Consider the following 57,671-nt stretch of genomic DNA (forward strand, 5'->3'; position numbering starts at 1 on the left):
AAAGGAATGATGTCCCTATCGGGCCATTGTCAGGCAAAGCCTGACCTACCTAAATTACAACGCTCCGGCTTTACGTTAATAGAATTATTAGTCGTCGTTCTCATCATCGGCATTTTGGCGGCGGTGGCTCTGCCACAGTATAAAGTGGCGGTAACAAAAGCGCGGATAGGCACCATGCTCCCGTTACTCAAAGCGATTTCTCAAGCAGAAGAAGCATATTATATGACAAACGGAGCATATACATACATCAGTACAGATAATAACCCTACTGACATAGAATTTACCGGATGTACCCAATCACATCCGGGTAATTTGAGTTGGAATTGCGGCAATAATTTTTTACTTGATTTCAATACCAATAACTACGTGGCTGCGGTATATTGCCCGGGCTATAACACGGCCTCGGCTATATGTAACTCTCACAAAGATTTTCAAATTCTCAAGTATTATCAGCACCCGCGTTCGGACTATGCCAAGCCCCTAGCCGGAAAATGGAAATGTGAAAGCACCACTACCTTAGGGCAAAAGATTTGCGGATCACTAAAATTTGATTAGTTCTTTTCTCACTTCGCCCACGAGATAAAAAGAGCCCGTTACGAGCACTACGTCGGCTTGTTCTTGTGCGCGGGCAAGCGCGGCAGAAACGTCCGGCACGAACGTCCACCCGGACGGCAAAATTTCGCCCGTCTTTTGTGATGAAAATTTTTCTATATCCCGCATTCCGACTCTGCGGGATGACGAGAAAAATTTTACCGCGCGCGGCGAAGAAACAACCGTTACTATTCCCGTCTTAAAACGCGCGGATAACATAGAAATCATTTTCGGATAATCTTTATCTTGCATAAACGCGCATAACACCGTCGCGCGTTTGTTGGCAAACGGCGTTGTCTGCCAAAACGCGAGTAAATTTTCCATAGCGGGCGGATTGTGCGCCCCGTCTAAAATAATTGTTTTTTTCCCACGCGTAAAAATTTCAAACCGCCCGGGCACACTTACTTTTTCCAAACCGCGCTGTAAAATTTCATCTGCAATTCCCAACAATTTCGCCGCGCGGTGCGCCAACTGTTTATTTTGTTCTTGCGCGTTTCCGGGGAAATTTTCCGCACAGACTATTTCTAACGGAGCTTCTTTTGTGCGGGCTGTTTCTTGCACCACGCGCAAGGCCTCAGACGGCAAAAAACCGCACAACACCGGCACGCCGGGCTTAATAATGCCGGCTTTCTCAAAAGCAATTTTTTCTAAACTGTCGCCGAGCAAGTGCGTATGGTCCAAGCCGACAGAAGTAATGATAGATAAAACAGGTGCACACACATTGGTTGGATCTTTACGCCCGCCAAGGCCCGTTTCCAACACTACATACTGCGCGTTTTTTTCGGCAAAATAAACAAAAGCGGCCGCCGTTAACACTTCAAAAAAATTAAGCGGCTCTTGTTCGTGCGCAAGCACTTTTTCCACCGCGTTTATAAAATCATCCGGCGTGATTTCCATCCCATTAAACTGGATACGCTCCGTCGGAGAAATTAAATGCGGCGAAATAAACAGCCCCGTTTTATGCCCCGCCAGCGAAAGCGCATGCGCCAACAACGTACACACCGTTCCTTTGCCGTTCGTGCCCGCCACGTGGATAATTTTGTAATTTTGGTGCGGATTACTTAACCGCGCCAACAGTTCCTTAAACGCAACTAAACCCGCGCCGCGGTTTTGTGCGGTGCGGGTTTGTAAATCAGTAAACCACGTATTAAAATTCATCTTTATCGGGGTTATAGCGGCGGATATTTGCCCCGAGCGCAGTTAGTTTTTCTTCTAATTTTTCATATCCGCGGTCAATGTGATAGACGCGTTCCACTTCCGTTTGGCCCTTGGCGCAAAGCCCGGCCATAACAAGTGCAAACCCGCCGCGCAAATCGGACGCTTGCACGTGGGCGGCGGATAATTCTTTTACGCCCGTCACGCGCGCCAAACTTTTCTCCGTAGAGATCTGCGCGCCCATACGCACCAGTTCCGGCGCGTGCATAAAACGGTTTTCAAAGATATCCTCATCCACTTCCGCCGTTCCGTTGCATAGCGTCATCAGCGTCATCCACGGCGCTTGCAAGTCCGTCGCAAAGCCGGGGTACGGCGCGGTGCGAACACGCAAGGGCTTAATTTCCCCGTCGTAAGCGTGTACATGCACGGAGTCCGGGCCGATGTCTAGCGTAAACCCGGCCTCTTGCAAATCTTCCCATAAAATTGCGTTATGCTCCGGCACGCAACCTGATACCGTCACGTCGCCGCGCGTGGCCGCCGCCGCGAGCGCATACGAGCCCGTTTCAATGCGGTCGGCTACCACGGTATGTTCCGCCCCGTGCAAGGTTTTTACACCTGTGATAATCAGTTGGCCTTTATCGCCTACGCGAATATCGGCCCCCATATCGTTTAAGAAGGCAATTACGTCGTCAATTTCCGGCTCTTTGGCTACGTTTTCCAAAATCGTTTCGCCCGCAATCAAACACGCGCACATCAGTAAATTTTGCGTCGCACCCACGCTGGGGAAACGCAACACAATTTTAGCGGCGTTTAATTTGTCTGCTTTAATCAGCACGTTACCGGCTTTTGTTTCACACGTCGCGCCCAATTTTTCAAATCCTTTTAAGTGGATATCCACCGGGCGCACGCCGATAGCGCAACCGCCGGGGAGCGGAATTTCCGCCTGTTTAAAACGCGCCAACAAAGGCCCGGCCACCCAAAAACTTGCCCGCATTTGTTTGACAAGTTCATAGGGCAAATCGTTCTTTAATTTTCCGTTCGGCTCAATGGTAACGGTATTGTTTTGGTACGTTATTTTTTTACCCAAATACTCCAAAATTTTAAGTGTCGTGCGCACATCACGCAAGTTGGGCACGCGGTGAATCACGCACGGCTCGTCGGTAAGCAGCGTGGCTACCAAAATGGGTAGTGCCGCATTTTTACTGCCGCTGACGTGCACCGTACCGTGTAATTTTTTCCCGCCCTCAATCAAAAACCGATCCATAAAAACTCCTAAAATTTTAAATTTTTTGAGCAAGCACAAAACGCTCTATTCCCACTATATCTTTTTTGACGTTTGCTTGCCAGCCGATTTCTTGTAGCCCCCGCGCAACGGCCGCGGCTTGCCCTTTACAAAGTTCCAACGCCAGCCACCCGCCGGGGTTTAAATAATCGCCCGCCACCGAGCACAACGGCCGCACGATATCCAAGCCGTCCTGCCCGCCGTCTAGGGCAAGCCGCGGCTCGCGCAAAACTTCACGTGTCAGCGTATCTACAATTTCGGTAGGGATATATGGAGGGTTGGAAATAATTAAATCAAATGTACCTGTTACACCTTCCCACAAATCACTTTGCAGTAAATGGACTTGTTCGTGCAAGCGAAATTTTTTGACGTTCTCTTGCGCAACCGCAAGTGCCTTTTCGCTAATATCCACCGCCAACACTTGCGCGCGCATAAAACGCTTAGCAAGCGCGCACGCTATACAACCGCTACCCGTGCACATATCTAAAAAGGTGTGCGGTGCTTTTTTATCAAAAAGTGCGCTGACTTTTTCCACCAGTTCTTCCGTTTCCGGGCGCGGAGTAAGTACGTCGGGCGACACGATAATATCTAGCCCGTCAAACGGTTGATAACCCACAATGTGCGAAAGCGGCTCGCCGTTTGCTTTGCGGGCAATATATTTTTTATATAAGGTAAGTTCTTTTTCCGTCAGTTCGTAATCGCCGTGCGCAAAAAGCCACGTGCGCGATACATTTAGCACGCACGCCAGTAGCCACTCGGCGTTGGGTTGCGGCTCGTCGGAATTGGACTTTGTTAAGTGAGCAATTGCTTTTGGTAACAGTTCGGCAACGGTCATTAGATTTGTAAGTTTTTGAGTTTTTGCTCTACGCGCCACGTACGCAAATCTTCCAACACCGGCTCAATGTTCCCTGCCATAATTTCCATAATGTTATGGTAGGAAATATCGGTGCGGTGGTCGGTTACGCGGCTTTGCGGAAAGTTATACGTGCGGATCTTTTCCGAGCGGTCGCCGGTGCCTACCTGGCTTTTGCGCTCGTCGTAAATTTCTTTATTACGTTTTTCTTCTTCAATTTGGTAGAGTTTGGCCCGGAGCATAGCCATGGCTTTTTCGCGGTTGGCACCTTGGTGGCGTTCCTCGCGGCAGGAAACGACAATGCCGGTGGGTTTGTGCAAAATGCGAACGGCGGTTTCCACCTTATTGACGTTCTGCCCGCCGGCCCCGCCGGAGCGGCACGTTTCCATTTCCAAATCTTCGGGGCGGATTTGAATATCAATTTCTTCGGCTTCCGGCATAATAGCTACGGTAACGGTAGATGTATGCACGCGGCCCGACGTTTCCGTATCCGGCACGCGTTGCACGCGGTGCGTGCCCGCTTCCATGCGTAGCCACGAGTACGCGCCGTCCCCCTTAATAAACATACTGACGTATTTGCAACCTTTTAACCCGGTGGGCGTATATTCCAAAATTTCCGTTCCCCACCCTTTGGTTTGCGCAAAATGTTGATACACGCGCAAAAGTTCGGCCGCAAACAGGGCCGATTCTTCGCCGCCTGCGCCGGGGCGAATTTCCAAATAAATGTTTTTGGAATCGTTGGGATCGGGCGGGATAACTAAAATGCGAAGTTCTTTTTGCAAAGCGGGCAATTTTTCCTCTAATTCGGCCAGTTCGTCTGCGGCCATTTTGACAAGCTCTTTATCTTCGCCCGCTTCAATCATCGCGCGGTCGTCCGCAATCGCCTTTTCCACTTGGGAAATTTCTTGTTCCTTTTCAATAATGGGTTTTAAAAACGCGTGGCGTTTGGCCTTGGCCGCTAAATCGGCCGCGGACAAATTACCGCTGGAAAGGGCAGTTTCCAACTCTTTAAATTCGGCAATATATTTAGATGTATCCATAACTTGTTTCCCTTACAAAAAAAGAGCAGACACTTGCGGTGTCTGCTCTTTTAAATTTCCGTTGCTATTTGGCTTCGGCTTTGGTTTCTTTTTTGGCCGCGGCTTTTTTAGCCGGTTTTTTAGCAGCCGTTTTTTTGGCGGCGGCTACCGGTTTGCGGGCCAATTTGGCCTTGGCTTTTACTTCCGTTTTAGGTTTGCGGACCAAGGTTTTGCCTTCCGTTTTGGCATAGCGTTTGTTGAATTTATCTACCATACCTTCCGTGTCTAACAATTTTTGTTTGCCGGTAAAGAACGGGTGGCAAGCGGAGCAAATGTCCAGTTTTAAGGTTTTAGCGGTGGAGCGGGTCATAAATTTGTTCCCGCACGCGCAGACGGCTTCTACGAAGTCGTACGTCGGATGAATTTTTTCTTTCATAATTTTTCCTCTAAAAAATGGGTCAGCCAAAAATGGCTTCTTAGTTATTATAGCAAATTGCAACAGAAAATAAAAAGAGAAATTATATCCGGCCATAAAAGAGCGTTGCAGCATAACACAAAGTCCCTTTTGCAAAAGATAACATCCTAAGCCCCAAGAGGTTTTAGGCCGTATGCCTGCCCCCGGCTAGGGCCTTGACAAATCAAAAAAAAAAACGATAATAAAGGGACGGAAAAAATAATAAAGGAGCAAACAATATGAAAAACATAAAAGCATTTACACTTATTGAATTGCTATACCCCGCGCCTATATCCCGTATAGAAACCCTACGGGATGACGAGGCGCGGCGCGGCGGCTTTACGTTAATAGAATTATTAGTCGTTGTCCTTATTATCGGCATATTGGCGGCGGTGGCGTTGCCGCAATACCAAAAAGCGGTGGATAAAGCACGGTTTATGCGGATATTACCCGCCTTGGATAGCATTTTGAAAGCCGAAGATTCTTATTATTTAGCAAACGGAACTTTTACCAATTCTTTAGAAGAGCTGGACATTGAATTGCCGGGTACAATGACGGCAGACAAAAAGGCAATTGGCATGAACGGAGTAGGGATTTATTTAGCCCCACAGTATCAAGGTGTTTACGCCCGAGATAATAAGATACCGAATATTACAATTTATGCATTTTCCCGCTACCGCAACAATGAGTTTGGCGGAAAAATAACGTGCTATGCAAGAGTAGCTGACGCACGAGCCGTGTCTTTATGCAAAAATTTATCCGGGAAAACAATCCCGGATGACGTGGTCTCTTACGGAAACGAAAATGTATATTTTCTAAACTAGGTTATCCCCGGCGATCCAGCACGTAGTAACTGCCTTTGGGGTGTTGTTTGGCTAAGCACTTGAGCTCCGCGCCGATGTGGCTGACCATGGCAAACGATTCAAGCGGACGTTTGGTGTTGTGCACAACGCCGATACCCATGGCTAAGAAATTAAATTTTTCCATTTCGCCTTTGCGGTTACGGGCCTGCATAAAACCTTGCGCGCGGTCTTCTTCGTTATAAAAACTAGGGGCGACTTCGTCAATACGGGTAGTAATTTCTTTAGCGATACTTTCGGCCTTGTCAAACGTACACACAATAATAAAATCGTCCCCGCCGATGTGTCCCACAAAAGCATTAGGGTCTTGTTTGGCGGCTTGCACTAAAATATCGGCCGTTTGTTTAAGCACGCGGTCGCCTGCTTCAAAACCATATTTATCGTTAAACGATTTGAAATTATTTAAGTCGCAATACAATACGGCAAATTGTTTTCCGGCGGCAATTTCCGCCTCTACACGCGCTTGAATAGACGGATTGCCCGGTAAACGCGTAAGCGGGTTGCAATCCATTTTTTGTTTGTTACGTTTGAGTAACAATTTAACGCGCGCGACAATTTCGTCCTCGTCGGCGGGTTTAGTCAGGTAGTCGTCAATATCCATACCGAGCCCTTCCAATTTGGTATCTTTTTCGGTATTGGCGGTAAAAATAATAATCGGGGTGTGTAAATAGCCGGTACGGCTGCGGACTTCGCGCACGACTTCAAACCCGGTTTTTTTGGGCATCTCGTAATCTAAGATGAGCAAATCGGGGTTTTCTTTGTACGTTTTTTCAATGGCCTCTTGGCCGTCTTCGGCTTCAATGACGGTAAAGCCCGCGTTGGTCAAAATTTCAGAGACCAAAAAACGTATCGCGTGGGAATCATCCGCCAGTAAAATTTTTGCACTTGTTTCCATAGGTATTTATTGTAACATTTTTTCCGATTACGGTTTATAAATAAAAGATAGTAAATTCTGCCGCACGTGATCGCGCCGCCACGAAAAAAAGTTTTTTTCGTCTCCGCAGGTGCAATAATACGGCGTTTTGATATCTAACGGATTTACACCCGCTTCTTTAAGTTGGCCCAAAATTTCCAAATTCAAATTGACAAAAATTTTGCCGTCCTTACGGTGCAAACTGGACGGAGAAAATTGCGCGGCGACATCCGCTTGCACCTCAAAACAACACACTTGAATATGCGGCCCGAGCCAACCGAAAATTTTTCCGCACCGCCCGGTATTTTTTAACGCACACGCCGTTTTGAACGGCAAACGATTTACCACGCCGCGCCACCCGCAGTGCGCCAGTGCAAACGCGTGGCCGTGCTCGTCAAATAAAAACAGCGGCACGCAATCGGCCGTTTGAATAGCCGCCCCCCAACCCGGCGCAGTAAACAGCCACGCATCGGCATCCTGTTCGGGCAAGGCAGCAAACTGCGCGGCCTCTTGCGCGCTTGTAATAGAAATAATCGTATCGCTATGGGTTTGGTGGAAATGCAAGATTTTTTCCGGCGGGATATTTAACGCTTTATACACGTTATTTTGCGCAGAGATATCGCGCATATTGCCATAATGGCGCGAACACGTACCGCCCACAAGTCCTACCGAAAGTAACCGGTTATCCGTATAAATCATGCGTTTAATTTTTTAAGGTGGACGGTGCCGATTTTGTCCGACAGCAAGCACCCGGCCAAGCGTTTAAAGCGGGCGGGATCGTCGCTGGCGTAGACGGTTAATTTACCGCGTCCGCGGGTTTCGTTTTGGTGGTGCTCACGCAAAAAATCGGTGGCGGCTTGGGCTAATGTTTCGGCGGAATCTACCAAGTGGACTTGCGGGCCGAGCACGCGGGCGATGACTTTTTTAAGCACCGGGTAGTGGGTACAACCTAAAATCACCGTATCCGATTTGCTTGCAATTACAGGCGACAAATACGTTTTGGCGACCAGTTCTGTGGCGGGGTTTTTGGCCCAGTTTTCTTCTACGAGCGGCACAAAAAGCGCGCAGGCCCGTTGGGTAATTTTTGCACGGGGAAGACGTTTTAAAATCGCTTTGGGATAAGCGCAACTTTTGACGGTGGCCTCTGTGCCCAAGACGGCGATACGGCCGTTTTTAGTGGTTTGGGCGGCTTTTTGCGCACCGGGCTCAATCACGCCCAGCACAGGCACGCGGCACGTTTTACGCAGTTGCGGCAAAGCCAAGGCCGAGGCGGTATTGCACGCCACGATAATCATTTTGACGCCTTGCGTTTCCAAAAAACGGGCGATATCCATGGAAAAACGTGTAACGGTTTCTTTAGATTTAGAGCCGTAGGGTACGTTGGCGGTATCGCCGAAATAAATTAAATCTTCATGCGGCAAAGCACGGCGCAAGGCGTTTAAAATAGTTAGTCCGCCAAGGCCGGAGTCAAATATGCCGATAGCTTGTTTCTTCATGTATATATTATATGAATTATTTGGCAGGAAATGGACACAACGGGCTTTTATACTACTCCTACCACACAAATTCTTGTTCCGTCAAGGCGGTTTTTTGTGCTAGAATATCTATATGATGCAGTTTTTACGTACTACTTTATGGAGCGGACTACTGGTCCTGTGCGCCGCATTCGCCGTGGCACAAACCGCGTCCACGGGCACGGTCCGCGGCACCGCGTCCGGTGTGCGCGCGCAACAAACGGCAGCCAAAAACAACCTTGCGCCGCTACTTGTACGGGGTAGTTTTTCGTCGCAAACAGACCCTTCCGCCGCGCCTGTGTTTGACCAAAACGCCCGCAACGCCGAAGTCGCCGCGCTCAACCAAAAACTCAAAAACAAACAATTTACCGAAGTTGTCCAACGCATCAACGAACTGACCGCGCAAAACTTTTTAGACAGCCGCTTTTATCTGTTGCTGGCTATCGCTTACGACGGGCTCGGTCGCTATGATGACGTCATTTACGACGCGTCGCAAGCTATCGCCGTCGCCCCGCAAGATGCCCGCGCCTACATTTTGCGCGCCGGAGCGTATTTCCAACGCGAACAATACGAACGCTGCCAAATGGACTTAGACACCGCGCTGAAACTCAATCCCAATTCCAAATTGGCACAAAAATTGCAAGAACAACTTAAAGCCAAAACATTTCTGCCCAAAGCCGAAAGAGAGGATAACCCCGAAGCCGCCAAACGCACCCATTCCAAAGGAATCATCCTCTATTTTGCCGCTGTAATTATTGCCATCTTGCTATACGTCTATTGGCGGTATGAGGACGTTTTCCGTAAACAAAAAAGCTCTTTCTCCCGCCGGGAAGTAGAGGTAAAAGAACAGTACGATTTTATCCGACAAATCGGCGAGGGCGGCATGGGAAAAGTCTATGAGGCCTACGACAAAGTGCTCAAACGCAAAGTAGCTATCAAACGTGTGCGGCCCGAGCTCGTGCGCAGTGCTTACGTGCGCGAACAATTTTTGGCCGAAGCACGCATGGTGGCGCTTCTTCGCCACCCGTGCATTGAAGAAATTTATACCGTTATTGAGTCGGAAAATTCCCTCTACCTCGTTTTTGAATATATTGACGGGCAAACCTTGGAAACCCGCTTGGATATTGACGGACGGTTGCCGTTCTCTAAGGTCAAACAGATTTTTGAATATGTCTGCCGCGGTTTGCAATATGCGCACTCGCAAGATATTATCCATTGTGATTTAAAACCCGGCAACATTATGATTTACGGCGATGAAAAAGCCAAAGTCATGGACTTTGGTGTAGCCAAACGCGCCGTGGACCGCGACACCGGCGCCCGCACCGTGGCCGGCACTCCGGCCTACATGGCCCCCGAACAACAAAAAGGATTTATGCGTAAACAATCGGATATCTACTCACTCGCGCTGTGTTTGTATGAAGCGTTAGTCGGGCAAGTACCGTGGACGGTCAAAGGGTTTGATATCGCCAACAAAAAAATTGTACCGGCCTCCACCCTCGCCCCGGATATCCCCAAAGAGGTGGACCAACTTTTAGAGGACGCACTCAAAGAAGATCCCAAAGAACGTATCCAAACCATGGACGAATTTTGGAACCGCTTGCAGGCCATTGAGCCGCTACCAGAACATTTGGAACAAACGCATTATTAAAAACTTTACAAGTTGCTTTACAGGTAGTATGATGTAAGTAGGCAGGGCGAAAAAAATGTTGAAGAAATACATTATCTCCGATAAAAAATTGCAAGAAACCGATGCCGCCAAAGCCCAAGTGTACGTGTACACGAATCCGACGGCCGACGAACAGCGTTTCTTGGTGGACAGTTACCAAATTGACGAGCACACGTTATCTTCCGCGCTGGACCCGGACGAGTTGCCGCGACTGGAGTTTGAGCCGGAACATACCGTCATGATTTACAAACGCCCGAAAAATTACTCCGGCAAAGACCAGTTGGAATTTAAAGTTGCCTCTGTGGGGATGTTTTTGTTCCAAGACAAACTGGTCGTTGTATTAGCAGATGATATCCCGCTTTTTGTGGGCAAGCGTTTTCAATCGGTTACAACGATTAAGGAAATTTTCCTAAAGCTTGTCTATAATGCTATTTCGCACTATGTAGAACACTTGCGCATTATCCACATGATTTCCGAAGAAATTGAAGACAAAATGACCGAATCTATGGATAATACCTACCTCTTAAACCTGTTTAGCTTAGAAAAAAGCTTGGTTTACTATGCCGAAGCTATTACCTCCAACGGTTTTGTATTTGAGAAAACGCGCAACTTGGCTACGCGTATCGGTTTTGAAGAGCGCGACGTGGAAATGTTGGATGATATTATCGTGGAAAATATGCAATGCAAAACGCAAGCGGACATCCACTCCAACATTTTAGCCCAACTTTTAGGGGCACGCGCCTCTATTGTCAGTAACAATTTAAACTTACTTATTAAAAAGTTAAACGTCATTACGATTTGGATGATGGTCCCCACACTCGTAGTAAGCGCGTACGGGATGAACGTCGCTCTGCCGCTGGCCAACCACCCGGAAGCATTTTGGATGCTTATGGGCATTTGTTTAATCTTGGTGTGGCTCGTAATGATTTACTGGCGGCATAAAAACTGGTAATTTATCCCCCTTCTTTATACAGACACCCCGGCCTTGCCCGGGGTTTTTTACGTTCCAATGAGTATCCCCCAAAAATGGTATAATAATAAGGACCAACTAAAATTATATTAACACAATACAAAAGGGTGATTATAGTATGGAAAACAACTTATCTTCGGGGGCACTCGTAAGAAACATTCAAAAAGACATCCACGCGGAAGCTGACATCCCCGCGGGATACGGCAAAACGGAAAGCTACCTTTTGCCCAAAGATCCGGCTTGGCTGTTCCTATTCTGGGAGATTACCAACGGCACTTTAGACTTTTTAAAAGAGCAATACGGGCAAGACACGTTAAATAACGCGCGCACGATTATCCGCTTGCACGACGTAACGGACGTAGCCCTATTTGACGGCAACAATTCCGTTTGCCACTACGATATGCCGGTTATTTTTGAAGCGCGCAGCTGGTATATTAACGCACCTGAGTCCGGACGCAGTTACGTGGCCGATTTAGGGTATTTGACCGCAGACGGACGCTTTATATTGGTCTCGCGCAGTAACGTCACGGCCTTGCCGCCCGGCAAAGTGTCTGACATCATTGATGATAAATGGATGATTGTAGAGGGCGACTTCCAAAAACTCTTAAAACTCTCCGGGGCTGATTATATCGGTTTAGGAGCCAGCGAACGCATGCAAGTAGTCGGCCAACGTTGGAAACTGACCGAACTGACCCCATCGGGTGCGCCAAGTTCCTGGTCGTCTTTTGCGTTGCATTTAGACAAAGTACAAGAGGACGAAGATATCTGGCTTAAAGCCGATTGTGAAATTATTATTTACGGCTCGGCCTCTAAAAATGCCATCGTATCCATTAACGGGCAAGATATTGAACTCAAAGAAGGAAAATTCTCTATCCGCCAGCATTTACCGGCGGGCTGTATCGTAGATCTGCCGATTCACGCGCGCAACGCCAAAGGCGATAAAACGCGCCATGTCCACATCAAAGCATTACGCGAGCAAGGAAAATAATTATGGGACAAGAAAAAGGTTATTTAGCACTCGTCTTACACGCGCATTTGCCTTTCATTAAGCACCCGGAATACCCGGACTTTTTGGAAGAAGACTGGTTTTACGAAGCCATGGTGGAAACGTATATTCCGTTGCTCAATGTATTTGAGAATTTAACGGAAGAAGGCACCGATTTCCGCCTGACCATGACGCTGACTCCCCCCCTGTGCAACATGATGGAAGATCCGCTTTTAATTGAACGGTTTGCCCATTATTTGAACCAACGGGTGGAACTTTCGCAAAAAGAATTAAACCGCACGCAAGGCACGGAATTTGAAGGCGTCGCGCGGATGTATTTTAATAAATTCCGCCGCTACCAAGACCTTTTTGAAAACCGCTATCACCGGCACGTCTTGCAAGGTTTCAAAAAATTCCAAGATATGGGCAAGTTGGAAATTATCACTTGCTGCGCTACGCACGGTTATTTGCCGCTCATGGTGCATAAAGAAAGTGTCAACGCCCAAATCAAAATCGCCGCCAACGATTACCGCAGCCGCTTTGGTAAAAACCCGCGCGGCATTTGGCTGGCCGAGTGCGCCTACAACCCCGGAGACGATAAATTCTTACGCGACGAAGGCATCCGGTTTTTCTTCACGGAAGCCCACGGTATTTTGCACGGGACACCGCGCCCTAAATACGGTATTTACGCGCCGGTCTACTGCCCCAAAACGGGCGTGGCCGCCTTTGCGCGCGATATGGAATCGGCCCAACAGGTATGGAGTGCCGAATCGGGTTATCCCGGGGATCCGCGCTACCGCGAATTTTACCGCGACCTCGGCTACGATCTAGATTACGATTACATTAAACCGTATTTGCATTCCGACGGTGTGCGCCGCAATATCGGCATGAAATACCATAAAATTACCGGCAAAGTAGCCCTTAACCAAAAACAAGCGTACGACCCGTATGCCGCGCGCGAAGTAGCCGCACAGCACGCCGGTAACTTTATGTTTAACCGCCAAAAGCAAATTGAATATTTAAGTACCATTATTGACCGCAAACCGCTTGTGGTATCTATGTACGATGCGGAACTGTACGGACACTGGTGGTACGAAGGCATTGATTTCTTAGAGTTCTTATTTAAGAAAATCTATTACGACCAAAACGATATTAAACTTGTTACCCCCAGCGAGTATTTGGAAATGTACCCGCAAAATCAAGTGGTGCAACCGTCCATGTCCTCGTGGGGCGATAAAGGATACCACGACGTATGGCTTAACAGCGGCAACGATTGGATCTACCGGCACCTTATTAAATCGTCCGAACGTATGATGGAACTGGCCAATAGGTTTCCAAATGCCGACGGCCTTTTGCGCCGCGCACTTAACCAACTGGCGCGCGAATTAGTGCTGATGCAATCTTCCGATTGGGCATTTTTGATGACAACCGGAACGGCCAAAGAGTACTCCACCAAACGCACCAAGGACCACGTCAAACGGTTTAACGAACTGTATGAACAAGTCCAAGGTAACCGCATTGACGAAGGATATGTGTATAATTTAGAGCAAAAAGATTCTATCTTCCAGCAAATTGACTACAATGTCTATTCGTCGGCGGCAAAAGAAGAAGTGCTTAAAAAATACTAATTCTTTTACTACTCGCACCCGTGCGTCTTATATAATGACGCACGGGTTTTTGCATAAAGGCCCAGAACAAATTAGGCCTTTTGACCCTTGCCTTTTCGGATGATCCCGGCTAGAATAAAAGTATGAAAACATTTATTAAAACTATTTTTGTCTGCCTGTTTTTTTCAATATGCTGTGCGCCCGTTTATGCACAGAGCAATTGGGCTAAAGGATTGGCTGAGATCATGTTTACCTCGCCTGCTAAGGGGGTTGCCAAAACTACCGGCCCGCAGTTGTACAAATGGAACAAAGCCCAATTTCAGCGAGTTCAATCGTCTCTTTATGGGGCTAACTCTACGTTAGGACATTTTGCCAAACAGATTGCTCCGACGCGCTCCAACGTGTCAACCGGTTTAGTAACCCTCCCGGGTACCAGTACCCCCACCACGTATATTAACCCGCAACAACTGACGGTCGGCATTGACCGCGCGTATGCCGCACGCCAAATGCCCAAATTGGACCGGCTTACCTTAGTGCGCGATACATGGGCAACTGATGCTCTTAGCGGGTTGTGGAAAGAGCAACAACATTATGCATCCGAAATTACCGCGGGGCGGGAACTGCGCCAACAAGTATTACAAGTAGACCGGCTAACGCCTGAAATTACCGCCCAACTGCAAAGTGCTGTCAACGGGTTAAACAGTGAAACATTACGGGGATATCTTACTGCCGGTTTGCAAACGGGCGACTTGGGCGCTGTTTACCGCGATTTAACAGACTATTATATGTTAGACGGCAACCCGGTAAAATCTGCCTACAATTACTCGTTGCGCCACCCGCATAAACCCAATTTGTGGATGCGCCGTCTGATGCGTAGCCCGCTCGTGGAAAGCTCGCTTCAACAACAAGCCGGCCGTCTGTTACAGCAAGGGTGTGAAACTCCCGCACAACAAGCGCATTTCTATACTTTGCTGGAGCAAATGAACACAGAATTTGAGGCCAGCTTGCGGGAAGTGTATGCTTCCCAGGATGTGTTGGGGAAAATTACATTTTACCGCCGGACCGCGCACGAACTGGAGAACTTTATTAACAAGCATGGCAGACGTCCTAAGTTCAACACGGCAGACTTGGAAGAACAAAAACTTGCGCAAGACATCAGTTTTGCCCTTGCCGTTACCGCTCCTTCGGAGCCGTTTGCCAGTGAGCTTAAAAATTTACAAGATTTGTGGGACGCCAACGAGCCGACTTGGTGGACGATGGAAGAAACACTGCAACGCTTGGAACAATTCCTCCAAAAGGCCAACCATTATCCGCGTGCGCTTCGCCTAGATCCCGCCGCCACCGCAGAAGAAACCGAACTGCTGGATAACCTAGAACACTGGCATCTTACCGAAGGGGGCTCTTTTACGGAAAAAGTCAGAGACCTTAACGGACGATACAAACTCCCTTGACAAGCACACAAAACGGGGAATGGCCTGTGCCATTCCCCGTTTTTTTGATGTCTTTACGGTTACTTATATTCTAATTTAACCAATTTGTATTTTTTCGGACCGCGCGGCAGTTGGGCTTCAAATTCGTCGCCTTGGGCATGTCCGAGCACCCCGTTAGCCAGCGGCGATTTTACAGATAACAGCCCTTTATCCGGGTTAGATTCCATAGAGCCGACTAACGTGTAAGTAAATTCAATATCTGCGTCTAAATCTTTAATCGTTACCGTCGCACCGATACGCGCTTTGGTGCGGTCCACTTCCAAATCATCGGTAATTTGGGCATTACGTAAGCGGGTTTCCAATTCTTGGATGCGGATCAGCGTTTCCGCCTGCTTTTCTTTAGCGGCGTGATATTCGGCATTTTCCTTTAAATCGCCCTGCGCGGCGGCTTCGCCGATTTCGTTGGACAACTGCGCTTTTAGGTCTTTTAATTCTTTGAGTTCGTTGACTAACGCCTCGTATTTTTTACGGCTCACATAAAATTGTTCCATACTTTTTACTCCTTACTACTTATTTAGTGTACTATTTATCCGCATTTATTTCAACTTGGCTTTTCATTATTATATAATCAAACTATGCGAAGATGTACCGTTTTGCTTGGTATCCTTTTTACTTTATGCGCCTGCGGGAAACCCCCTCACGAACCCGCCCGGGTCCGTATCGCGCGGGAGAATGCCCCCGCGGTAGTGGTAGTCAATATCCTTAAAGAAAACGGCTCCACCCACACCGCTACCGGGTTTGTCCTCACACCAGACGGGCTGATTGCTACCAACCGCCACGTAACCGAGGACGCACTTTTTATAAATGTTACATTTAACGACGGCACGGTATCGGGAGAGGCCAAACCCGTTGCCAAAGCCAAAGACGTAGATTTGGCATTACTTAAAATTAAAGCCAGCCACTTGCCTACTGTCCGACTGGGTAATTCTTCCCGCGTCGCTCCCGGTCAAGCTATTACTGTCATCGGCAATCCGCGCCGGTTGCAAAATACAGTTTCCGACGGTATTATCAGCCAAATACGCCAACGGCCCAACGGCACAATTTGGCATCAAATCAGCGCGCCGCTTTCTCCCAGTTCCAGCGGCAGTCCGGTTTTTAACGGACACGGTCACGTAATTGCGGTTGCTTTTGGCAGTTACAACGAAAGCGGTAACCAAAATCTAAATTTTGCAGTGCCCTCTAATTATTTGGCCAATTTAGTCTATGCTTCCGGCTATCAATTACCCGCAACCCCACCGCAAACAAACCCCTTGATCCGGCATATCCGACGGTCGTGGGCCATACTGACCCGCCCTTTCCGGCAACATTAGGACTAAAGGCCCACCCGCAAATAGGGCTTAAATTTCCTTGAAAAAACGTCCCAAAACAAATAAACTATGTAGAGAAATAATTTTTTTCCGCCCTGTAAAAAACGGAAAACAAGGGATCTGTGATGAAAAAATATCTTAAATACGCCGCTTTAGCAATCGGAATTGGACTTTTTATTTTCTTGATGCTCCCGTTTTTAGATTTACCCGAAGGCCATAATGCAAGGCACGGGTATACCTCCTCAAAACCGCAAATTTCTACGTCAAACCCGCTGACCGCTATTGCCCGCAAATTGTGGGCCAAACTTTCCGGCAAGCCGGTACGTTACGGGTTATTACCAACCGACTCGCTTACGTTAGCCAAAACAGCCGACCCGTACGTTGCCCAACCGTACGAAGAAGAAGACAAGGCCATAGCCGCCGTATCCCGCACCCAACAAGACTCGGAATCGGATGCGTTACAAACTGCCCCCGATCCGGACGCCGAAAACGCCCGTTTCTTCTTGCAAGGCGACAACGGCGAGTGGGTACTCATCCGCCAACGCGCGCCGGAAGCTTCTTTAGCCGGCATGCACGAGATTTCCATTAAAGAAGACGCCTACGACCGCTACGTTAAACAAGAACGCAACGCCCGTTTTTCACCGGCAACGCGCCCGGTCCAAACGGCCCAAGTGCCGGACTCCAAATGGGCCCGCGTATTAGCCCCGGTCAAACGCTTTTTCGGTTTTGGCGACGAAAAACCGGCCCAAACCGGCCCGTTATTCGCAGGCGTGCCCGGTGCTGCAACGGCCCGCACAGGTTCTGTCCGCCCGCAAACAAGCAATCCGGCAGCCGGATCTGCTTATGCCACGCATACGCCCCCGGCTTCGTGGCCGCAACTAATTTCTCTTATTAACCCGGCCCAAATTATCAAAGACGCGGCCGATTTGGTAGCCGATTCCATGCAAGACAATGCAGACCGCGAAACAACCCGCCGCACCCAACAGGAAGAATATCAACACCATATCCAAAACACCTTGCAAGAAGAATTAGTCCGTTTGGCGGGCGGAGAAGAAGCTTTAGACCAAATGCCCAAAACACTCAAATGCGTGTCGGAAAAAGGCATGATACGGGAAGGAGAAGTGGACGGGTGCGATAACAACGAATATAAAGCCGAAGAAGAAATCAAAGCCGCCAACCGCGAAACGTTCCGCCAATTAACCGGTATGGAAATGCCCCAAACCGCCCTTATCCCGGTATTAGGCGTAGCCCAGGCCTCCACCTTAGAACAAATAGACCCCACCGGTTATGACAGCACCGCAGATATGTATGCCTTTATGCTCAAACAAAGCAACTGCCAACAAGGCGGATGTTTTTGGGTAGCCAATGCCGAACAAGCCCTGCAAGTATTACAACCCTCCATTGAAGCGGCAAACGTTTCTTTCGTGGGCGACCCGCTCGGCAAATTCCCCCAACTCAAGGCCGCTTTCGTAGAGGAAGAAATGAAGAGATACGAAGAAAAACATCCGCAAGCTACCGACGAGCAAAAACAAGAACAGCGCAAGTTGCTGGAAATGACTACGGCCCCGCACTTGCTCTATACGCAAGAAGATATGCAAACACTGCTTGCCCAATTACAACCCGCCCCTACGGACGGACAAAATACAACCACTCCGGACAACGAACCGGCACAAGTCACCCCCGTACTCTATTTGCCCGATGCGGCCGACGCTAAAAAGTTTGCAGACCAATACGGTTACCAAACCCCCTTCGTGTTCGGTCGCCAACAACATTTGGTGTTCTCGGAAGATAAGGGAACATCGGTGGCCACCCGTTCCGATATCGTCACACGTGATTTGGCGGCACACGTCAATCTCATGCAAGATTTGATGACACAAACCCAGCAAGATGCCGCCGGAAAAGCGGTGCAAAATACGTTTGCTCCCGTAATACGCGACATCCAAGAACAAGCCAGCGAAGAGCTAAAACAGTTTGATTTAAACAATTCGCTGGGCTCTACCTTGAAATAAAACAATGTCCCTTTTCAATCCCGCCACCAAACGGCGGGATTTTTTTAGTGGTTTAGCGGGTTTATTTTTTAACCAAAAACGGGTATAATGGGTATATAGTGTCGCACGCGCGTTACGCGTGCCTAAAAAGGAGATCCTTGTATGAAAAAATTACTGGGCTTGTTGCTGCTTTCTACTTTTATTTTTGCGGCCGGTTGCCACGAGGAAAAACAATCCCCCTACAACCGCACCCCCAACGACGATTACGAAGTCTTTTTAAGTAAACATATTTTTGCGGCTTGCCAAAACGTAAATCAACCGTACGCTTTATATTCACTGGCCAAACTGAAAAAAACACCGTCTAATGACGACCCGCGCTATAAAGTATATTTTGTCAACGGCCCTTGCAAAGGACAAACCGTATGGACCACCCACGTCATTTTAAAAACCGCGCCCGTCGGTGCCGAAAAATTACTGACCGGCATGCTCGTTTTGCGCAACTATCACAATCCGGTTGAACCGTTTGACCAAGAACAAACCGACCGCTGGCACGTGGGTGTTGTTAGCAATACGGCCCGCACGGATAAAAATATTGTAGACCTTGTTTTTCCGCGCGACCGCAACGACTTTAACCCTGCCCGCGAAAGTATTTATCTGCACAATGTGCGTTATATCCTTTCGCCGGAAGTAAAAGACGTGCGCACATTTATCCGCTAGGAAATACTATGAAATTAAAACTGATTAGCTTGCTGAGTATTTGTTTAATAGCCCCGCTGTTTGCCACCGCCGCTGAAGGTGACCCGATTACCTTGGAAACAGCCGTTTTGGATGTGCCTACCGCCGACGTATTGGACCGTTACCAGGCCTCTTTTTTGGCCCGCGCATACGACCATGGCACACTGATGGAAACCATTGATTTCGGCGTGTATCCGCGCATCAATTTGGGGTTGTCGCTGGCGGTGCATGAACTAATCGGTTCTTCCTCATCTGTGCGGGTGCTCAATCCGGATTTCCAGGTAAAATGGAAAATTTACGACGGAAATTTATATTTGCCGGCTATCGCCATCGGTTACGACGGCCGCCGTTACGGATACGGGTACGACAATCACCGTCACTATACTCGCACTAAAAAATATTTGGACAACCGCAAAGGCGGTTATATTACGTTCTCGCGCGAAATCATCGTGCCGGGGCTAAATGCCAGCGCGGGAGCTAATGTGTCCGATTTTGAATGGGATGAAATCTACGGCTTTGCCGGACTTTTCTACCGGTTAACCGACCAAATCGGCACGTTCGCCGAGTGGGACAGCATCCGCAACGTCCGCGATTCGCGTTTAAATGCCGGCATGCGGTTTTATTTACACCCGTCGTTAGCGTTGGACGGAGCCGTGCGCCGCATCGGCCGCGGCAGCGAAAGCGAACGCATTATCCAAATCCGCTACGTAACTAATTTTTAGGAGAAGCTATGAATACACCTACACCCGTCAAAGCTACCCGGCGCAATACAATTTTTATTAAAAAAAGTTTGCAACTGCGCTACATGGTACTCATCATTTTGAGTGTACTGTGCGGGCTGGCGATTATGACTTTTGAACTTACCGCCACGGTAAGCGAACTGTTTGACACGCACCCGGTGCTCATGCAACCTATCTACGACGAATTTTTCCACATCGCCGCCAGTTTCTTTTATAAAATTATGATTTACTTGTTATTTGTTGTGGTGATTTCGGCGTTTTTATCCCACAAAATGGCCGGCCCGGTGTACCGCTTTGAACAGGTATGCAAGGCAATTGCCAAGGGAGATTTTTCCCAACGGGTACACTTGCGCCAAGGCGACCAGTTTGTGGAATTACAAGACGATTTTAACGCCATGATGGACCGCGTAGAAGAAGAAATCAATAAAAATAAAAAAGAATCCTAATGAAAAAACTCTGTCTTTTTTTACTGCTTGTGGGCGTATGCACCGCCCCGCTTCACGCCCAAAAGGAATATGGGCTTAAATTCTCCAGCTTGATTAACGATAATCTATCGCTGGAAAACGCCATCCGTTTAGGATTGGAAAACAATTCGGACTTTTTAACCGCCCGCCAGGAAATTTCCATCGCCGAGCAAAAAGTAAACGAAGCCAAATTTCTGTTCTTGCCGCAATTTGCCTTACAAGGCACAGCCACCTGGTATGATTTAGATTACCCCATGGTCCTTTCGGACTCGGTAGCCAACCGCTTTTTGCCCGGACAAGTTTCATCGGATAAACACGATCAATTTTTCGGGGTCGGTGTTACGGCTACGCAATACCTCTATTCCGGCGGACGTATCCGCAATACACTCAAAATCGCCCGCGCCAATTTAAAACAAGCCCAAAGCCGCTACGAAGCCGTCAAAAATGCCACCGTACGCGATATCAAAACATCCTTTTATAATTTGCTTTTTGCCCAACACTATGAGCAACTCATGCAAGAATTAACGGACAAAGCCCTTGCGTGGAACACCCGTCCGTCCGGCGATACGTGGACGCAATTGCGGGTGCAAAGCTTGCTCGCCCAGTTACAAACAGCCCAGCATGAAGCTACCCGCCGCTTGGCGCAAGCCCGCCGGGCTATGCTAGTTAGCTTAAATAAAGAAGCCAATGCCGATTTTTCCATTACCGGCGATTTTTCCCCCGTACACTTGGATGCGGATTTAGCCCAACTTAATCTGCGGGCCATGGAATATCGCCCCGAATTAAAAACAGCCATTTATGCATTGGAGTTAGATTCCCTTTCTCTGGACCTGGCTCTTTCCAAACGCTACCCCGATATCCTGTTAAATGCCACGTACGAACAACTCGGCACCGATTCGTTAGAAGATACCAACAAGCAAGTATCACTAGCCGTCCGCTTACCTTTGCCGTATAATTTTTCGGCGCAAATTGCCCAAAAGAAAGCCGAACAACAAAAAAGCACGTTACGCCGCGCCCGGATTGAGGACGCTATCCGCGTAGAAGTGGCACACAGTTTTGAGGAAATGCGCTTTTGGCAAGACGAAGTATTATTGCGCCAAGACAGTTTCAACCAATTAACTACTCTATTTAAAAAAGCCCAGCAAAGCGGCGTCAAACAAGGTATCGTCCCCTTAGAAGCTTTAAATGCGTATGCTAAAACGGCGTATAATTATCTGGATGCCATACGCCAAAACCAACTTGCTAAAGCCCAACTGGAGTGGGCGGTGGGACAGGACCTATAATGACCAATATGCTACGCCGCGTGGTACTGTTTACATTAGCCGCGCTGGTATCCGCGCCGTCGTTTGCGCTGTCCGAACGGACAGACGACGATGTTTTGCGTAATTTTTTATGGCAAGAATTTATTGAACAACCCGCGGGTAAGCGGCCTAAAATCGGGGTGGCTTTATCGGCAGGCGGCGTACGCGGGTTTGCGCACGTCGGCACGCTAGAGGCCTTAACCAACGCCGGCGTGCCGATAGACATGATCTCCGGCACTTCTATGGGTGCGGTCGTCGGTTCCTTATATGCCAGCGGCTTACCGCCCGAGAAACTGTGGGAAATCAGCTCCCACCTGACTATGCAAACCATTACCCCCGATTTTAACGTCATGGGGCTGTGGCGGTTTTTATTTGCTAAAAAATTACCTTCTTCTGCCAATATGGCTAATTTTGTGCAAAAGCAAGTAGGCGATATCCAATTTGAAGATTTAAAAATTCCGTTTACCTGCGCAGCCATGGATATCAAAACCGGCGAGCGCATTATGTTTGACTCCGGCCCGCTAGCTATTGCCGTGCGTGCCAGTATGAATTTACCCGGCGTATTTGAACCCGTGCCATACCGCCACCGGTTACTGGTGGACGGCGCGGTGGTAGATTACTTACCCGTTGAATCGGTACGTAAAATGGGGGCTGATTATATTATTGCCTCTGTTACGCCGCCGGACTTTTTTTCCACCACGCCCAAAACCGTAGCAGCGTATTTACTGCGGGTAGGCGATGTGCGCGGCGCAGCTATGATTGAAGAAGCCGCCCAAAAAGCCAATTTCGTATTAACCAACCGCGTGTTAGATGTGGGCACGTTGGAACTCAATAAATTGCACAAAGCCGGCGAAGTGGGTATTGTAGAAGCCCACCAACACTTAGAGGAATTGCAAGAATCTATCTTGCTTTTTGCGTTAAATGATTTGCTTAAACCGTAAAACTATCTTTTTAAGTTGCGTAATATGGCTGACGGGTTGCTCGGCGGGTTTTTTGGGGCTCGCCCCGCTAAATGACCGCAAAGAATACGTCCAAGCACGCGATGCATACGCCGACGGGAATTATCAAGCGGCTATTTCGCAACTGACCGATTACATTTATAAAACTAAAAACGTAGCACGCCGCGAAGCCCGTGCCTACCGCTTGTTGGGCCGCAGTTATGAACAAATTGAAAAGCCGGAACGTGCATTAGAAATTTACTCGGAAGCGTTAGAATTTCACCCAAAAAATGTACCGTTACTGTTAGAAGCCGGACGGCTATATCAAGAAAATGGCTTAACAACCCGCTCTATTGAAATGTACGAACGGGCCTTGACCGAAGAACCTAACAATACAGAGGCATTGGCCGGGCAAGCCGTCAACTACACCACGCTTGGGTTTTATTCTAAAGCGCGCCGGTTCTACAATGATTTTTTTGCGCTGTCCGGCGCAGTATCTCCGCTTTACCGGGCACGGTACGCAAGCACTTTCTTGCGCGAACGCAACTATGAGCAGGCATTTATTCACATTACACTTGCCTTAGAACAAGACCCCACCAACGCCGATTTTTGGCGCATCAGTGCCGAAGCACGCCGCGGTATGCACCAATTACCGCAGGCACTGGCGGACTTAAAGACAGCTATTTTGCTCGCCCCCGAGCGCACCGATTTCCTTACGCAAAAGGCCTTGTGGCTCTACGAAGCCGGCCGGTATCAAGCTTCGCTACAAATTATCCAAAAAATTTTAAATCGCCAGCCGGGTAACGCTTTAGCGCAGTTAGTGCAAGCACTCAACTGGCAAAAACAAGGCAAAACTGCTGCGGCTAAAAAACAATTTGCACAAATCGCGCACGAACTGCAAACGCAACCCAACTCGTTTGTCGGTCAAGTAGCCAAACAACTGGCCCAAGAAAAATAACCGCCTCTAACGACCCGCTTTACAAAACCTCCAAAAAACGCACCTAACACATGGTTGGGTGCGTTTTTATAATAAACAAGTATGCTTTTTATTCTTCGCTAGGGGCGGGGGTGAGCAGTTTTTCAAATTCCTCTACCGGAACCGGACGCGAGAAGTAATACCCTTGCGCTAAATCACATCCGATACGGCGCAGGAACTCGGCTTGTTCGGCGGTTTCCACTCCTTCGGCCACCACTTTAGCGTCAATGGCTTTAATCATTTCCACGGCCCCTTGGACCACCTTGCGCGCGGTGGGGTTTTGTTCGCAACCGCTGACAAATTCTTTATCCAGTTTGATCGTATCAAAACGTAAGTTTTTAAGCACGTTAAGTGACGAATAACCCGAGCCGAAATCATCCATCGCCACCGAGAATCCTTTATTATGCAGCCCGCGTACGACGTTTTGGGCCAGCTCGTGGTTATTTAAAATAACGCTTTCGGTCAACTCTACTTCAATCAAGCGGTGCGGCACATCGTACTCGTCCACAATGCGGGTCATCTGCGGGATATAGCGCGAATCGTTTAAGTGCAAGCGCGAAAAATTGACCGCTATGGGCACTTGTTGTTTGCCGTCGCTACGCCATTTAGCCAAGAACTTAACGGCTTGCTCCAAGATAAACATATCCAGTTTTAAAATAAATCCGTTACGCTCAAAAAGCGGGATAAAATCGTCGGGGCGGATAAGTCCGCGATCTGCCTGATTCCATCGCACCAGGGCCTCGGCCCCTTCCATTTTGCCGGTTTGGAAATTAAATTTAGGTTGTAACATCAGCGCAAACGAGCCGTCCGCAAGGGCCTGTTCCATAATACTTTCCAGTTGCCGCTCCTGCAACAAACGGTGGCGGTCTTTTTCGTCGTAAAACCGGATAGATTCTTTGGAAGAATTTTTAGCATTTTCTAACGCAAAACGGGCCCGGTCCAACGCAATATAAAACGGCACATTTTCTTCCACTTCATACACACCGAACACACCGTCCACCATCACACATGAATCAATCGCCGTGCAATCGCGGCGGATCAGCGTTAATAAATCCATCAGCCGCGCACGCAATTCACGCCGGTCGGTGAACGACAACAAAAGCACAAAGTTATCGGCAAAGTTGCGGCAAATAAATTCGTTTGTACGTAAGTTTTCCTTAAACAAATTGGCCGCACGCTGTAACACTAAATTGCCTTGCTCGTAACCCAACATATCATTGATGGCTTTAAATTTCAAAATGTCAAAAATAACCAACGCCGCTTGCCCGTTTAACGCGCGCAAACGCTTGTGAAACTGTAACGTCATCCTGTTTAAATTATCCGTTCCCGTCAGCGAATCCACAAAGGCGGTTTTAAATAATTGCCGGTTGCTGTACATGCGCAAGAATAATACGTACAACCCCAACATCCCAAACAGTACAAATAAAACCACAAACAAACCCAGCGAGGCCCACGTAACCTGTTGGGCTTGTGCTTGAATAGAATCTATGGGTAAAATCGTGAGCAAATACCAATCGTTTACGGTCATGGCAATACCGTGCAACAAGCGGTATTGTCCGTCTAATTGGTAACGCACAAAGGTATCTTCTCCGGCTTGGATCTGGTCGCGCAAGGTTTGAAAGTTTTTGCCTTTTGGAAACTTTGCTTTGGCAAGTATGTCAAATACATTGTCGGCCTGAAAGGGCCACCCGGCGGCTTGCACTTGTCCGTCGCGGGAAATCACAATAGCCAACCCGTTTTCCCCCAGCGAAGAAAGGGTGAGTAGCGCGCGGTAACGCTCCGTAGGAATGAGCGCAAACAACGCACCGACGGGCTCCATACCGTTGTGCAACGAAGCAGCCTGCACAAATACCGGGCGTTTGCTGATAGAATCAATCTGCCGGGAAGATGTAAAGGTATCTTTTTCCAACGTAGTAAGTAAGGTGCTTTGTTGCCAACCGGCGTCCAGTTTATCGGGCCGGGCCAGCAACGCCGAACCGTGCAACGGAATAATACCTAAATTTTCAAACTCGTTGTATTTGACTTGCAGATGTAAGAAGCGTTCCAATTTACGCGGGCTGTCCCACGGATAATTGGTCTGCGCCGTAATGGCAATCGTATCCACAATGCGTTGGTCGGCTTCAAGGGCGCGGGTAAAACTTTCGGCGGTTTCTCCGGCGGCCGCCATGATGTTGGCCACTTCGTCTTCTTCCAACAGGTTACTTACGTAATGCCCGTAGAACGTCACCCCGGCCGTCAAGCCGGCAATCACTACTAAAAACAAGGCAACCAGTCCTACCCGCGAAATACGTTTCATGATATCCTCACGCTTTTCCCGGTGTTTTTTCCACCGTTTGTTCCCGAAAGCACCCTAACACTTGTTGGGAATAAGCAAAAAACGGATAAAACGGGTGTTCCGGGTTACGCACTTCTTCTTCGTTTAATTCTATATGAAATAATTTTTCATCAGACACGGCAAACAACCGCACCTGTCCCGGTGCGCTCGGTGCGGGCAACGGCGAGCCGGCCGGCAACGACTCCATTTGAGCCGTTAATTTACTGGCGTGCGCCAACATACGCGCGGCCGCCGTTTGCAAAGCTTCGTTATCGTGTCCGGCAATTTGACCGCCCAAACCGCTGGGGCTGTTATTTTCAAAATAAAGGCTACTGTCTCCGAGCGAATTAGTAGCCAAAAAAAGATGTTTGCGGTGTGATCCGTCCGCCAGTGCCATTTCTACCCCGGCCACGGCGATACGGTCCGGCCCCAACGACACAATGCCTTTGCGGTTTTCCAAGTTTTTAATATCCAACCAAAAATTACGCATATTGATATAAGGTTGTTTCATACGGGCTCCTTGCCTACATAATACCATTTTACCGCTATTTTTGATAGACGTTTTTGCCGGTTTTTCGGTATAATAAAGGAAATACCGGGAGGGGTTATGACTCGTAAAGGACGTGCAGTAATTTTGATGATGGATTCATTTGGCATCGGCAATGCCGAAGACGCCGCCAAGTTTAACGATGCGGGAGCTGATACCTTAGGACACATTGCCGCTACACGCGGGCACTTAAATATTCCTAACTTAACGGCTCTCGGGCTTTTAAAAGCGGCCAAAGCGTCCACGGGTAAAAATGTGTTCACCGGTCCGCAAACGGCAGCACAACTAAATTTACCCTCTAAATACGGTTTCATGCGCGAAATCAGCCGCGGCAAAGATACGTCGTCGGGCCATTGGGAAATGGCGGGTTGTCCGGTTGATTTTGATTGGGGATACTTTAAGCCCGATTATCCCTCTTTTCCGCCGGAATTGGTAGATAAAATTTGTCTGGCGGGCGGTATCCCCGGCATTTTAGGTAATAAAGCCGCGTCCGGCACGGAAATTATTGACGAACTGGGCGAAGAGCATATCCGTACCGGAAAACCGATTTGTTACACGTCGGCAGACAGCGTGTTTCAAATTGCCGCGCACGAAAAACATTTCGGGTTAGATAAATTATATGAAGTGTGCGAAATTGCATTTAAATATGTCAAACCCTACAACATTGCACGCGTAATTGCCCGTCCGTTTGAGGGCGAGAGAAAAGGCGAATTTAAACGCACCAAAAACCGGCACGATTATTCCGTCAAGCCGCCCCGTCCGACGGTATTAGACGTTATTAAAAATGCGGGCGGAAGTGTCATTTCTGTCGGAAAAATTAACGATATTTTTGCCAAACAAGGCATTACCAAAGCGGTTAAGGCCTCGGGCTTGGAGGAACTGTGGAACGTCACATTGCACGAAGCGGCCCTCGCTCCTAAATTTAGTTTGGTATTTACGAACTTTGTAGATTTTGATATGACCTGGGGCCACCGCCGCGACGTAGAGGGTTACGCCAAAGGGTTAGAATATTTTGACACGCGCCTGCCCGAACTGGCCGCACAACTGAAAGATGAAGACCTTGTGTTTATCACGGCGGACCACGGGTGCGACCCGACCTATAAAGGTACCGATCACACGCGCGAACACGTGCCGGTCATTATGTTTGGCAAAAACGTGCAACCGCAATTTATCGGCGGGCGCGCCACATATGCGGATCTGGGGCAAACGCTGGCCGATTATTTCAACTTACCGCCGTTAAACGTAGGCACCAGTTTTTTGGATAAGTAATATTTACATCGGGTAAAAACGAATAGATCCTTTCGTTTCCGCTAACGGACCGGAACCCATTACTTTTTGACAAAAACTACCGGGATCGCCCGAATAAGAGCCAACCCACTCCCGGCATTTCCACTCTCCCGTTGAATACGATACCATTAACCCGCAATATTTATATTTCCCGGTTATAAAGTGGGCAATAACGTTTCCACCGCTTAAGAGAAGTTCAAATTGATCGTTATAGCGCACCCAATCGGTAGGGGTAATACCGGCCGGCCAATACGTCCCGCCCAACGGAGGCGTATTTCCCGCTGTTAAGTTATCCACATCCACGGCCAATTCACCAAATGAAGTAGGACTTTCGCCGTTGGCCAAAATATACGCATTGGCCGCTTGAGCCACACTGCTCATCAATGTCCGCATATTGGCCGCGCGACTTTTCCACACCGCTTTTTGGTATTGCGGCACCGCCACCGCCGCTAAAATGCCGATGATTAACACAACGACTAATAACTCAATAAGCGTGAAACCTTTATGTAGGTCAGGTTTCACCTGACAATGTTTCGGCAGAAACATCTTTCCTTGTTTGACGTCAGGCATAGCCTGACCTACATCATACAACCTCCTTTTACCATTAAATAAAATGTAGCAAAAAAAAAAACGATGTCAACCCCCTTGCCGGGGGCAGGCATTTTGGGAGTCAACTTTCACTTAATTGGAGCCACACTGTTTGTGCGGTGTTGCATTGTTAGGGATCAGCAGAAAAACTACGTCGTTTGACTTCCCCCCTTGCGGGGGAAGTGGTTTGGCGGACAACGTCCGAACAAACCGATGAGGGGTTATCAATAAAGCTATTTCCTTGGTCTGTTATACCCTTCTCTTTGTATACCCCTCACCCGGCCTTTTGCCCGTCCGGCGAGGACCTCACGCAAGGGGCGAGGGATGAAAGAGAGAGGCGCGGCACCCTACCTGGCAAGGGGCGAGGGAAAAGTTGTGCAAAATGATATAATTTAGATTATGGAACCTGTTTCTACATCTGTATCTATCGGTTTATGGATCGCGTTTTGGGTAGTCGTACTCGCCGCGCTGTTCGTAGATTTAACCGTTTTAAATAAACACCACGGCAAAGTCAGCTTGAAAGAGGCCGGGCTAATGGTGTGTGCGTGGGTGTCGCTGGCGCTTGTGTTCGGCGGAGCGATTTGGTTGTTGGAGGGGCCGCGCCACGCGTTGGAATTTTACACGGGGTATGTGCTGGAATATTCGCTGTCGGTGGATAATATGTTTGTGTTTATCCTCATTTTCAGTTACTTTGCTATCCCGCACGCGTTGCAACCCAAAGCCCTGTTGTGGGGTGTACTCGGCGCGGTAGTGTTGCGGTTTTTATTTATCTTCTTAGGTGTAAAACTCATTTCGCTTTTTTCGTGGACGATTTACGTGTTCGGCGCGCTGTTAATTTTTACCGCGCTTAAAATGCTCTTGCAAAAAGACGACGATAAGTTTGATCCGCAAAACTCCGCCGCTTTAAAAATTTTGCAAAAGTTCTTCCCCTTAAAAACCGATTACCACGGCGAAAATTTCTTTGTAGTGGAAAACGCCAAACGCTTTGCTACGCCGCTGTTGGCCGCGGTGGTCGTGATAGAAATGTCCGACTTGATTTTCGCGGTGGACTCTATCCCGGCCGTGCTGTCTATTACGCAAGATACGTTTTTGGTTTATTCGTCTAACATTTTTGCGATTATCGGGTTGCGTTCGCTGTATTTCTTGCTTTCCGGCATGGCGGGCAAATTCCCGTATCTTAAATACGGCATATCGGTTATTTTATTTTTCGTGGGCGTAAAAATGTCACTTTCGCACTTTATACATGTGCCGGTGGTATTATCGTTAGGCATCATTGTAAGCATTTTGGCGCTGTCGGTGCTGGCCAGCAAGTTTTTCCCCCCGAAAACGGCTTAAACTGGACAGCCGCCTAATTATTTACTAGAATATAGTAACCAAATTTATTTCATATAAGGAAGGATATTATGGCGTATAAATGTGCAATTTGTGGCAAAGCCCCGGTGTCCGGCGGCTCGTACAGCCACTCCAACATGAGAACTAAACGCTCGTTCAAACCGAACTTGCAAAAACAAAAAGTTGTCTTAGAAGGCAAAACGCAAACCGCGTATGTGTGCGCTAACTGCATCAAAAGCGGTAAAGCTCAAAGACCGACCAAATAATTCAACTTTAACTGTACCGCCCGCGCTGTCTAAGTGCGGGCTTTTTGCAAGGAGAATGTTTTGAAAAAAACCGCTGTTTTGATACTAGGCCTTTTGGCCCTTTTCTCTTACGCGCGCGCGCAAGAAAGTGTACCCACGGAAATTGATCCCAACGGGCCGTGGATGATTTGTCATATTGCTGTTAAAGGTAATAAAAATATCCGCGCCAAAACCGTTACCAAACACGCCAGTGCCAAAAAAGGCGAGCTCTATGAAATGGCCCAAGTATCCGAAGATATCCAATCCATTTCCGCGCTGGGCAGTTTTAACAGCGTGGAAATTGATATCTCGCCGGAAAAAGGAACCCGCAAAAGCAAAGAGGGCGACGCAGAGCCCTGCCACCGCTTAACGTACATCGTTCAAGAAAAACCGATCTTTGACCACCTGTCTTACGAAGGGCGCAAACATTTGGGCAAGGGCGCCATTACCCAAGCCATGACGCTCAAAATCAAGGACCCTTTCAACGAAACAAAACTGCAAGCCGATTTAGATCACATCAAAACCAAATACGCCGAAAAAGGATACATCAACGCACAAATTTCCTACGAACTTACTAACGACGAAAAATTAAATGTCGTGTATGTCAAGCTCATTATTGACGAGGGACAACGCGTGCGCGTGGGCGATGTAACTATCAATGGTGCCACCGAACTGCCTGCCCAAAAAATTATTAAAAAATCTTCCAACCGCCCGGGCAAAGTTTTTAAACCGCAAAACTTACAGCGCGACTGGGTCAAAATGATGCTCTACGGCCGTAACAAAGGGTATAGCGAATTTAATTTGACCCAACCGCAAGTATCGTTTAACGACGAACAAGCCCAAGCCAACATTGTCTACAACGTAACCGAAGGCGAAAAAGTAGATTTCGGCACGGTACAATTTGAGGGTAACAACGTCTTTACACCCGAAGAACTGAAAGAACAAGTGTTCTTCCGCGAGGGACACCTCTACAACCAAAAAGATTTTGACGATACTGTCGCCGCTATCCAAGAACAATACGCCAACAAAGGGTATTTACAAGCGCGCGTAGAACCCGTGAAAAAAATTGAAAACGGCAAACTCAATTTGACGTTTGATATTTCCGAGGGCCACATCTTCTATATAGACCATGTGGATGTATCGGGCTACCACGACACCAAAAAATACGTCTTTACGCGCGAGCTGACGGTCCACCCCGGCGATCTGTACGACAACGCCAAAATTCGCCGCAGTCAAACCAAAATTATGAATTTAGGGTTTATTAACGACGTCAAAATTGACTTGCAACCCACCGCCGACCCGCAAAAAGTGGACCTTGATTTTGACATCAGCGAAGGCCGCCCCGGCATGTTTACTGCCGGGCTTGCCATGAGCTCCATGGACGGTCTGTACGGCGAATTATCCATTAACCACCTGAACTTGTTCGGGCGGGCGCAACGGTTGTCTTTGCGCACTTTATTCGGTAAAGAAATTTTGGACTATACCGTCAGCTGGTACACCCCGTGGATATACGATAAACCCACCTCGCTGGGAGTAGATTTATTCAATACCCGCCGCTACCGCGCTTTCTCTACCGATAACCAAGCATATACCGAAAAACGCATCGGCGGACGCGTCAAAGTCGGTCCGCGTTTTAACGACGATATTTACCAACTCTCGTTGGGATATTCGTTAGAAAACATTGATATTTACGACGTAGACGATCCGTATAAATGCCCGCCCGGTACCTCCGGCCCCAATTGCTTGGCCGAGGGCAAAACCGACTTATCTACCTTTAGCATAGACTTTGCCATTGATACCCGCGACAATATGTGGGACCCCACCACCGGGTGGCGCAACTCGTTAGGGGTATCCTTAGCCGGCGGACCGATCGGCGGCGATTTAGATTTGTGGTATTTAACCGCACGTTCTATTTTCAACCACACCGTACTCAACATTGGCGGTAATTACCCCGTGGTATTTGTATTGTCTAATAAATTCGGCTCCGTACAGGGATACGGCCGCACCCACGAAGTGCCCCCTTACGAAAAATACTTCTTAGGCGGTGCCGATACGATCCGCGGCTACGAACGCGCCGGCGAAATTGGCCCGCAATACGGCTCGGACATGTACTATGTGATGAACGCCGAGCTGCGCTTTCCTTTAGCGCGTGAAGGACGGCGCAACATGGCACAGTTTGCCTTCTTCTTTGACCTAGGCAACTCGTGGAACCATTTTGACGATTTGGAATTTAAACTCGGGCCGGAAGAAAAAGAATTTAAGGCCGGCGTCGGTGTGGGCTTGCGTTTTACGACGCCCTCCTTGCCGATCCGCATAGATTGGGGATACGGCCTCAATCACCGCCCGGGAGAGGACCGTTCCCATTTCTACTTCAACATCTCAAATATGATGTAGGAGAGGTATGAAAAAAAGTTGGGTATTTGTACTACTGCTGTTTCCAGTTGGGCTTGCCACTGCGCAAGAACCCGTGAGCGCAGATACGCTTTCTAAAGAGGAAGCTGCCGCCGTAGCGGCGTTACTGGCCAACCAAGCTAAACAAGCCCAAGAGGACGCCCAAGCCAAACAGCAGGAAAAGGCCGAAGAAACTCCCGCTCCTGCACAAACCGAACAAGAAACTCCGCAAGAAGAAACAACCGGCAAACCGATGCAATGCCTGACCGTGGCATTTATAGATATAGACGTGGCCTTTAACGAACATCCGCGCACGATTGCCGTTAAAGAACAAATCCGCGAGAAAATTTTAGCCAAAGAAGACGAAGTGGCCCGCGCCAAAGAAGAAATAGAACTGCGCGCGCGCGAAAATGCTATCCTCACCGCGCAAGGGCGGGAGATTAAACCTTTTTACGAACGCATTGTGATAGAGCCGCACCCGCTGCTACCCCGCATTGAAGAGCCGGCAGATACGCTTGTGCTAAACAATTTGCTCAACCGTCTGACGTTTGCGCAAGCGGAAGTATTATCGGCCAGCCCGCTTAATACGCCCGCCCGTTTGGAAGATATTACCGCACGTATTGCACAAAACAAACGGATAATTGAAGAACGCAGTTTTTTTATAGATAACTATAAATACACCACCCGCGAAGAAATTTTACAGTTAGAAAAACAGGAAGTCGCCGAAATTTTGCAAGATATTTACAAAGAAATTAAGTCGTTTGCCAAAAAGCGCAACATTGGAGCCATTGTACGTAAAGACGAAATTTTATACGGTGAAAAACCGGTAAACGTAACGCAAGATTTTGTCAACCGGCTTAAAAAGGCCAAAAAATACCGCAAACGCGGTAAATAATAAGGAGAAATTATGCAACTAACTTTACAAGAAATTGCCCAAATTACCGGAGCGGAAACGGCCGGCAAACCCGATACCGTCATTACCCGCGTGTGCGCCTTGGACGATGCGCAACCCGGCGGCATTTGCTACATTACTTCGTTAGATAAAAAAGAATTGCTTGCCGGGCTTAAGGCCTCTGCACTCATCGTACCGCAACAAGCCAAAACGGAAAAACTGCCTTTTGCGGGCGAACTTTTATTCGCCAAAGACCCGGAATGGTCGTTTATTTTACTCTTAAAACACCTAGACGCCGCGCGCCCCAAACATACGCCGGGCATCCACCCGACGGCCGTTATCAGCCCCAAAGCCAAGCTGGGGCAAAACGTATCGGTCGGCGCGTACAGCGTCATTGAAGACGGCGTTACCATTGGCGATGACACCGTGATTTTCCCGCAATGCTACATTGGCAAAGACGTAACGATCGGCAAACATTGTTACATCTATCCGCAAGTAGTTATCCGCGAAGACTGTATTTTAAAAGATTATGTGATTTTGCAACCCGGTGCGCGCATCGGCGCGGACGGTTTCGGGTTTACGTTTCACGACGGACGCCACCAAAAAATCCCGCAAGTGGGTAACGTGGTATTGGGTAATGATGTGGAAATTCAAGCCAACACGTGCGTGGACCGCGCCAAAATCGCCAGTACTGTTATTGGCGACAATACCAAACTGGACAATTTAGTCCAAGTGGGGCACAACGTACGCATCGGCCAAAGCAGCATTTGCTGCGCGCAAGTCGGCATTGCGGGCACAACCGATATCGGCAACGGCGTGATTTTGGCCGGGCAAGTGGGTCTTGCCGGACATATGAAAGTAGGTGACCGCGCCCAAATCGGCGCCCAATCGGGTGTCATGGGCGATGTGCCCGCCGGAAAAACGTATTTCGGCTTTCCGGCTATGCCGCAAAAAGAGGCCTTTAAACAAATGGCTATCATGCGCAAATTGCCCGAGATGTACAAAGAATTTCAACAATTTAAAAAAGAAACCGAACAAATGAAAAAACTGTCCTTTTGGGGCAAACTTAAAAAACTAATGGGGCGTTAATTTATGCGAAAAACTCTAGCTACTTCTACCGTTATTAAAGGAATCGGTCTGCACACGGGCCAGCCCGCCACGATGACCTTTCACCCGGCGGACAACGGCATTACTTTTTTGCGTACCGATATTGCCAACTCCCAACCGATTATCGCCGATGTGTTCCACGTGGGCTCCACGCTACGCGGCACGAACTTAAAAAATGAAACGGCGGAAGTCTGCACGGTAGAACATGTACTTTCTGCCTTGCATGCGCTGGGCATTACCGATGTGCGCGTGGAAATGGACGGCCCCGAGCCGCCCGTAACCGACGGCGCAAGCGACATCTACGCAGACGCTTTCTTAAAAGCGGGCCTCAAAGAATTGGACAAAGAACAGCCGCTCTTAGACGTCAAACGCAAAATTACCTACACCAGCGGTAACATCTCTTATAGCGCAGAGCCCGCCGATAAACTGACCTTTACCTTTGTGTACGAGCACAAGCATCCGCTTGTGTCCCACTTAGAATATACCTTGGAATTTACCCCGGAGAATTATTTAGAACAAATTGCCCGGGCGCGCACGTTCGGGTTTGAAGAAGAACTGGCGTTTTTAAAAGCGCACGGCTTAGCCAAAGGCGGGAATTTAGAAAATGCCGTTATCATCGGTAAAGACCGCTTTTTAAACGAACGCCGCTACCCCGATGAAATGGTGCGCCATAAATTATTAGATTTGATTGGTGATATTAGTTTAACCGGCCTAAAACTCCCCCCACTTCGTATCACTTGCCATGGCGGAGGCCACAAACACAATGTGATTTTTGCTAAAATTCTATTAGCAAATAAGGAGGAAAAATGGGGGTAGTAAAAACTGTTTCACTTAAAAATTTTTTGACGCTTCCGGTTTGCGAGACATACGATTTGACCGCTATCAAGGCCAACATTCCGCACCGCGAGCCGTTTCTCTTGGTGGACGAGATCCGCGTACTGGAAAAACGCAAAAAATATATCGGCGTACATCATGTAAAGGCCGATGAGTTTTATTTTAAAGGGCATTTTCCGGGCAGTCCGGTGATGCCGGGGGTATTGGTCATTGAAAGCATGTCACAAGCATTTGGCGGCGCTGTCATGCCGGATGTAACCATAGCGGGGCACAAGTCGTTGCCGCTGTTTTTAAGCATTGAGCAAGCCAAATTCCGCGGCATGGTACGTCCCGGCGACGTGTTGGAAATGCCCATACAGATTTTACGCTTAGGCCGTATTTCCAAAATATACGGCGAAGCGTACGTAAACGGAAAATTGTGTACGCAAGCTACACTTAACTTTATTGTAGGAGACTCGCCCAATGAGTAATATTCATCCCACTTGTGTTGTTGATCCTTCGGCCCAAATAGACCCCTCTACCACTGTCGGTCCGTATACGGTAATCGGGCCGGACGTTGTGATCGGTAAAAATAACAAAATCGGTCCCTATTGCGTCATTGAAAATACGACGATGGGCGATAACAACGAGCTGATCGCCAGTTCGTTTATCGGGGTCAAACCGCAGGACTTAAAATATAAGGACGAACCTACCCGCGTTGTTATGGGTAACGGTAATCAAATCCGCGAGTGTGTTACCATTCACCGCTCCACCGATTTGAACGCACCGACTTCTATCGGTAATAATTGTCTGCTTATGGCCAACGCGCATATCGCGCACGATTGCCACTTGGGTAATAACATTATTATCGCCAACTGCACCGCGGTAGCCGGACATATTACCATAGAGGACCGGGCTGTTATTTCCGGTCTCATCGGTATCCACCAATTTTCGCGCATCGGCACGATGGCGATGCTCTCGGGCGGAACAATGGTACACCAAGATGTTCCCCCTTATTGTATTGCACAAGGTAGCCGTGCACGCTTAGTGGGAATAAACCTTATCGGCTTGCAACGAAACGGACTTTCCAAAGAAACCATTTTGGCAATCCGCCGCGCGTACAAAGCGTTATTCCGCAGCGGGAAATTGCTTAGTGAAGCGTTAGCCGAACTGGAAGCGACGCACCCGTGCCCGGAAGTGCAACACATGATTGATTTTTGTAAAAACTCGCCGCGCGGTGTGATTGCCGCTAAGCGCAGTTTACGCGAACATGACGACGAATAAAATAGGAATTATTGCCGGCGAAGGCAAAATGCCCGTCTATATTGCCCGCAACGCCGCCGCCAAAGGGGTGGAGGTGTTTGTGGCAGGCATTAAAGGAAATGCTAACGCCGCCGATTACCCTACCGCACGCGTATTTCAGACGTTGCGGCTGGGGCAACTGGGCGCGTGTATCCGGTTTTTTAAAAACCACGGCGTAACGCAAGTAATTATGGCCGGACGCGTCAAACATACTTCTATTTTTTCAAACCTAATGCCGGACTTGCGCACCGCCAAGGCGTTGGCTTCACTAAAAAACAGACAAACTAAAAGCATTTTGGCGGGAGTCATTAACGAATTTAAAAAAGACGGCTTGGAGTTTATCAGCTCCGCCTCTTTTTTGGAAGATTTCCTACCGCCCGCCGGTGTACTTTCTGCCCGGAAACCCAATGAAGAAGAACAAAAAGTCATTGACTTTGGGTTTCAAACCGCCAAACAACTGGCCGCAATGGACATCGGACTTACATGCGTGGTCAGCCAAAACGCGGTGATCGCCGTGGAAGGCATGGAAGGCACGGACCGCTGTATCCGCCGGGCAGGAGAATTGGTGCGCGAAGGATCCGGCAAAAAACAAACGGTGGCTGTTGTAAAAGTAGCCCGCCCCAATCAAGACAACCGCTACGACTTGCCCGTCATCGGCAAAGGCACCATTGAAAGCGTGGTGGCGGCCGGGTTTAGCGTGCTGGCGTTTGAAGCCGGGAAAACGCTGGTTATGGACTTAGAAGAAGTCGTCAAACTAGCCGACAAACATAAAATTTGTTTGTGCGCCGTGTAGTTTTTTCATTTTGCAAAAAACCGACAGGCGGAACAACCCTCCGTCTGTCGGTTTTTTATCAAGCTATTTACTGATACTTCCACGTATATGCACCTACGGAACCTGTCCCGGGCGTTGAAGCTCCCGATTCGGTTTTGCACACTTTATTTTGAACGGAAGACAAATCCCGATTTCTCGCCACACAGATACGTTTGCCGGGATTAGCAATTGAATGAGTAAAGTAAATCATATACTGCATACCCAATTTAGTATCCCAACATTGTGCCGTATATTCACTGCTGCTACTTCGTGCCCGCAACGAACAAACCACCCCCGAAGAATAAATACATTTGGGCTCCGTATCGCTCAACGTACAGCCGGCCGGCTCAACCGATAAAGTTTCAAAATCTTCCGTATAAGTTCCGTTCGCCAAATAATAAGCTTCTTCGGCGTCCGCTAGACTTTTAGTTAAATTCTTAAGTGTAGCATATCGCGTTTTGGCTACCGCCATTTGATACTGCGGCACCGCCACCGCCGCCAATATACCAATAATCAACACTACCACTAATAGTTCAATGAGCGTAAAACCGCCACGTTGTTTTCTACGTAGGTCAGGCTTTGCCTGACGGGGTTTAACCGATTTTGTAGTCAGCGAAACCTGATGCCGAATAAAGCTACATGCCTCTTGCGAGGCATTGTCAGGCATAGCCTGACCTACAACAGCTTTAAAACATCTTTCCTTTTCCATAAAACTCCTCCTTTTATCATTAAATAAAATGTAGCAAAAAAAAAAACGATGTCAAGCCCCTCTCCGCTTTTCTGACACCAGAAAAGCTCGCAAAAGAGTGCCGCCCCGGGGTGCTATAAAAAGCAGACAAATCGGGAAAATTTACAAACTCGCTACCCGCTCAAACATGTAAATTTTCTTTTCCGATTTGGCGCTTTTTATAAACAGCACTAAAGGGGCGGATAAATAACAAACGGTACTTTCTTTTATTTTTATCGGTCCTTGCCACCCTGCGGGCCGCACGTTGCACGCCGCCAAAGGGGAGTCATCTTCCACTTAATTGGAGCCACACTCTGTTTGCAGTGTTGCTTTGTGCGCACATGCTTACGGAAGATAAGAACATATTTGTCTCTCTCTAACGCAAATTTAACTTTTCTTTTCGCCCCGTTTTATGGTACGATGTATTAGGAGTGTTCCCGCCCAATTGGCGGGAAAGTACTACTTTATATATTAAGAGGAAAATTTTTATGACAAACAGAACCCCTATTATTGCCGGAAACTGGAAGATGCACAACACGATTGCCGAGGCCGCCGCTTTAGTCAGCGCGCTAGCCAAGGCCGGAAATAAAAATAATGCGGAAATTATTGTTGCTCCGTCTTACACCGCTTTACACATTGTTACCCGCTTAACCAAAGATACCGAAATTCAAGTGGCCTGCCAAGACATCCATTGGGAAGACAAAGGCGCGTTCACTTCCGCCATTTCCCCGATTCAAGCCAAAGACGCCGGAGCCACCCTTACTTTAATCGGCCACAGCGAACGCCGCAGCGTGTTCGGCGACACCGATGAAATTTTGAATAAAAAAGTAGCCGCCGCCTTGCGCCACGGGTTAAAAGTTATTTTCTGCGTCGGCGAAACCTTGCAAGAACGCGAGGCCAACAAAACCATGCAAGTTATTGAAGGCCAACTTAAAAACGGCCTAGCCAATTTTACCGAAGAACAATTAAACGGCATTATTATTGCGTACGAGCCCGTGTGGGCCATTGGCACCGGCAAAACCGCCACGCCCGACCAAGCCCAAGAAGTACACGCCGCCATCCGTGCCTATTTAGCCAAAGCATACAGCGATAAATTCGCCCAAGCTACCCGCATTTTGTACGGCGGTAGCGTAAAAGATTCCAACGTGGACGAAATTATGGCTAAACCCGATGTGGACGGGGCACTAGTCGGCGGCCAATCGCTCATCGCGGAAAAATTTGCACGCATCATCAATTTTAATTAGTAGGTATATATGAACCCGGCTAAACTGATTGACCACACGCTTTTAAAATCGGCCGCTACGCGGCAGGATATTTTGCGTCTGTGCGCGGAAGCCAAACAGTACGGCTTTTGCAGTGTGTGCGTCAATCCGTTTTGGGTTTCTTATGCCAAAGAACAGTTGCAAGGAACGGGCGTTAAGGTATGCACGGTAGTTGGTTTCCCGTTAGGGGCTAATACGTCTGCCGTTAAAGCTTACGAAACGCAACAAGCCGTCAAAGACGGCGCAGACGAAATTGACATGGTACTTAACATCGGTGCATTGCGCGCCCAAGAATATGATACCGTGCTTGCCGATATGCAAGCCGTGCGCCAAGCATGTCCCGGAAAAGTGCTTAAGGTCATTTTGGAAACATCGCAACTGACCGATGAGGAAAAAGTAAAAGCGTGTGAACTGGCCGGACAAGCTCACGCAGATTTTGTCAAAACCTCCACCGGATTTGTAGGCACGGGAGCAACCCCGGCCGACGTAGCGTTACTACGCAAATCTATTTTACCGGCTATGCAGGTGAAAGCTTCGGGCGGTATCCGCACCCGTGCAGATTACGACGCTCTGGTAGCCGCCGGGGCTACCCGCATCGGGGCCAGTAGCGGCAAAAGCATTGTAGAGGAAAAATGATTACGAATTGGGATATTATTTCACATTCTACATCGGCGGCGGACAGCCGTTCGTTTACGCTCGTGATTGACGGCACCGAAAACGATGCCCGTTTAATTGCCAAAAAATTAGCCGGCTACGTGCAAGACCCTGCACCGGCCCAACCGCCGTTTACGTTTGCCTTTGCCTTGCCTTCCGATTTGGATGAAGACACATTAGATAAAATTCGCACCGCCGTGCGGGAAGGTACCGCACAGGCCAACAAAGTAAATGAATTCGTCCCTGGGGGGGTGCTGGGCAATCCGCTTTTTAACGGCTCTTCGGATTCTTCCGCCAATACACCGGCGGCACAAGATGTACCGGCTACGCCGTCGGAAAAACAAGCCGAAGGTCCCAGCGTAGACCTCAACCCGGAAGACAGTTTCCTGCGCGAAGATAACACGCCGGCAGCTTCGCTGGAGGAAGTTTTCCAAGACCCCGACGACGCCACACCGGAAAAAACACCTTCGCCGGGTATTACGGTAAGCGATAAGGATATGCTTATCAAAGACATGGAAGACACCCTGCTGGGCAAAATGCCGCTAGAGGATATTTTCTCGGCAGAAACAAAATACGACATGTTTTTGGACGTAGAAAATCAAGCCCTTACCAAAAATGCACAAACCCAACGGGGACAAAAAATAGACGCCTTAGCCAAAGAAGTGGCTAAAGCCGACGACGCTTTTAATATTTTTGACCAAAAATTAAAGGAGCAAACCAACGTCATGGACTTGGACGATTTAAACACAATTACGGACAATTTGCCCGGGAAAGATAAGCTAAACCAACCCGCCGCAACTGATTTACCCGATAACTTATCGGTCCACTCGGTAAATCCCACCGAAGAAGATACAACTACCGCAGAAGAACCCGCCCCTTCCTCCCATACAATTCCGGAAGAAATGGTGTTGGGCAATACGGTACCGCCCTACGGAAACACGTCGGGAAAAACAACCAGCGGTCAGGACGGACTGCCTGACATTGCGGTACGCGGTGAAAATTTGGACGTACTAGAAAAAACCTTCAATTTGGAAACAACCCTAAGCACGGAACTGATCCGCAACCAATACGAAAAATCATTCCGGGATAATACCCTGTCTTCTTCTTTGCAAGAATTACGGGACGCAGAGGAAAAGAAGAGAAACCAACAACACACGCAACCCACCGAGGAAAAAAGTGCTGCTACGCAGAAAATTGTAGAACATTCACACGCCCGGACCGTGCGAGAACAAATCCCCGAGCAGTTGCGTCAAAACGTTCCGTCCTCTGACACGCACGGCGCGGAAGAATTAGCGGAAAATACGCAAAATATCCCGTTGCAACAATCGGCGCAAACGGCGCCCGGACCGCAAATAGCGGCCCCTGCTCCGCAACCGCCTGCCGGACCGGAAGAAGGGAAAACGACGTTGCGTTTACGCTTAAAACCACAACCGGCCGCACCTATGCCGCCTGCACCGCAAGCCCCGGTTCCGCCTGCACCGCAAAAACCGCATTTGACACTTAAACCCAAACCGGCCCCTGTCGCCCCGGCCGCCCCGATGCCGGAACCTCCGGCTGCGCCGGGCAAAACACGCTTGGTGTTGCCTACCCCTGTGCCTGCGCCGCAAGCGCCGGTTGCTCCGCCGCCGGCAGAGCCCACGCTGGCACAGCCGCTTGCGTTTGCCCAAGAACCTGCACCGGAGACACCGACGCCGGCTACTCCTGCATCCGCCCCGAAGCCAGTTCCGTCTGCGGAGAAAACAAAGACCATAGACTACTCTATTGAGTTACCGCTTTCGGAATTAAAAAAACACAACTGGCCGCTGGAAGTGCCGCTGTTGCCCACTTACACACTGGAAAACTTTGTGCTTTCCGTCAACCGTTTTGCGCATGCTACGGCTATTTCCGTTATTGATAACCCGGGCAAGATGTATAACCCGCTCGTGTTCCACGGAGCGACCGGAACGGGTAAAACACACTTCTTAAATGCCTTGGCGTACGGATTTTCTAAAAAGTACGGTCAGGAAAATATCTTTATGACTAACGGCGTACGTTTATCGCGCGGTATCCAACGCTACGTGATGGAAGGCAACATTGAGAAATTTGAGAAATTTATGGACAGCGTCAAAGTCCTTCTTATTGACGATATCCACTTGCTCGCCATTAACGAACAAAACCGGGCACACATTTCAAAACTGCTCAATAAATTTTTAAAAGAACAAAAACAAATTGTTATTACGTCCAAATATCCGCCGGAAAGCTTGGAAAAATTGGAAAATCTCATCCAATTCCACTTAGATTCCGGTTGGATATCCGAACTCAAAGCCGCTACCGGGCAGGCGCATTTTAAAATCGTTAAAACGATGCTCTTGGGCAACGGGGTAGACTTAAACGACGCACAAATTTCCCAATTCTTTGGTGGCGCACACATGACGCTCAGCACCATTATGCGCAGTATCCGCCGCTTAAAAGTATTGGAAAATTTGGTCTTCCCCAACTTGGATGAAAACGAACGCTCCCAAGCCGATATGTTTGAAAAATTATTGGCTACCACCGGCGAAGACCCCAACAGCGAGCTCTTAGCCAAAGACCCGGCGTCCATTACCTCTATCAGCACGGTAGGTAACGGCGAATGGGGACGATTAGGTTTCTTCTATCCGGCCAACAGTTCTAATTCCATGAACTGGATGGTTTATGCGCTTGAACAACGCGCCAAAGAATTGGGCATTAGCGGCGGGTTTGATATTGCGGTCCGATCGTCTTACTCCACGGAAAATATTATTTCGTCTGCCTTTAAAATTGCCAACTTGTGCGATAACAAAAAATTGCGCGGCGCGGTCATTTTAGGGCCGGCATTGACGGTGTGCGAACCGTCCGTGCGGGAAAACTTTTACGATATCTTAACACACATGCTGGAAATTATGCTGATCCGTTGCGGTATCATCAACGCCGAATCGTTACGCTTACCCAGCACGTATGTAAAAGTTATCTCCGAATTATTGAGGTAATTATGAAAAAATGGACCGTTCTGCTGGTATGTCTGTGCGGGCTGTGCGCCTGTACGCATACGTTAAAATCTGCCGTGAAGGAAGGCAAAATTGCCCCTTCTTTTAACGACACATTATTCACCGAAGATTACCTGTGGGTACGCGGGTTGGGGGCGGCCAATCCGGCCCACAGCACCGACTCCCAACGCCGCATTATGAGCCGCGAAGCGGCTATTGCGCACGCGTACCAACGCGCTACGGAAGTTTTGTACGGCACACAACTGGAAAGCCATGTACAGGTGGTAGATGCCTTGAGCGTAGGCAGTACGATTGATTCGTCCGCCTCCGGTATTATCCAACAAATGGAACTTGTTTCCACCGAGTATTTGGAAGACGGCGGTTGCACCGTTATTATGCGGCTGTCGCGTCAAAAACTTAAACAAGCCGGTTTAGACCCGGAGGGTAAAAAATGAAAAAACTGTTTTTAATTGCTTTGATTGCTGTTTTTACACTAAGTGCTTGCCGCACGTTTCGTATTGGCCCCAAAGGCGAGGGCGAATATGTAACGGCTGAGTCTTTAGTCCCCTATGATGAAAACAACTTACGCCAAATGAAAAAAGACGGCATTTTAGCTGCCCAACGCGCGGCAGTGGAAAAGGTAGCCGGCGTGTTTATTTCTTCGGCCACCACCGTGGACCAAGCGCAACTGGTGGAAGATAAAATTACATCCAAATCAGCCGGATTTATCCGCCACAGCCACGTACAAAAATCATACCGCAAAGGCGATGAATTTTATACGAAAATCAAAGCCATGGTGCTTGTCAAAGACATTGGCGATATTATCAAACAATCCGAATCGGATGCGTTTGCCAAAAAAACAACTATTATCGTGGCCTCACATGAAACCGTCGGCGACGACATTTCACTTCGCCAAGATTGCAAACAAGCCATTTACCGTGCGCTTAAAAACCAACCGTTTTCTCTGGTCAACGGGGACAATTTGAGTCAAAACAACTTGGATAACCCCAACCCCGCCATTGATAAAGCCCGCACGGAAGGGGCACGCTTTATTATCGTGGCAGATGCGGCTACCCATCCGTTAGAAACGCTGACCAATACCGCTGTTTCTCCGTTTAAATCGTACCGCGCGCGCGCCAATTTACACGTATACGCGACCAACAATTATGCGGTGGTAGCCGAAGGGGCCCAACAGCAAAGCGGCTTAGATCCGTTGCCGGAAATTGCCGCGCAAAAATCTATTTCCGCCGCGTGTGAATCGGCCGCCAAACAACTGGCCGAGCCGATTAACGCAGCTATCAATTCCGCTAAAGTTTTCCACATAACGGTCAAAGACGTCAACACGATTGAACGCCTCAAACAAATCCAAGACATCTTTAAAGACTTGCGTGAAATTGAAGAATTCAATCTGGTGCGCTATGCAAACTCCAGTGCCCAGTTTGACGTGTCGGCCAATATCGCCACCGCGGAAGAATTGACAGCTAAAATCATCCGACGCTATAACGTCAACTTTACCGTGGTATCCACCACGCCATCTGCCATTGTATTGAGTTTTAACTGATTATGTTAGCCAATATCTGCACCGGAGCCATTAAAGGCATAGAGGGGTTTGAAGTCCGCGTGGAAGTGGACCTTGCCCCCGGCTTGCCCAATTTGGCGGTAGTCGGCCTGCCCGATGTAGAAGTGCGCGAAAGCAAAGAAAGAGTCAACGCCGCTGTACGCAACAGCGGTTTTGATTTTCCGAGCAAACGTGTTACCGTCAATTTAAGCCCCGCCGAACGGCGTAAAAGCGGCACCCATTTTGACTTACCGATGGCACTGGGTATCTTAGTCGCCAGCGACCAACTTTCTCCGGCCGCCATAGACAAATTAAAAAATTTTTTAGTGCTGGGAGAACTGGCCTTAGACGGGTCGTTGCGTCCGTGCGCGGGCGTGCTACCCATGCTGATTTCCTGCCAAAAACTGGGCAAAACGGCCATTATCCCCCCGCAAAACGTGTTGGAAGGACAAGTATCTTCCGCCCCGTTTATTACGCCACACACATTGCGCGAACTGGTAGATTATTTGGAAGGAAGAGCAGACGAAAATGCCGTCAAAATCAATTTTATCCCGCAAGAAGAATCAGCCCCGCAAACCGAACTTGATTTTTCCGATGTCAAAGGCCAAGCCCTTGCCAAACGCGCCTTAGAAATTGCCGCCGCAGGCGGACATAACGTGCTGATGATCGGGTTGCCCGGTACGGGTAAAAGCATGCTCGCCAAACGTTTCCCCGGTATCTTACCGCCGCTTACGCAAGAGGAAGCGTTGGAAATTACGAAGATTTATTCCATTTGCAATTTAATGGGAAAAAGCAAACTCTTAACCCAACGTCCGTTTCGCGATCCGCACCACACCATTTCCGATGTGGCGTTAATCGGCGGCGGTTCTAACCCGCGCCCGGGTGAAGTGTCGCTGGCGCACAACGGCGTTCTCTTTTTAGACGAATTTGCCGAATTTTCCCGCTCGTCCTTAGAAGTTTTACGCGAGCCCTTAGAAAACGGACAAGTTACTATTTCCCGCGCCAAAGAAACCGTTTCGTATCCGGCCCGTTTTACGCTCGTAGCCGCCATGAACCCGTGCCCGTGCGGTAATTTGGGTAATCCCTTAAAACCGTGTACGTGTACGCCTATGCAAATCAACCGCTACAAATCGCGCATTTCGGGGCCGCTCTTGGACCGTATTGATTTAACCGTCAATTTAAACCCGGTTAAATACACCGATTGGAATAAACAAAGCGAGGGCGAAACTTCGGCCCAGATTAGAGAACGTGTCTTAAAAGCGCGTGAAATTCAGCGCAAACGCTTTGCGGGCACCAACACAACCGCCAATGCGTTTATGTCGGCCAAACAGCTTAAAGAATTTTGCCCGCTACCGGCGGGAGCAGACGCTATTTTAGAGGCCGCCATGCGTAAATTCGGCTTAAGTGCACGCAGTTTAGATAAAATTTTGAAAACAGCCCGCACCATTGCCGATTTAGAGGGCTCTGCCAACATTGAAACAAAACATCTGGTGGAAGTGATGCAATACCGTCCGCTGGACCGCAAAGGAGTGGCTGACGTATGAACCCGTCTATTTCTTCGGCTGAACGCTTGGCCCGTATCCAATTAAACGCATTTTTATATTTGCGTGCCGATTGGTTGGAACGGCTGATAGAAATTTTCGGCTCGGCCCAAGAAATTCTGCGTCAAGACGCTAAAACGCTGTCGCAAGAAGCCAATTTAAACCCCGATACCGCCGCCAAACTTCTGCAAGCCGCTTTCTCTGTTAATCCGCAAGAGGAGTGGGATAAAACTGCCAAACTAAACGGTCATATTTACGTGCCGGAAGATGATGAATATCCGCAATCTTTACGTAACTGCAAGGAAGCCCCGTTGGCTATTTATGTACTGGGGAAATTACCGCCGGACGAACATGCGTGCGTAGCCATGGTAGGTACGCGCAAAATTACGCCCTACGGCCGGCGCGTAGCCCGCAAATTGGGCGAAGAACTGGCAAGTGCGGGTGTAACCATTGTCAGCGGGCTCGCCCGCGGCATTGATAGTGAAGCGCATGCCGCGGCCGTGCGCCTTAAAAAACCGACGGTTGCCGTTATCGGTACCGGTATCGGGCGGTGCTATCCGGCCGAAAACCGTGCCTTGGAAAAGGCCTTACTAGAACACGGCGGCGCGGTGGTATCCGAACTGCCCTTTAACAGCCCGCCCAACGCATTTCATTTTCCGCGCAGAAACCGCATTATTGCGGCGTTATCACAACCCGTTGTCGTCGTAGAAGGCGAAGTTAAATCGGGCGCGCTAATTACCGCCAAACTCGCTTTGGAAATGGGAAAAGACGTTTTAGCCGTGCCCGGCCCGATAGACAGCCCGCAGTCCGGCGGCCCCAATTCGCTTACCCGGCAAGGGGCGGGGGTTGTAACTTCCGTCGCAGATATACTAGACTATATACCACAGCAGTCGCGCTTTGGGTTGGACACGCGTTTCTTTGAACATGCCACCCAAACGCCGGATAAACCGCAAGAAACATTAACGCCGCGCCAACAACAGGTAATGCAAATTATCGGCACGGGTTCTTGCAGTTTGGACCAAGTGGCCGAATCGTTAGGCGCAGATGTGCCCGAAACGGCCGGACTGTTATTTGAACTGGAAGTACAGGGCTTTTTAGCGTGTGAGAACGGCCTGTACAGTAAAAGCAAATTTTAAACTGATAAGGAAGTGAATTATGGCAACGAATATCAAAGGGAAAAAACTTGTCATTGTGGAGTCTCCCACCAAACAAAAAACGATCAGCAAAATTTTAGGTAATGACTTTTTAGTGCGCAGCTCGTTCGGGCACGTGCGTGATTTGCCCCAGCACGATATGGGGGTGGATATTGACAATAACTTTACCCCCACGTACGAACCCGTCCCCCGGGCCAAAAAAATGCTCCCGGAGCTTAACGCGGCGGCTAAAAACGCGCCGGAAATTTACCTCGCTACCGACCCTGACCGCGAGGGGGAAGCGATCGCGTGGCACTTGGTAGAATTATTAAAACTGCCCAAAGAGCGTTACCAACGTATTTTCTTTCACGAAATTACTCCGGCCGCTATCAAAGAATCGTTTTCGCATGCACGTAAAATTGACGAAAACCTCGTCAATGCCCAACAGGCGCGGCGCATTTTGGACCGCATCGTCGGTTACAAATTATCCCCCCTCTTGTGGAAAAAAATTACCCGCGGCCTCTCTGCCGGACGGGTACAATCGGTAGCGGTACGGTTACTGGCCGAACGCGCCAAAGAAATTAAAGATTTTAAAGAGCAAGACTATTGGACCCTCTCCGCACAATTTGAAAAACCGAATACGGCTCCTAAATTTTGGGCGCGCGTAACCAAATGGCAAGGCAAAAACATAGAACAAACTACTACCTACCATTTATTTGCCGAAGACTATAAAGTCAAAAATACCGTTTTTGATAACGAGGCCAAATTAGCCCCCTTGTCCGAAGTATTGCGCAAAGGGCCTAACACGGTTGTTAAAGTAGAGAAAAAAGAAGTCAAACAAAAACCAAAACCGCCTTTTATCACGAGCTCCTTACAACAAGACGCTTATAATAAACTCGGGTTTTCTTCCCAAAAAACGATGATGACGGCCCAAACGCTTTACGAAGGTATTGACGTAGAAGGTCAAACCGTCGGCTTGATTACCTATATGCGTACGGACTCGTTTAATGTATCTAAATTGTTGCAAGAACAAACGAAAAAATTTATCGGCGAAAAATACGGTGCGCAATTCGTGCCCGCCAAACAACCCATTTACAAAAGCAAAGTAATGGGCGCGCAGGAAGCACACGAATCTATCCACCCGACCGATGTGCGCCGCACGCCGCAAAACTTAAAACCGTTTTTAACGTCCGACCAATACAAACTCTATGAACTCATCTGGCTTCGCTTTGTGGCCAGCCAAATGGCAGATGCCGTTTTTAATACCGTAGCCATTGACATTGCCGCCGGCGACGAGAAAACGTGTCTGTTGCGCGCCAACGGCCGCACCGTTAAATTCCCCGGCTACTTATCCATTTACAAAGACCAAGACGAAGAAGAAAATAACGAAGAAAGCACCAGCGCGCTTCTTCCCGTGCTCGCAGAAGGCGACACGCTTAACTTGTTAGACATCAGCTCCAAAGCGCACAAAACGACTCCGCCACCGTGCTACAACGAAGCCAGTTTAATTAAAACGCTTGAAAAACACGGTATCGGCCGTCCGTCCACCTACGCGCCAACGATTAAAACCATTTTGGACCGTAAATATATTGCCCGCCAACCCAAAACCAGTAAGCTCATTGCTACGGATCTGGGGATCACGGTAACGGAAAGCTTAAAAGGGTTTTTCAAAGAGATTATGGACCTATCCTATACCGCCGACGTGGAAGAAAAATTAGACGAAGTCGCCGAAGGCGGACAAAAATGGGTAAAACTGTTATCCGATTTTTACGTCAATTTCAAGCGCGAACTGGACGAAGCCGATAAAGGCATGCAACGCCCGGCCGCGCAACCCACCGAGGAAAAATGCCCCGTCTGCGGTAAATTTATGCTTAAAAAACGCAGCCGCTTTGGGGAATATCTCGTGTGTAGCGACGAAACCTGCAAAGGCAAAATCAATCTTTCCAGCTCCGGCGAAAAAGTCGCCCCCGAACCAACTAATGAAGTGTGCGACAAATGCGGCTCGCCGATGGTTATTCGCACCGGACGGCGCGGCAAATTCATGGCGTGCTCGGCCTACCCGAAATGCAAAAACACCTACTCTGTGGACGCCGAGGGCAAAAAAGTCGCCTCTACCGGGCCGATCGTTACGGACCGCTTGTGCGAAAAATGCGGCAAGCCGTTTGTATTACGTTCTTCGCGCCGCGGGGAATTTTTGGGTTGTTCGGGTTATCCTAAATGCAAAACTATCGTTACGGTAACGCCGGAAGAAATCGCCCAGATCAAAGCCGCACACGAAGCTAAACAGAAAAAGAATTAGAGGGTTATCCCGTGGAAGAATGGGTGGACGCTTTTTTACTTCAGTTGCAAAATAAAAATTTCTCCCCGATGACTATAAAAAGTTACCGGGCAGACTTGGAGGAGTTTTTATCTTTTTGCGCCCAACGAAATATCCGGGAAGTATCCCAATTCTCATCCACCAATATCCGCTCGTTTCTGGCCGCGTTGCAAACGCAAAAAAATCCGTCCCGCAACACCATGTTGCGCAAGATTGCCTCGCTGCGCAGTTTTGCCGCCTATTTATTGGAGCAAGGCGAATTATTGCGAAACCCGTTTAAATTACTGCCGGCTCCCAAACGCCAAAAAATCTTACCCAAATTTTTGACTGTGCCGGAAACAGAGCAACTCTTAGATACCGCCGCCCATACCAAAATGGCCCCGCGCGACCGCGCCTTATTTGAATTGATGTACTCAAGCGGTCTGCGCCGCAGTGAAGTAGTGGGGCTCAAAATAAGCGATGTAGATTTTTTTAACGGTATTGTTAAAGTGTTTGGGAAAGGGTCTAAAGAACGTTTAGTACCGGTAACCGATGAGGCGTTGGCAGCTATCAAAGATTATTTGGCGTGCCGTAAAAACCCACAATCACAAGAAGCACTTTTCCTCAACCGTAACGGCAAACCCTTAACGGGCGACGGGCTTGCGTACATCTTTAAAAATACGGCTATCGCGGCGCATTTAGTGCGCAAAGTAACGCCGCACAGTTTGCGACACTCGTTTGCTACGCACTTACTTAATAACGGGTGCGATTTACGCAGTTTGCAGGAAATGCTGGGCCACAAAAGTTTGGCGGCTACCCAAGTTTATACCCATGTGTCTGTTGAAAAATTAAAAAGCGTGTATCAACACGCACATCCGAAGTGTAAGGAGTAAAAATGATTGGGGTAGGTATTGATATTGGCGGAACATTTGTTAAATTATTCGTCTTAAACGAACAAGGGCAGACGTTGCGCATGGATAAAATTGAAACCGATTATAGCAAAGGATCTGCGGGTTTTATTGACCAACTGGCGGGTTTTATCAACCGTTTCAAACAAGAATATGCCGGACAACCGTTAGCCGTAGCGGTGGGAGCCCCGGGGGATGTAGATAACAAAAACGGCATTTTGCGCTACAACCCCAATTTAAAATTTACCGATGTAGATGCTTGGCCGATTGCTAAGCAACTCTACGAAAAAACAGGCATTTTGCCCCGCGTCGCCAACGACGCTACGCTCGCCGCTTGGGGCGTTTATGAAACCGATTTACACCGTCAAGGCACTAACGTGCTCGTGGTAACCCTAGGCACGGGCGTTGGCGGCGGACTAATTTTAAACAAGGAATTGTACCAAGGTTCCAACGGCACAGCCGGCGAAATCGGGCATATGAAAATTGCCGATACCGCTACCGGCCCGTTGTGCGGGTGCGGCATGCGCGGTTGTTTGGAAGCGTTTGTAGGAACTATCGGCATTAAACGGCGCGTGTTAGAGGCAGTAAAAAAAGAGCCGCAAAGCCAACTGGCACAACTTGTTCAAAAAGAAGAAGATTTTAAAATTGAAGTCGTCTTTCAAGCGGCCGAAAAGGGATGCCCCGTAGCACTTAAAATTTGGGAAGATACCGGCTATTATTTGGGAATCGGTATTGCTAACTTTGTACTCATGATAGACGTAGATACCGTAGTGCTTACGGGGGGTGTATCGGGGGCGGCTGCTTACTTTATGCCCGCATTAAAACGCGTACTGGAAAAACAAACTTTTAAAACCCCGTTTAAACAATTAAAATTATTAGTATCCCAAAATCCCCATGTAGGAGGAGTCGGCGCGGCACTGTACGCAATTCGTCACGCCAAAAACCCACGTTAAATTATGCGTAAGAGTTGGTTTTTTATCCTCGGATTATTTCCCCTTGTTTCGTTGCACGCGCAGGAGCGTACGCTCCCGATGCCGGACGGGGACGGCTTCGTTTATTTCTCAGCCGATAAAGCCACCGTGGAGCCGCAAACTAAAAAATTAAATCTGACCGGAGACGTCTTACTCATTCAAAAAACGCCGGACGGCAAAAAGCGCACGCTTACCGGGGAAAATATTACTTACGATCAACAAAATACTACCATTTCTTCCGTCGGGCCTATTGTAGTAGAGGATGGTTTAGGCAGCGTGATACGGGCTAACAATTTATCGGTTAACTACACAACTAAAGATTTCAAGGCCGACACCATAACTACCGAATATCCCCCCTTGCGCGTATTAGGCGCAAAAGAAATTTCTTCCCAAAACGGCAAATACACGTTACGCAAAGCCGAAATTACGTGCTGTGATTGCGAGGACCCGCATTATACTATTTCCGCCGGAAAAGTAACCGTTTCGCCGCAAAAACGCGTGTTCGGCACCAACGCTGTCCTCAAGTTAGACGGTTTCCCGGTGATGTATTTGCCGGTATTTTGGCGTTCTATGGATTCGCAAAAACCGTGGACCACGTACGTAGATTTTACGCAAAGTAACAAAGTCGGTTTTGGGATATTAACCTCTTCGGTATTTAAACCCGTATTTGGGTTGCGGCCTGTTTTAAACGTGGACTATTACACGAAATCGGGCCTTGGGCTCGGCGGCGGCCTGACAGCGGTTACGTCTCCCACATTGCGCGGAAGTGCCGAGTATTATTATATCAACGATAAAAATGCAGACGAGTTTAACTTGGCCGAAACAAAACGCTGGGGCCTGCAAGGCGGATACTGGTGGGAAATGTATGATTCGTCCGACCATTTGAACAATGAAACCGGCGCGCTCTACCAACTGCAAACACAGTTCCGCAAAGTGTCCGACCCGTACTTCAACGATTCGTTCTTCCGCAGTAACCCCTATATTTTCATGCCGGACCAAGAAACCAACCTGGCCCTGTCACGCCAAACACGGCGCACAACGCTGCGTGTAAATTACCAGGAAAAAGAAATCTTTGCGTGGAACAAACAAAAATTCATGGCTGAAAAACGCGTCCTGCCGGAAATCAAATATATGGTGTTGCCGTTTAATGACCCACTACTAAAATTATCCCACCGCTTTGAGGTGGACGTAAACAACACCTCGCGCTTGCAATACCGGAACAATCAACCCGATGAAGAAGGCCCCTACCAACGTCAGGGCCATGCGCGTTGGACCACGGAAAAATCTATACGCATGGGCCGCTACGTTACTTTTTTACCCAGCGCCTTTTACGATCAAAAAGTTACTTTTGACGATAATAACTACCAAGAAAAAGATGCGTGGGTAGGCCGTGTGGGAACAGATTTAAATTTACAGACGCATGCGTTTCTCGGAACAACCAATTTAGGTTACCAGTTTACCAAACGGCTCTCCACCGGCACGCTGTCGTCGGATCACTTATCGCCCGATAAAGGATTGGAACGCAACCGCGTATATATCAACCACTATTATCGCCCCACGTTTAATACCCACATACGCTTAACCGCCGGGTTTAATTTATCTGACTATACCTACGATTTATCCACCGGTATCGGGCGGGCAATTACGTGGGAACACCTCAAAGAACGCATAGAACCTTTCTTGGCAGAGTGGGGCTACAACGCACCGGACGGCTCTTTTAATTTTTTCATTCAGGACCAATATGACCTTGTCAAAAAAAATATCAGCTTTATTGCCCAATCACACTTCAACATCAAGGGCCAACAAATCGGACTCGGCCTCAATAACTTTGCCGATTACACCGACCCCAGCTCGCTGTATACTACAAACGCAGACCGCTATACCGTAACCACCACATGGGGATTGCGCCCCGCCAGCAAAAAATGGCTGTTAGATTTGGGAATAGATGCCTCGTTTTACCGCGGGCACACAACTACGTTTAATAAAATGCTCCGCCTGGCGCGTGATTTCCACGATGCCCGCTTAGATTTTACAATACGTAACCGCAACAAAAACTTGTCGTTTGCGCTACGTTTTACCATTTTGTGCGGCAATAAAAACCGTGAAAATGAAACTTTGCCCGAAGATACCTATATGTACCCATGGCGTCAACCGGGTGATTTAAGAGATTAACAGGAGAAAAAAATGAATTACCCTTACGTTGGTTTTTTTAGACGGGCCGTAGCTTTTCTGTTGGACATTTTACTCGTAGGGCTGTTGCCTACGCTTTTGTGTGCACCGCTGTTTTCCTCCCAGAACGCATTGTTATTGCAATTACCGGCAAGCCCTCTTAAAGACGAGGCCATTACCTCTTTGATAGTAGGATGTTCGCTCTTGTGGCAAGTATTATTTTTAATCATCTATTGGCTCTACTTTGCTTTTTGCGAAAGCAGCCGCAAACAAGCCACTCTGGGCAAACGCTTACTGGGCATAAAAGTAATTGACCAACGCGGGCGACGGATCCGTTTTGGCCGTGCCACGGCGCGGACCGTTGCGCGGTTTTTTATGCAATTTACGGCTTACATTGGGTTTGTCATGGCCGGATGTACCCGCCGAAAACGCGCCTTGCATGATATGATCGTACAAACATACGTGGTGCGCAAAGATTTCAAACCCACCGACGAACTACCCGATACGCCGGGCCACCCGGTATGGTTGGTACTGTGGAGTGTGCTTTTGGTAAGCTTTGCGCTCCTAAGCGTGATCGCTAATTCTATTCCGGACATGGACGAACAAGAAATTATGCCCGAAGCGGCCGTTGCTTCCGCACAAACGAGCGTCCCTCCCGAACAAGCACTCACGCCGGACTTCCCCACACAACCGGACCGTTTTGTCGCACAAGCCCAAACCCGTTTACAGGAATTGGCACGCACGCAAGCAGCTGTTCCTTCCGGCGTACAACCAGACGGCAACCGCTATTTCCGTCATGCCGACGGCTACCGCGCCCTACTGGCTAACTCTATGACACTGTTTATCCCTAACGGACAAACGGAAGTTTGTTGTGAGGAAGATATCCAAGAATCGTGCAGAAAAGCCGGGCTGACAGTTTGCAATAAATAAAATCTTATTCTGACAAAACGCAAAAGCGGCAGACATTTTGTCTGCCGCTTTTTTGCACGTCCCCGCAAACTAACACGAAGCCCCCTTTGCAAAAGATAACATCATACGCAATCAGAGGTTTGAGGCCTTATGCCTGCCCCCGGCAAGGGGGTTGACAAATCAAAAAAAAAAACGATAATAAGGGTAGTCGTTTTTTACGGCCACAACCAAAAAGGAGATTTTTTTATGGAAAACAGTAAATATAAAAATATGTCATTCCCGCAGGTCTTTGGCGGGAATCTTCCTCTTTCGGAGTTGTTATTAAAAAAAGAAAAACAACCTTGTTTTATGCAGAAAGTGGAAGATCCCCAACAGAAACTCTTGGGGATGACACCTAATTTTACGTCGGGTTTACACCCGACCTACAACTACCGGGCCATTGTCGGGCTTACACCCGACCTATATGCAAAGCAACGCGGCTTTACACTCATTGAACTATTAGTCGTTGTCCTCATTATCGGCATACTTGCCGCCGTAGCATTACCCAAATACCAAGTGGCTGTAATGAAAACACATTACGCCACGTTAAAAAACATGGCTAAAAAAATGGCAGAAGCACAAGAAACGTATCATCTGGCAAACGGCACCTACGCTGCTGATTTTGACGAATTATCCATAGATATAGGGGGCTCGTATTATGGGGCAGGCACCCACGATGCCCAGAAATTTCCTTGGGGGCATTGTAATATTGCCCCCTCCTATTGTCAATGTTCCTATCAGGATAAAATGTTTTTTCGTATTTTTTATTCAGACGGAAGTCAGCGTTGCGGCGCCCGTCCTAATTTAGTCATAGAAACTCAAGTGTGCAAACAGGAAACGGGCTTAAATGCGCCGTCGTACCCCGCCTCTCCGACGGAAGCATGGTACGATTATCAATAAAAAGTTTGTCCTATTGATTTCCTGCCAAACTAACCCAATTAACCGGGCCGAAAAATTTGCCGTACGCGTTGACCCGTACCTTAAAAAGTTAGTATCATTGTATGGTAGAAATACAAATCTAACTACGGAGAAACACATGAAAAACTTACTACAAGTTGTTTTAGTTTTCGCCTTGGCCGCCGGTTTGACCGCCTGCAAAAAGAACGTCAAAGACGATGCCAATGCCGATCTTACCGCCGGTACCAACGGTGCCGAAATGGTAATTACCGATACGAACGTGGAAACCACCGATACCACCGTGCCGACGCAAGAAATTGCGTTAGGTGCCGTTTACTTCGGTTTGGATAAAGCCACCCTTACGGCAGATGCCCGCAAAATCGTAGAAGCCAATGCCCAAGCCATCAAATCGGCCGCCGCGCTTGCTTCCTACCGCATTACCATTGAAGGCAACTGCGACGATAGAGGCACCACCTCTTACAACATCGCCTTAGGTCAAAAACGCGCCGAAGAACTCAAAGCCAACTATGTCCGCTTGGGCATTCCGGCTGCGAACATTGAAACCGTTTCCTACGGTGAAGAAAAACCCGTCTGCACGGCTGCTACCCAAGAATGCTGGGCTAAAAACCGCCGCGCCGATACGCTCTTAAGCGTTAAATAAGCTGTTTTGGCAAGGAGCCCGAACACACATGAAAAACGTTACTAAACTTATTTTTATGGCCGGTTCGGGCTTTTTGCTGTCCGGCTGTGTCGCCAGCCAGAGCGACATGAGTACGCTGAAGTTACAACTCCAAGAACTTAACCGTACAATCGTCCAAATGCAAGCTAACCAAGCCGAACTCGCCGGGAAAATGGACGAATTAAACCAAAATCTGTCCGTGTCTAATGAGAATTTTTCTCAGATGGACGAGCAACTCTCTAAATTTTCTACCAAATTAGACGATATCGCCGCCTCGGTAACTTCCCGTCCGGCGGAAAAACCGGCACCGGCCGCGGTGTCGCCTTCTGAATTATTTGCCGAGGCCAAAGGGCATTTTGATAAAGGCATTTATGAGCCCGCCGCCGCCGGATTTAAAATCTATATCAACCAATACCCCAACGGTGAAAACGCAGAAGAAGCGTATATGCTTATGGGCGATTCATACGTGGCATTAGGCAAAACTAAATCGGCCGCGGTGGCGTATGCCAAATTGTTGCAACAATTTCCTAAGGGCAAACAAGTGCCCGCCGCGCGCCTTAAATACGCGCGCAGTATTGTTCCGCTTGGCAAAACCGACGAAGCCAAAAAATATTTAAACTCTATCGTGCGGCAATATCCTTCCGCGCCGGAAGCAAAACTGGCCAAAGAAGAATTGGCCAAACTCAAATAATTGGCTATGAAAAAAATACTTTCTTTAGCGGTTTGTGTGGCCGCAATTTTGTGCGTAGTCGCGCCGTCTTTCAGCGCACCTAAGACCGATGTATACATTGGTATTACGTCGGTAGGGGATAAACATTTGCCGGCAATCGGTATGCCCGCGTTTACCGCCGATTCCCAAAGCCACGAAGCCGCCGAACTCGTGCACGATACGCTCCGCGCCGATTTATTATTTGCGCGTTATTTTGATGTCAAAGAAGACGGCCCGGACTTTAACGCCCAGAAACTCAGCAAAACGATGACCGCATGGGCCAAAGCCAAAGCCAGCTATTTGCTCGCAGGCGAAGTATCCTACGCCGAGCCGTATTACACGATTAAAATTTACGTGTACGATTTATCTACACGCAAAGCGGTTTTCCCTAAAGCGTTCAAAGGCACGAAAAGCAGTTTGCGCCGTCTGGCGCACATCGCGGCGGACCAAATCACACACGCGCTAACCGGCAAACGCGGTATTGCCGACACAAAAATTGCCTTTGCTAATAACTCCACCAAACACAAAGAAATTTACATGGTGGACTACGACGGCGAAAACATGCAAAAGCTTACCAACGACCGCAGCATCGCGCTTTTGCCGCGCTGGTCCAAAGACGGACGTATTTATTACACTACCTATAAATACCGCAACCCGGATATTTTTGCAATTGATTTAAAAGCCGGCAAAATTGCCCCGGTCATTATCCGCGGCGGCTTGTCTTTAATCGGCGGCGTATCGCCGGACGGAAAAGCGCTC

The 57,671-nt window shown here is 48.5% G+C and carries 54 protein-coding genes (1 of these 54 running past the window's edge); 41 read left to right on the top strand and 13 right to left on the bottom strand.

Annotated features, from left to right (window positions below; genetic code table 11):
- Nucleotides 1–555 (top strand): type IV pilin protein (locus ACQY2W_RS03170; protein WP_428049296.1); only part of this gene is annotated, 555 nt, incomplete at its 5' end.
- On the opposite strand, the gene ACQY2W_RS03175 is transcribed toward ACQY2W_RS03170, so the two are convergent.
- The 5 genes from ACQY2W_RS03175 to rpmE all read right to left on the bottom strand — a co-directional run bounded on the left by ACQY2W_RS03175 (nt 541) and on the right by rpmE (nt 5,336).
- Nucleotides 541–1,749 carry a bifunctional folylpolyglutamate synthase/dihydrofolate synthase gene (locus ACQY2W_RS03175; protein ID WP_428049298.1) on the bottom strand — a complete coding sequence of 403 codons (1,209 nt, stop codon included), beginning with the start codon at nt 1,747–1,749 and terminating at the stop codon, nt 541–543. The two genes, ACQY2W_RS03170 and ACQY2W_RS03175, sit on opposite strands and share 15 nt — an antisense overlap.
- The gene (gene murA / locus ACQY2W_RS03180) at nt 1,739–3,010 is read right to left on the bottom strand and encodes a UDP-N-acetylglucosamine 1-carboxyvinyltransferase (protein ID WP_428049300.1); all 1,272 of its coding nucleotides are present in this window, start codon (nt 3,008–3,010) and stop codon (nt 1,739–1,741) included. The genes ACQY2W_RS03175 and murA overlap by 11 nt, the downstream gene beginning before the upstream one ends.
- A gap of 16 nt (nt 3,011–3,026) precedes the next feature.
- The gene (gene prmC / locus ACQY2W_RS03185; protein ID WP_428049302.1) at nt 3,027–3,863 is read right to left on the bottom strand and encodes a peptide chain release factor N(5)-glutamine methyltransferase; all 837 of its coding nucleotides are present in this window, start codon (nt 3,861–3,863) and stop codon (nt 3,027–3,029) included.
- Entirely contained in the window at nt 3,863–4,921 is a 1,059-nt protein-coding gene (prfA, locus tag ACQY2W_RS03190; protein WP_428049304.1) for a peptide chain release factor 1, read from the bottom strand. The genes prmC and prfA overlap by 1 nt, the downstream gene beginning before the upstream one ends.
- Nucleotides 4,922–4,985: 64 nt before the next feature.
- Nucleotides 4,986–5,336: a 50S ribosomal protein L31 gene (rpmE, locus tag ACQY2W_RS03195; RefSeq protein WP_428049306.1), complete on the bottom strand. Its 351-nt coding sequence runs from the start codon at nt 5,334–5,336 to the stop codon at nt 4,986–4,988.
- A gap of 257 nt (nt 5,337–5,593) precedes the next feature.
- Here rpmE and ACQY2W_RS03200 point away from each other — a divergent pair, with 257 nt between their 5' ends.
- Nucleotides 5,594–6,178, top strand: a complete 585-nt coding sequence (locus ACQY2W_RS03200) for a type IV pilin protein (RefSeq protein WP_428049308.1) — start codon at nt 5,594–5,596, stop codon at nt 6,176–6,178.
- Nucleotide 6,179: 1 nt separating this feature from the next.
- On the opposite strand, the gene ACQY2W_RS03205 is transcribed toward ACQY2W_RS03200, so the two are convergent.
- From ACQY2W_RS03205 to murI, 3 genes are read right to left on the bottom strand one after another with little or no spacing between them, the layout of a single operon-like run.
- The gene (locus ACQY2W_RS03205; RefSeq protein WP_428049310.1) at nt 6,180–7,109 is read right to left on the bottom strand and encodes a GGDEF domain-containing response regulator; all 930 of its coding nucleotides are present in this window, start codon (nt 7,107–7,109) and stop codon (nt 6,180–6,182) included.
- A 27-nt stretch (nt 7,110–7,136) separates the two neighbouring features.
- Nucleotides 7,137–7,826: a polyphenol oxidase family protein gene (locus tag ACQY2W_RS03210; protein ID WP_428049312.1), complete on the bottom strand. Its 690-nt coding sequence runs from the start codon at nt 7,824–7,826 to the stop codon at nt 7,137–7,139.
- The gene (gene murI / locus ACQY2W_RS03215; RefSeq protein WP_428049314.1) at nt 7,823–8,623 is read right to left on the bottom strand and encodes a glutamate racemase; all 801 of its coding nucleotides are present in this window, start codon (nt 8,621–8,623) and stop codon (nt 7,823–7,825) included. The genes ACQY2W_RS03210 and murI overlap by 4 nt, the downstream gene beginning before the upstream one ends.
- 112 nt (nt 8,624–8,735) lie before the next feature.
- Here murI and ACQY2W_RS03220 point away from each other — a divergent pair, with 112 nt between their 5' ends.
- The 5 genes from ACQY2W_RS03220 to ACQY2W_RS03240 all read left to right on the top strand — a co-directional run bounded on the left by ACQY2W_RS03220 (nt 8,736) and on the right by ACQY2W_RS03240 (nt 15,320).
- Nucleotides 8,736–10,289, top strand: a complete 1,554-nt coding sequence (locus ACQY2W_RS03220; RefSeq protein ID WP_428049316.1) for a protein kinase domain-containing protein — start codon at nt 8,736–8,738, stop codon at nt 10,287–10,289.
- A 55-nt stretch (nt 10,290–10,344) separates the two neighbouring features.
- Entirely contained in the window at nt 10,345–11,259 is a 915-nt protein-coding gene (locus tag ACQY2W_RS03225) for a magnesium transporter CorA family protein (RefSeq protein WP_428049318.1), read from the top strand.
- A gap of 136 nt (nt 11,260–11,395) precedes the next feature.
- Nucleotides 11,396–12,265 carry a DUF4912 domain-containing protein gene (locus ACQY2W_RS03230; protein ID WP_428049320.1) on the top strand — a complete coding sequence of 290 codons (870 nt, stop codon included), beginning with the start codon at nt 11,396–11,398 and terminating at the stop codon, nt 12,263–12,265.
- A gap of 2 nt (nt 12,266–12,267) precedes the next feature.
- Nucleotides 12,268–13,890: a glycoside hydrolase family 57 protein gene (locus ACQY2W_RS03235; protein ID WP_428049322.1), complete on the top strand. Its 1,623-nt coding sequence runs from the start codon at nt 12,268–12,270 to the stop codon at nt 13,888–13,890.
- Between the two features lie 122 nt (nt 13,891–14,012).
- Nucleotides 14,013–15,320: a hypothetical protein gene (locus tag ACQY2W_RS03240; RefSeq protein ID WP_428049324.1), complete on the top strand. Its 1,308-nt coding sequence runs from the start codon at nt 14,013–14,015 to the stop codon at nt 15,318–15,320.
- 59 nt (nt 15,321–15,379) lie between these two features.
- Here the strand turns inward: ACQY2W_RS03240 and ACQY2W_RS03245 are convergent, their stop codons facing one another.
- Nucleotides 15,380–15,850 (bottom strand): GreA/GreB family elongation factor, encoded by a 471-nt coding sequence (locus ACQY2W_RS03245; RefSeq protein WP_428049326.1) that lies wholly within the window; start codon nt 15,848–15,850, stop codon nt 15,380–15,382.
- Between the two features lie 84 nt (nt 15,851–15,934).
- Here ACQY2W_RS03245 and ACQY2W_RS03250 point away from each other — a divergent pair, with 84 nt between their 5' ends.
- The 8 genes from ACQY2W_RS03250 to ACQY2W_RS03285 all read left to right on the top strand — a co-directional run bounded on the left by ACQY2W_RS03250 (nt 15,935) and on the right by ACQY2W_RS03285 (nt 23,790).
- The gene (locus ACQY2W_RS03250) at nt 15,935–16,669 is read left to right on the top strand and encodes a S1C family serine protease (RefSeq protein WP_428049328.1); all 735 of its coding nucleotides are present in this window, start codon (nt 15,935–15,937) and stop codon (nt 16,667–16,669) included.
- A gap of 122 nt (nt 16,670–16,791) precedes the next feature.
- Nucleotides 16,792–18,675: a hypothetical protein gene (locus tag ACQY2W_RS03255; RefSeq protein ID WP_428049330.1), complete on the top strand. Its 1,884-nt coding sequence runs from the start codon at nt 16,792–16,794 to the stop codon at nt 18,673–18,675.
- A gap of 141 nt (nt 18,676–18,816) precedes the next feature.
- Complete coding sequence (locus ACQY2W_RS03260) at nt 18,817–19,371, top strand: hypothetical protein (protein WP_428049332.1); 555 nt, start codon at nt 18,817–18,819, stop codon at nt 19,369–19,371.
- 8 nt (nt 19,372–19,379) lie between these two features.
- Complete coding sequence (locus tag ACQY2W_RS03265; RefSeq protein ID WP_428049334.1) at nt 19,380–20,111, top strand: hypothetical protein; 732 nt, start codon at nt 19,380–19,382, stop codon at nt 20,109–20,111.
- A gap of 8 nt (nt 20,112–20,119) precedes the next feature.
- Nucleotides 20,120–20,575 (top strand): HAMP domain-containing protein, encoded by a 456-nt coding sequence (locus ACQY2W_RS03270; protein WP_428049336.1) that lies wholly within the window; start codon nt 20,120–20,122, stop codon nt 20,573–20,575.
- Nucleotides 20,575–21,876: a TolC family protein gene (locus ACQY2W_RS03275; protein ID WP_428049338.1), complete on the top strand. Its 1,302-nt coding sequence runs from the start codon at nt 20,575–20,577 to the stop codon at nt 21,874–21,876. Before ACQY2W_RS03270 ends, ACQY2W_RS03275 begins: the two co-directional genes overlap by 1 nt.
- On the top strand, nt 21,876–22,835 hold the full coding sequence (locus ACQY2W_RS03280; protein WP_428049340.1) for a patatin-like phospholipase family protein: 960 nt from the start codon (nt 21,876–21,878) through the stop codon (nt 22,833–22,835). Before ACQY2W_RS03275 ends, ACQY2W_RS03280 begins: the two co-directional genes overlap by 1 nt.
- Nucleotides 22,816–23,790 (top strand): tetratricopeptide repeat protein, encoded by a 975-nt coding sequence (locus tag ACQY2W_RS03285; RefSeq protein ID WP_428049342.1) that lies wholly within the window; start codon nt 22,816–22,818, stop codon nt 23,788–23,790. The genes ACQY2W_RS03280 and ACQY2W_RS03285 overlap by 20 nt, the downstream gene beginning before the upstream one ends.
- An 88-nt stretch (nt 23,791–23,878) precedes the next feature.
- Here ACQY2W_RS03285 and ACQY2W_RS03290 read toward each other — a convergent pair whose 3' ends face one another.
- Together ACQY2W_RS03290 and ACQY2W_RS03295 are read right to left on the bottom strand one after the other, a co-directional pair.
- Nucleotides 23,879–26,104 (bottom strand): putative bifunctional diguanylate cyclase/phosphodiesterase, encoded by a 2,226-nt coding sequence (locus ACQY2W_RS03290; RefSeq protein WP_428049344.1) that lies wholly within the window; start codon nt 26,102–26,104, stop codon nt 23,879–23,881.
- 7 nt (nt 26,105–26,111) lie between these two features.
- Nucleotides 26,112–26,633, bottom strand: a complete 522-nt coding sequence (locus ACQY2W_RS03295; RefSeq protein WP_428049346.1) for a hypothetical protein — start codon at nt 26,631–26,633, stop codon at nt 26,112–26,114.
- Between the two features lie 96 nt (nt 26,634–26,729).
- On the opposite strand from ACQY2W_RS03295, the gene ACQY2W_RS03300 reads away from it, so the two are divergent.
- Nucleotides 26,730–27,938 (top strand): phosphopentomutase, encoded by a 1,209-nt coding sequence (locus tag ACQY2W_RS03300; RefSeq protein ID WP_428049348.1) that lies wholly within the window; start codon nt 26,730–26,732, stop codon nt 27,936–27,938.
- A gap of 3 nt (nt 27,939–27,941) precedes the next feature.
- Here the strand turns inward: ACQY2W_RS03300 and ACQY2W_RS03305 are convergent, their stop codons facing one another.
- Complete coding sequence (locus tag ACQY2W_RS03305; protein WP_428049350.1) at nt 27,942–28,526, bottom strand: type IV pilin protein; 585 nt, start codon at nt 28,524–28,526, stop codon at nt 27,942–27,944.
- 417 nt (nt 28,527–28,943) lie between these two features.
- Between ACQY2W_RS03305 and ACQY2W_RS03310 the strand changes: the two genes are divergently transcribed.
- The 9 genes from ACQY2W_RS03310 to ACQY2W_RS03350 all read left to right on the top strand — a co-directional run bounded on the left by ACQY2W_RS03310 (nt 28,944) and on the right by ACQY2W_RS03350 (nt 37,458).
- A complete protein-coding gene (locus tag ACQY2W_RS03310; RefSeq protein WP_428049352.1) occupies nt 28,944–29,879 on the top strand; it encodes a TerC family protein in 936 nt (311 codons plus the stop codon).
- Nucleotides 29,880–29,947: 68 nt separating this feature from the next.
- Nucleotides 29,948–30,142: a 50S ribosomal protein L28 gene (gene rpmB / locus ACQY2W_RS03315; RefSeq protein ID WP_428049354.1), complete on the top strand. Its 195-nt coding sequence runs from the start codon at nt 29,948–29,950 to the stop codon at nt 30,140–30,142.
- 60 nt (nt 30,143–30,202) lie between these two features.
- Nucleotides 30,203–32,554 (top strand): outer membrane protein assembly factor BamA, encoded by a 2,352-nt coding sequence (gene bamA / locus ACQY2W_RS03320; protein ID WP_428049356.1) that lies wholly within the window; start codon nt 30,203–30,205, stop codon nt 32,552–32,554.
- A 7-nt stretch (nt 32,555–32,561) separates the two neighbouring features.
- Nucleotides 32,562–33,446, top strand: coding sequence for a hypothetical protein (locus tag ACQY2W_RS03325; RefSeq protein WP_428049358.1), 885 nt, complete (start codon nt 32,562–32,564; stop codon nt 33,444–33,446).
- 12 nt (nt 33,447–33,458) lie between these two features.
- Nucleotides 33,459–34,532 (top strand): UDP-3-O-(3-hydroxymyristoyl)glucosamine N-acyltransferase, encoded by a 1,074-nt coding sequence (gene lpxD, locus ACQY2W_RS03330; protein WP_428049360.1) that lies wholly within the window; start codon nt 33,459–33,461, stop codon nt 34,530–34,532.
- Nucleotides 34,533–34,535: 3 nt separating this feature from the next.
- On the top strand, nt 34,536–35,366 hold the full coding sequence (gene lpxC, locus ACQY2W_RS03335; protein ID WP_428049362.1) for a UDP-3-O-acyl-N-acetylglucosamine deacetylase: 831 nt from the start codon (nt 34,536–34,538) through the stop codon (nt 35,364–35,366).
- A complete protein-coding gene (gene fabZ, locus ACQY2W_RS03340) occupies nt 35,357–35,854 on the top strand; it encodes a 3-hydroxyacyl-ACP dehydratase FabZ (RefSeq protein ID WP_428049364.1) in 498 nt (165 codons plus the stop codon). The genes lpxC and fabZ overlap by 10 nt, the downstream gene beginning before the upstream one ends.
- Nucleotides 35,847–36,647 (top strand): acyl-ACP--UDP-N-acetylglucosamine O-acyltransferase, encoded by an 801-nt coding sequence (gene lpxA, locus ACQY2W_RS03345; RefSeq protein WP_428049366.1) that lies wholly within the window; start codon nt 35,847–35,849, stop codon nt 36,645–36,647. Before fabZ ends, lpxA begins: the two co-directional genes overlap by 8 nt.
- Nucleotides 36,634–37,458: an LpxI family protein gene (locus tag ACQY2W_RS03350; protein WP_428049368.1), complete on the top strand. Its 825-nt coding sequence runs from the start codon at nt 36,634–36,636 to the stop codon at nt 37,456–37,458. Before lpxA ends, ACQY2W_RS03350 begins: the two co-directional genes overlap by 14 nt.
- Nucleotides 37,459–37,525: 67 nt before the next feature.
- Here the strand turns inward: ACQY2W_RS03350 and ACQY2W_RS03355 are convergent, their stop codons facing one another.
- The gene (locus ACQY2W_RS03355) at nt 37,526–38,185 is read right to left on the bottom strand and encodes a type IV pilin protein (protein ID WP_428049370.1); all 660 of its coding nucleotides are present in this window, start codon (nt 38,183–38,185) and stop codon (nt 37,526–37,528) included.
- 506 nt (nt 38,186–38,691) lie between these two features.
- Between ACQY2W_RS03355 and tpiA the strand changes: the two genes are divergently transcribed.
- The 16 genes from tpiA to ACQY2W_RS03435 form a co-directional block, all read left to right on the top strand.
- Entirely contained in the window at nt 38,692–39,447 is a 756-nt protein-coding gene (tpiA, locus tag ACQY2W_RS03360) for a triose-phosphate isomerase (protein WP_428049372.1), read from the top strand.
- 9 nt (nt 39,448–39,456) lie between these two features.
- Nucleotides 39,457–40,101, top strand: a complete 645-nt coding sequence (gene deoC / locus ACQY2W_RS03365; protein ID WP_428049374.1) for a deoxyribose-phosphate aldolase — start codon at nt 39,457–39,459, stop codon at nt 40,099–40,101.
- Nucleotides 40,098–43,106, top strand: a complete 3,009-nt coding sequence (locus ACQY2W_RS03370) for a DnaA ATPase domain-containing protein (protein ID WP_428049376.1) — start codon at nt 40,098–40,100, stop codon at nt 43,104–43,106. The genes deoC and ACQY2W_RS03370 overlap by 4 nt, the downstream gene beginning before the upstream one ends.
- A gap of 2 nt (nt 43,107–43,108) precedes the next feature.
- Nucleotides 43,109–43,558 carry a hypothetical protein gene (locus ACQY2W_RS03375; RefSeq protein ID WP_428049378.1) on the top strand — a complete coding sequence of 150 codons (450 nt, stop codon included), beginning with the start codon at nt 43,109–43,111 and terminating at the stop codon, nt 43,556–43,558.
- A complete protein-coding gene (locus ACQY2W_RS03380) occupies nt 43,555–44,664 on the top strand; it encodes a hypothetical protein (protein ID WP_428049380.1) in 1,110 nt (369 codons plus the stop codon). Before ACQY2W_RS03375 ends, ACQY2W_RS03380 begins: the two co-directional genes overlap by 4 nt.
- Before the next feature lie 2 nt (nt 44,665–44,666).
- Nucleotides 44,667–46,205, top strand: coding sequence for a YifB family Mg chelatase-like AAA ATPase (locus tag ACQY2W_RS03385; RefSeq protein WP_428049382.1), 1,539 nt, complete (start codon nt 44,667–44,669; stop codon nt 46,203–46,205).
- On the top strand, nt 46,202–47,338 hold the full coding sequence (gene dprA / locus ACQY2W_RS03390) for a DNA-processing protein DprA (protein WP_428049384.1): 1,137 nt from the start codon (nt 46,202–46,204) through the stop codon (nt 47,336–47,338). The genes ACQY2W_RS03385 and dprA overlap by 4 nt, the downstream gene beginning before the upstream one ends.
- Before the next feature lie 19 nt (nt 47,339–47,357).
- Nucleotides 47,358–49,634: a type I DNA topoisomerase gene (gene topA, locus ACQY2W_RS03395; RefSeq protein ID WP_428049386.1), complete on the top strand. Its 2,277-nt coding sequence runs from the start codon at nt 47,358–47,360 to the stop codon at nt 49,632–49,634.
- Between the two features lie 23 nt (nt 49,635–49,657).
- Nucleotides 49,658–50,524, top strand: a complete 867-nt coding sequence (gene xerA, locus ACQY2W_RS03400; RefSeq protein WP_428049438.1) for a site-specific tyrosine recombinase/integron integrase — start codon at nt 49,658–49,660, stop codon at nt 50,522–50,524.
- Nucleotides 50,525–50,526: 2 nt separating this feature from the next.
- Nucleotides 50,527–51,492, top strand: coding sequence for an ROK family protein (locus ACQY2W_RS03405; protein WP_428049388.1), 966 nt, complete (start codon nt 50,527–50,529; stop codon nt 51,490–51,492).
- Nucleotides 51,493–51,495: 3 nt separating this feature from the next.
- Nucleotides 51,496–53,682, top strand: coding sequence for an LPS export ABC transporter periplasmic protein LptC (lptC, locus tag ACQY2W_RS03410; protein WP_428049390.1), 2,187 nt, complete (start codon nt 51,496–51,498; stop codon nt 53,680–53,682).
- A 12-nt stretch (nt 53,683–53,694) separates the two neighbouring features.
- Nucleotides 53,695–54,609, top strand: a complete 915-nt coding sequence (locus tag ACQY2W_RS03415; RefSeq protein ID WP_428049392.1) for an RDD family protein — start codon at nt 53,695–53,697, stop codon at nt 54,607–54,609.
- 225 nt (nt 54,610–54,834) lie between these two features.
- Complete coding sequence (locus ACQY2W_RS03420; protein ID WP_428049394.1) at nt 54,835–55,527, top strand: type IV pilin protein; 693 nt, start codon at nt 54,835–54,837, stop codon at nt 55,525–55,527.
- 136 nt (nt 55,528–55,663) lie between these two features.
- Complete coding sequence (locus ACQY2W_RS03425) at nt 55,664–56,185, top strand: OmpA family protein (RefSeq protein WP_428049396.1); 522 nt, start codon at nt 55,664–55,666, stop codon at nt 56,183–56,185.
- A gap of 28 nt (nt 56,186–56,213) precedes the next feature.
- Entirely contained in the window at nt 56,214–56,894 is a 681-nt protein-coding gene (gene ybgF, locus ACQY2W_RS03430) for a tol-pal system protein YbgF (protein ID WP_428049398.1), read from the top strand.
- Nucleotides 56,895–56,900: 6 nt separating this feature from the next.
- Nucleotides 56,901–57,671, top strand: partial view of a DUF5050 domain-containing protein gene (locus ACQY2W_RS03435; RefSeq protein ID WP_428049400.1) — the 5' portion only. 522 nt of this gene lie beyond the right edge of the window; only the first 771 of its 1,293 coding nucleotides appear in the window; its start codon is at nt 56,901–56,903; its stop codon lies beyond the right edge, outside the window.

The sequence above is a fragment of the Candidatus Avelusimicrobium caledoniensis genome, from assembly GCF_902756455.1.
Taxonomy (GTDB): Bacteria; Elusimicrobiota; Elusimicrobia; order Elusimicrobiales; family Elusimicrobiaceae; genus Avelusimicrobium; species Avelusimicrobium caledoniense.

Coding starts and splice junctions, on each gene's coding strand:
- ACQY2W_RS03210 (WP_428049312.1), bottom strand. CDS start 7,826: ATGATTTATACGGATAACCGGTTACTTTCGGTAGGACTTGTGGGCGGT.
- ACQY2W_RS03220 (WP_428049316.1), top strand. CDS start 8,736: ATGATGCAGTTTTTACGTACTACTTTATGGAGCGGACTACTGGTCCTG.
- ybgF (WP_428049398.1), top strand. CDS start 56,214: ATGAAAAACGTTACTAAACTTATTTTTATGGCCGGTTCGGGCTTTTTG.
- ACQY2W_RS03265 (WP_428049334.1), top strand. CDS start 19,380: ATGAAATTAAAACTGATTAGCTTGCTGAGTATTTGTTTAATAGCCCCG.
- ACQY2W_RS03310 (WP_428049352.1), top strand. CDS start 28,944: ATGGAACCTGTTTCTACATCTGTATCTATCGGTTTATGGATCGCGTTT.
- dprA (WP_428049384.1), top strand. CDS start 46,202: ATGAACCCGTCTATTTCTTCGGCTGAACGCTTGGCCCGTATCCAATTA.
- ACQY2W_RS03290 (WP_428049344.1), bottom strand. CDS start 26,104: ATGAAACGTATTTCGCGGGTAGGACTGGTTGCCTTGTTTTTAGTAGTG.
- ACQY2W_RS03280 (WP_428049340.1), top strand. CDS start 21,876: ATGACCAATATGCTACGCCGCGTGGTACTGTTTACATTAGCCGCGCTG.
- prfA (WP_428049304.1), bottom strand. CDS start 4,921: ATGGATACATCTAAATATATTGCCGAATTTAAAGAGTTGGAAACTGCC.
- ACQY2W_RS03200 (WP_428049308.1), top strand. CDS start 5,594: ATGAAAAACATAAAAGCATTTACACTTATTGAATTGCTATACCCCGCG.
- lpxA (WP_428049366.1), top strand. CDS start 35,847: ATGAGTAATATTCATCCCACTTGTGTTGTTGATCCTTCGGCCCAAATA.
- ACQY2W_RS03285 (WP_428049342.1), top strand. CDS start 22,816: ATGATTTGCTTAAACCGTAAAACTATCTTTTTAAGTTGCGTAATATGG.
- ACQY2W_RS03405 (WP_428049388.1), top strand. CDS start 50,527: ATGATTGGGGTAGGTATTGATATTGGCGGAACATTTGTTAAATTATTC.
- ACQY2W_RS03425 (WP_428049396.1), top strand. CDS start 55,664: ATGAAAAACTTACTACAAGTTGTTTTAGTTTTCGCCTTGGCCGCCGGT.
- ACQY2W_RS03240 (WP_428049324.1), top strand. CDS start 14,013: ATGAAAACATTTATTAAAACTATTTTTGTCTGCCTGTTTTTTTCAATA.
- ACQY2W_RS03300 (WP_428049348.1), top strand. CDS start 26,730: ATGACTCGTAAAGGACGTGCAGTAATTTTGATGATGGATTCATTTGGC.
- rpmB (WP_428049354.1), top strand. CDS start 29,948: ATGGCGTATAAATGTGCAATTTGTGGCAAAGCCCCGGTGTCCGGCGGC.
- ACQY2W_RS03205 (WP_428049310.1), bottom strand. CDS start 7,109: ATGGAAACAAGTGCAAAAATTTTACTGGCGGATGATTCCCACGCGATA.
- deoC (WP_428049374.1), top strand. CDS start 39,457: ATGAACCCGGCTAAACTGATTGACCACACGCTTTTAAAATCGGCCGCT.
- ACQY2W_RS03225 (WP_428049318.1), top strand. CDS start 10,345: ATGTTGAAGAAATACATTATCTCCGATAAAAAATTGCAAGAAACCGAT.
- ACQY2W_RS03255 (WP_428049330.1), top strand. CDS start 16,792: ATGAAAAAATATCTTAAATACGCCGCTTTAGCAATCGGAATTGGACTT.
- rpmE (WP_428049306.1), bottom strand. CDS start 5,336: ATGAAAGAAAAAATTCATCCGACGTACGACTTCGTAGAAGCCGTCTGC.
- ACQY2W_RS03375 (WP_428049378.1), top strand. CDS start 43,109: ATGAAAAAATGGACCGTTCTGCTGGTATGTCTGTGCGGGCTGTGCGCC.
- prmC (WP_428049302.1), bottom strand. CDS start 3,863: ATGACCGTTGCCGAACTGTTACCAAAAGCAATTGCTCACTTAACAAAG.
- ACQY2W_RS03325 (WP_428049358.1), top strand. CDS start 32,562: ATGAAAAAAAGTTGGGTATTTGTACTACTGCTGTTTCCAGTTGGGCTT.
- ACQY2W_RS03270 (WP_428049336.1), top strand. CDS start 20,120: ATGAATACACCTACACCCGTCAAAGCTACCCGGCGCAATACAATTTTT.
- ACQY2W_RS03245 (WP_428049326.1), bottom strand. CDS start 15,850: ATGGAACAATTTTATGTGAGCCGTAAAAAATACGAGGCGTTAGTCAAC.
- ACQY2W_RS03350 (WP_428049368.1), top strand. CDS start 36,634: ATGACGACGAATAAAATAGGAATTATTGCCGGCGAAGGCAAAATGCCC.
- lptC (WP_428049390.1), top strand. CDS start 51,496: ATGCGTAAGAGTTGGTTTTTTATCCTCGGATTATTTCCCCTTGTTTCG.
- ACQY2W_RS03250 (WP_428049328.1), top strand. CDS start 15,935: ATGCGAAGATGTACCGTTTTGCTTGGTATCCTTTTTACTTTATGCGCC.
- ACQY2W_RS03175 (WP_428049298.1), bottom strand. CDS start 1,749: ATGAATTTTAATACGTGGTTTACTGATTTACAAACCCGCACCGCACAA.
- ACQY2W_RS03260 (WP_428049332.1), top strand. CDS start 18,817: ATGAAAAAATTACTGGGCTTGTTGCTGCTTTCTACTTTTATTTTTGCG.
- fabZ (WP_428049364.1), top strand. CDS start 35,357: ATGGGGGTAGTAAAAACTGTTTCACTTAAAAATTTTTTGACGCTTCCG.
- ACQY2W_RS03275 (WP_428049338.1), top strand. CDS start 20,575: ATGAAAAAACTCTGTCTTTTTTTACTGCTTGTGGGCGTATGCACCGCC.
- murA (WP_428049300.1), bottom strand. CDS start 3,010: ATGGATCGGTTTTTGATTGAGGGCGGGAAAAAATTACACGGTACGGTG.
- murI (WP_428049314.1), bottom strand. CDS start 8,623: ATGAAGAAACAAGCTATCGGCATATTTGACTCCGGCCTTGGCGGACTA.
- topA (WP_428049386.1), top strand. CDS start 47,358: ATGGCAACGAATATCAAAGGGAAAAAACTTGTCATTGTGGAGTCTCCC.
- lpxD (WP_428049360.1), top strand. CDS start 33,459: ATGCAACTAACTTTACAAGAAATTGCCCAAATTACCGGAGCGGAAACG.
- ACQY2W_RS03235 (WP_428049322.1), top strand. CDS start 12,268: ATGGGACAAGAAAAAGGTTATTTAGCACTCGTCTTACACGCGCATTTG.
- ACQY2W_RS03355 (WP_428049370.1), bottom strand. CDS start 38,185: ATGGAAAAGGAAAGATGTTTTAAAGCTGTTGTAGGTCAGGCTATGCCT.
- lpxC (WP_428049362.1), top strand. CDS start 34,536: ATGCGAAAAACTCTAGCTACTTCTACCGTTATTAAAGGAATCGGTCTG.
- ACQY2W_RS03295 (WP_428049346.1), bottom strand. CDS start 26,633: ATGAAACAACCTTATATCAATATGCGTAATTTTTGGTTGGATATTAAA.
- ACQY2W_RS03385 (WP_428049382.1), top strand. CDS start 44,667: ATGTTAGCCAATATCTGCACCGGAGCCATTAAAGGCATAGAGGGGTTT.
- tpiA (WP_428049372.1), top strand. CDS start 38,692: ATGACAAACAGAACCCCTATTATTGCCGGAAACTGGAAGATGCACAAC.
- ACQY2W_RS03380 (WP_428049380.1), top strand. CDS start 43,555: ATGAAAAAACTGTTTTTAATTGCTTTGATTGCTGTTTTTACACTAAGT.
- ACQY2W_RS03370 (WP_428049376.1), top strand. CDS start 40,098: ATGATTACGAATTGGGATATTATTTCACATTCTACATCGGCGGCGGAC.
- ACQY2W_RS03420 (WP_428049394.1), top strand. CDS start 54,835: ATGGAAAACAGTAAATATAAAAATATGTCATTCCCGCAGGTCTTTGGC.
- ACQY2W_RS03415 (WP_428049392.1), top strand. CDS start 53,695: ATGAATTACCCTTACGTTGGTTTTTTTAGACGGGCCGTAGCTTTTCTG.
- ACQY2W_RS03230 (WP_428049320.1), top strand. CDS start 11,396: ATGGAAAACAACTTATCTTCGGGGGCACTCGTAAGAAACATTCAAAAA.
- ACQY2W_RS03305 (WP_428049350.1), bottom strand. CDS start 28,526: ATGCCTGACGTCAAACAAGGAAAGATGTTTCTGCCGAAACATTGTCAG.